This window comes from Agromyces sp. NPDC058064 (genome assembly GCF_042885275.1).
In the GTDB taxonomy this organism is placed as follows: domain Bacteria; phylum Actinomycetota; class Actinomycetes; order Actinomycetales; family Microbacteriaceae; genus Agromyces.
Map to the genome: position 1 here is coordinate 237,370 of NZ_JBHVSE010000002.1, position 53,930 is coordinate 291,299.

Annotated in this window: 65 protein-coding genes (1 of these 65 running past the window's edge); 56 read left to right on the forward strand and 9 right to left on the reverse strand. The window is 70.0% G+C overall.

The features are described from left to right. The 5 genes from rpsL to ACFVSL_RS06900 all read left to right on the forward strand — a co-directional run. On the forward strand, window positions 1–355 hold the 3' portion of the coding sequence (gene rpsL, locus ACFVSL_RS06880) for a 30S ribosomal protein S12 (protein ID WP_022889720.1). 20 nt of this gene lie to the left of the window's left edge; the window shows 355 of its 375 coding nt (coding positions 21–375); the start codon falls outside the window, past its left edge; it ends in the stop codon at window positions 353–355. Further along, the gene (rpsG, locus tag ACFVSL_RS06885) at window positions 355–825 is read left to right on the forward strand and encodes a 30S ribosomal protein S7 (RefSeq protein ID WP_022889721.1); all 471 of its coding nucleotides are present in this window, start codon (window positions 355–357) and stop codon (window positions 823–825) included. The genes rpsL and rpsG overlap by 1 nt, the downstream gene beginning before the upstream one ends. A gap of 84 nt (window positions 826–909) precedes the next feature. Then, window positions 910–3,024, forward strand: a complete 2,115-nt coding sequence (gene fusA, locus ACFVSL_RS06890; RefSeq protein WP_386939670.1) for an elongation factor G — start codon at window positions 910–912, stop codon at window positions 3,022–3,024. 112 nt (window positions 3,025–3,136) lie between these two features. Beyond that, the gene (gene tuf, locus ACFVSL_RS06895) at window positions 3,137–4,330 is read left to right on the forward strand and encodes an elongation factor Tu (RefSeq protein WP_376944293.1); all 1,194 of its coding nucleotides are present in this window, start codon (window positions 3,137–3,139) and stop codon (window positions 4,328–4,330) included. A 349-nt stretch (window positions 4,331–4,679) separates the two neighbouring features. Then, window positions 4,680–5,894 carry an acyltransferase family protein gene (locus ACFVSL_RS06900; RefSeq protein WP_386939672.1) on the forward strand — a complete coding sequence of 405 codons (1,215 nt, stop codon included), beginning with the start codon at window positions 4,680–4,682 and terminating at the stop codon, window positions 5,892–5,894. Window positions 5,895–5,900: 6 nt separating this feature from the next. On the opposite strand, the gene ACFVSL_RS06905 is transcribed toward ACFVSL_RS06900, so the two are convergent. Then, window positions 5,901–6,356, reverse strand: a complete 456-nt coding sequence (locus tag ACFVSL_RS06905) for an OsmC family protein (protein ID WP_386939674.1) — start codon at window positions 6,354–6,356, stop codon at window positions 5,901–5,903. A 485-nt stretch (window positions 6,357–6,841) separates the two neighbouring features. On the opposite strand from ACFVSL_RS06905, the gene rpsJ reads away from it, so the two are divergent. The 35 genes from rpsJ to glmM all read left to right on the forward strand — a co-directional run bounded on the left by rpsJ (window position 6,842) and on the right by glmM (window position 29,417). Then, on the forward strand, window positions 6,842–7,150 hold the full coding sequence (rpsJ, locus tag ACFVSL_RS06910; RefSeq protein ID WP_017201594.1) for a 30S ribosomal protein S10: 309 nt from the start codon (window positions 6,842–6,844) through the stop codon (window positions 7,148–7,150). Between the two features lie 8 nt (window positions 7,151–7,158). Next, on the forward strand, window positions 7,159–7,815 hold the full coding sequence (gene rplC, locus ACFVSL_RS06915; protein WP_386939676.1) for a 50S ribosomal protein L3: 657 nt from the start codon (window positions 7,159–7,161) through the stop codon (window positions 7,813–7,815). A 3-nt stretch (window positions 7,816–7,818) separates the two neighbouring features. Then, entirely contained in the window at window positions 7,819–8,478 is a 660-nt protein-coding gene (gene rplD / locus ACFVSL_RS06920) for a 50S ribosomal protein L4 (protein WP_386939677.1), read from the forward strand. Then, on the forward strand, window positions 8,475–8,777 hold the full coding sequence (gene rplW / locus ACFVSL_RS06925) for a 50S ribosomal protein L23 (protein ID WP_153685731.1): 303 nt from the start codon (window positions 8,475–8,477) through the stop codon (window positions 8,775–8,777). The genes rplD and rplW overlap by 4 nt, the downstream gene beginning before the upstream one ends. A gap of 16 nt (window positions 8,778–8,793) precedes the next feature. Next, window positions 8,794–9,633 (forward strand): 50S ribosomal protein L2, encoded by an 840-nt coding sequence (rplB, locus tag ACFVSL_RS06930; RefSeq protein ID WP_386939679.1) that lies wholly within the window; start codon window positions 8,794–8,796, stop codon window positions 9,631–9,633. A gap of 12 nt (window positions 9,634–9,645) precedes the next feature. Then, complete coding sequence (gene rpsS, locus ACFVSL_RS06935; protein WP_022889728.1) at window positions 9,646–9,927, forward strand: 30S ribosomal protein S19; 282 nt, start codon at window positions 9,646–9,648, stop codon at window positions 9,925–9,927. Between the two features lie 25 nt (window positions 9,928–9,952). After that, window positions 9,953–10,318 carry a 50S ribosomal protein L22 gene (gene rplV / locus ACFVSL_RS06940; RefSeq protein ID WP_026378675.1) on the forward strand — a complete coding sequence of 122 codons (366 nt, stop codon included), beginning with the start codon at window positions 9,953–9,955 and terminating at the stop codon, window positions 10,316–10,318. Then, window positions 10,318–11,070 carry a 30S ribosomal protein S3 gene (gene rpsC, locus ACFVSL_RS06945; RefSeq protein WP_157423219.1) on the forward strand — a complete coding sequence of 251 codons (753 nt, stop codon included), beginning with the start codon at window positions 10,318–10,320 and terminating at the stop codon, window positions 11,068–11,070. Before rplV ends, rpsC begins: the two co-directional genes overlap by 1 nt. 2 nt (window positions 11,071–11,072) lie before the next feature. Continuing rightward, window positions 11,073–11,492: a 50S ribosomal protein L16 gene (gene rplP / locus ACFVSL_RS06950; RefSeq protein WP_149161171.1), complete on the forward strand. Its 420-nt coding sequence runs from the start codon at window positions 11,073–11,075 to the stop codon at window positions 11,490–11,492. Continuing rightward, window positions 11,492–11,818, forward strand: coding sequence for a 50S ribosomal protein L29 (gene rpmC, locus ACFVSL_RS06955; RefSeq protein ID WP_386939681.1), 327 nt, complete (start codon window positions 11,492–11,494; stop codon window positions 11,816–11,818). The genes rplP and rpmC overlap by 1 nt, the downstream gene beginning before the upstream one ends. A 2-nt stretch (window positions 11,819–11,820) precedes the next feature. Beyond that, on the forward strand, window positions 11,821–12,123 hold the full coding sequence (rpsQ, locus tag ACFVSL_RS06960; protein WP_386939683.1) for a 30S ribosomal protein S17: 303 nt from the start codon (window positions 11,821–11,823) through the stop codon (window positions 12,121–12,123). Between the two features lie 32 nt (window positions 12,124–12,155). Then, entirely contained in the window at window positions 12,156–12,524 is a 369-nt protein-coding gene (rplN, locus tag ACFVSL_RS06965; protein WP_157423221.1) for a 50S ribosomal protein L14, read from the forward strand. 3 nt (window positions 12,525–12,527) lie between these two features. Continuing rightward, window positions 12,528–12,887, forward strand: a complete 360-nt coding sequence (gene rplX / locus ACFVSL_RS06970) for a 50S ribosomal protein L24 (protein WP_386939685.1) — start codon at window positions 12,528–12,530, stop codon at window positions 12,885–12,887. Then, the gene (gene rplE, locus ACFVSL_RS06975) at window positions 12,887–13,474 is read left to right on the forward strand and encodes a 50S ribosomal protein L5 (RefSeq protein ID WP_386939687.1); all 588 of its coding nucleotides are present in this window, start codon (window positions 12,887–12,889) and stop codon (window positions 13,472–13,474) included. Before rplX ends, rplE begins: the two co-directional genes overlap by 1 nt. Before the next feature lie 170 nt (window positions 13,475–13,644). Next, complete coding sequence (gene rpsH, locus ACFVSL_RS06980) at window positions 13,645–14,043, forward strand: 30S ribosomal protein S8 (RefSeq protein WP_022889737.1); 399 nt, start codon at window positions 13,645–13,647, stop codon at window positions 14,041–14,043. Window positions 14,044–14,047: 4 nt separating this feature from the next. Further along, window positions 14,048–14,584 (forward strand): 50S ribosomal protein L6, encoded by a 537-nt coding sequence (rplF, locus tag ACFVSL_RS06985; RefSeq protein ID WP_376944312.1) that lies wholly within the window; start codon window positions 14,048–14,050, stop codon window positions 14,582–14,584. A gap of 2 nt (window positions 14,585–14,586) precedes the next feature. Continuing rightward, window positions 14,587–14,946: a 50S ribosomal protein L18 gene (gene rplR, locus ACFVSL_RS06990; protein ID WP_386939690.1), complete on the forward strand. Its 360-nt coding sequence runs from the start codon at window positions 14,587–14,589 to the stop codon at window positions 14,944–14,946. Next, window positions 14,943–15,641 (forward strand): 30S ribosomal protein S5, encoded by a 699-nt coding sequence (gene rpsE, locus ACFVSL_RS06995; protein WP_157423227.1) that lies wholly within the window; start codon window positions 14,943–14,945, stop codon window positions 15,639–15,641. Before rplR ends, rpsE begins: the two co-directional genes overlap by 4 nt. Beyond that, complete coding sequence (rpmD, locus tag ACFVSL_RS07000; RefSeq protein ID WP_022889741.1) at window positions 15,641–15,826, forward strand: 50S ribosomal protein L30; 186 nt, start codon at window positions 15,641–15,643, stop codon at window positions 15,824–15,826. The genes rpsE and rpmD overlap by 1 nt, the downstream gene beginning before the upstream one ends. Beyond that, window positions 15,826–16,494 carry a 50S ribosomal protein L15 gene (gene rplO / locus ACFVSL_RS07005; protein WP_022889742.1) on the forward strand — a complete coding sequence of 223 codons (669 nt, stop codon included), beginning with the start codon at window positions 15,826–15,828 and terminating at the stop codon, window positions 16,492–16,494. Before rpmD ends, rplO begins: the two co-directional genes overlap by 1 nt. Window positions 16,495–16,626: 132 nt before the next feature. Further along, window positions 16,627–17,952 (forward strand): preprotein translocase subunit SecY, encoded by a 1,326-nt coding sequence (gene secY / locus ACFVSL_RS07010; RefSeq protein WP_386939692.1) that lies wholly within the window; start codon window positions 16,627–16,629, stop codon window positions 17,950–17,952. Next, window positions 17,949–18,590 carry an adenylate kinase gene (locus tag ACFVSL_RS07015; RefSeq protein ID WP_386939694.1) on the forward strand — a complete coding sequence of 214 codons (642 nt, stop codon included), beginning with the start codon at window positions 17,949–17,951 and terminating at the stop codon, window positions 18,588–18,590. Before secY ends, ACFVSL_RS07015 begins: the two co-directional genes overlap by 4 nt. 5 nt (window positions 18,591–18,595) lie before the next feature. After that, entirely contained in the window at window positions 18,596–19,423 is an 828-nt protein-coding gene (gene map / locus ACFVSL_RS07020; protein ID WP_386939696.1) for a type I methionyl aminopeptidase, read from the forward strand. A gap of 62 nt (window positions 19,424–19,485) precedes the next feature. Then, window positions 19,486–21,168, forward strand: coding sequence for a phosphoenolpyruvate--protein phosphotransferase (gene ptsP, locus ACFVSL_RS07025; protein ID WP_386939698.1), 1,683 nt, complete (start codon window positions 19,486–19,488; stop codon window positions 21,166–21,168). A gap of 217 nt (window positions 21,169–21,385) precedes the next feature. Then, on the forward strand, window positions 21,386–21,607 hold the full coding sequence (gene infA / locus ACFVSL_RS07030) for a translation initiation factor IF-1 (protein WP_011186713.1): 222 nt from the start codon (window positions 21,386–21,388) through the stop codon (window positions 21,605–21,607). A 67-nt stretch (window positions 21,608–21,674) separates the two neighbouring features. Then, window positions 21,675–21,788, forward strand: coding sequence for a 50S ribosomal protein L36 (rpmJ, locus tag ACFVSL_RS07035; protein WP_022889747.1), 114 nt, complete (start codon window positions 21,675–21,677; stop codon window positions 21,786–21,788). Between the two features lie 157 nt (window positions 21,789–21,945). Continuing rightward, window positions 21,946–22,326, forward strand: a complete 381-nt coding sequence (rpsM, locus tag ACFVSL_RS07040) for a 30S ribosomal protein S13 (RefSeq protein WP_386939700.1) — start codon at window positions 21,946–21,948, stop codon at window positions 22,324–22,326. A 32-nt stretch (window positions 22,327–22,358) separates the two neighbouring features. Then, on the forward strand, window positions 22,359–22,757 hold the full coding sequence (gene rpsK, locus ACFVSL_RS07045) for a 30S ribosomal protein S11 (protein WP_092668574.1): 399 nt from the start codon (window positions 22,359–22,361) through the stop codon (window positions 22,755–22,757). A gap of 132 nt (window positions 22,758–22,889) precedes the next feature. Then, window positions 22,890–23,876 carry a DNA-directed RNA polymerase subunit alpha gene (locus tag ACFVSL_RS07050; protein ID WP_022889750.1) on the forward strand — a complete coding sequence of 329 codons (987 nt, stop codon included), beginning with the start codon at window positions 22,890–22,892 and terminating at the stop codon, window positions 23,874–23,876. 47 nt (window positions 23,877–23,923) lie between these two features. Then, complete coding sequence (gene rplQ / locus ACFVSL_RS07055; protein WP_386939702.1) at window positions 23,924–24,475, forward strand: 50S ribosomal protein L17; 552 nt, start codon at window positions 23,924–23,926, stop codon at window positions 24,473–24,475. Window positions 24,476–24,623: 148 nt separating this feature from the next. Further along, entirely contained in the window at window positions 24,624–25,922 is a 1,299-nt protein-coding gene (locus tag ACFVSL_RS07060; protein ID WP_386939704.1) for an acyltransferase, read from the forward strand. Between the two features lie 9 nt (window positions 25,923–25,931). Continuing rightward, a complete protein-coding gene (gene truA / locus ACFVSL_RS07065) occupies window positions 25,932–26,906 on the forward strand; it encodes a tRNA pseudouridine(38-40) synthase TruA (protein WP_386939706.1) in 975 nt (324 codons plus the stop codon). 155 nt (window positions 26,907–27,061) lie between these two features. Continuing rightward, window positions 27,062–27,508 (forward strand): 50S ribosomal protein L13, encoded by a 447-nt coding sequence (rplM, locus tag ACFVSL_RS07070; RefSeq protein WP_157423236.1) that lies wholly within the window; start codon window positions 27,062–27,064, stop codon window positions 27,506–27,508. Between the two features lie 43 nt (window positions 27,509–27,551). Beyond that, the gene (gene rpsI, locus ACFVSL_RS07075) at window positions 27,552–28,037 is read left to right on the forward strand and encodes a 30S ribosomal protein S9 (protein ID WP_386939709.1); all 486 of its coding nucleotides are present in this window, start codon (window positions 27,552–27,554) and stop codon (window positions 28,035–28,037) included. 18 nt (window positions 28,038–28,055) lie between these two features. After that, window positions 28,056–29,417 carry a phosphoglucosamine mutase gene (glmM, locus tag ACFVSL_RS07080; protein ID WP_386939711.1) on the forward strand — a complete coding sequence of 454 codons (1,362 nt, stop codon included), beginning with the start codon at window positions 28,056–28,058 and terminating at the stop codon, window positions 29,415–29,417. A gap of 93 nt (window positions 29,418–29,510) precedes the next feature. Here the strand turns inward: glmM and coaA are convergent, their stop codons facing one another. Then, window positions 29,511–30,467 carry a type I pantothenate kinase gene (gene coaA / locus ACFVSL_RS07085; protein WP_386939713.1) on the reverse strand — a complete coding sequence of 319 codons (957 nt, stop codon included), beginning with the start codon at window positions 30,465–30,467 and terminating at the stop codon, window positions 29,511–29,513. An 85-nt stretch (window positions 30,468–30,552) separates the two neighbouring features. Here coaA and glmS point away from each other — a divergent pair, with 85 nt between their 5' ends. The 10 genes from glmS to ACFVSL_RS07135 all read left to right on the forward strand — a co-directional run bounded on the left by glmS (window position 30,553) and on the right by ACFVSL_RS07135 (window position 38,743). After that, complete coding sequence (gene glmS / locus ACFVSL_RS07090; protein ID WP_386939715.1) at window positions 30,553–32,403, forward strand: glutamine--fructose-6-phosphate transaminase (isomerizing); 1,851 nt, start codon at window positions 30,553–30,555, stop codon at window positions 32,401–32,403. A gap of 19 nt (window positions 32,404–32,422) precedes the next feature. Beyond that, window positions 32,423–32,785 (forward strand): holo-ACP synthase, encoded by a 363-nt coding sequence (locus ACFVSL_RS07095; protein WP_386939717.1) that lies wholly within the window; start codon window positions 32,423–32,425, stop codon window positions 32,783–32,785. Further along, window positions 32,782–33,999 (forward strand): alanine racemase, encoded by a 1,218-nt coding sequence (gene alr, locus ACFVSL_RS07100; RefSeq protein ID WP_386939719.1) that lies wholly within the window; start codon window positions 32,782–32,784, stop codon window positions 33,997–33,999. The genes ACFVSL_RS07095 and alr overlap by 4 nt, the downstream gene beginning before the upstream one ends. A 32-nt stretch (window positions 34,000–34,031) precedes the next feature. Next, window positions 34,032–34,511: a tRNA (adenosine(37)-N6)-threonylcarbamoyltransferase complex ATPase subunit type 1 TsaE gene (gene tsaE, locus ACFVSL_RS07105; RefSeq protein WP_386941119.1), complete on the forward strand. Its 480-nt coding sequence runs from the start codon at window positions 34,032–34,034 to the stop codon at window positions 34,509–34,511. 10 nt (window positions 34,512–34,521) lie between these two features. Beyond that, window positions 34,522–35,157 carry a tRNA (adenosine(37)-N6)-threonylcarbamoyltransferase complex dimerization subunit type 1 TsaB gene (tsaB, locus tag ACFVSL_RS07110; protein WP_386939721.1) on the forward strand — a complete coding sequence of 212 codons (636 nt, stop codon included), beginning with the start codon at window positions 34,522–34,524 and terminating at the stop codon, window positions 35,155–35,157. Next, window positions 35,154–35,765: a GNAT family N-acetyltransferase gene (locus tag ACFVSL_RS07115; protein ID WP_386939723.1), complete on the forward strand. Its 612-nt coding sequence runs from the start codon at window positions 35,154–35,156 to the stop codon at window positions 35,763–35,765. The genes tsaB and ACFVSL_RS07115 overlap by 4 nt, the downstream gene beginning before the upstream one ends. Then, window positions 35,762–36,817 carry a tRNA (adenosine(37)-N6)-threonylcarbamoyltransferase complex transferase subunit TsaD gene (tsaD, locus tag ACFVSL_RS07120; protein ID WP_386939725.1) on the forward strand — a complete coding sequence of 352 codons (1,056 nt, stop codon included), beginning with the start codon at window positions 35,762–35,764 and terminating at the stop codon, window positions 36,815–36,817. Before ACFVSL_RS07115 ends, tsaD begins: the two co-directional genes overlap by 4 nt. Before the next feature lie 137 nt (window positions 36,818–36,954). Continuing rightward, window positions 36,955–37,344, forward strand: a complete 390-nt coding sequence (locus tag ACFVSL_RS07125; protein WP_386939727.1) for a DUF4190 domain-containing protein — start codon at window positions 36,955–36,957, stop codon at window positions 37,342–37,344. A 40-nt stretch (window positions 37,345–37,384) separates the two neighbouring features. Further along, window positions 37,385–38,029: a DUF4190 domain-containing protein gene (locus ACFVSL_RS07130; protein ID WP_386939729.1), complete on the forward strand. Its 645-nt coding sequence runs from the start codon at window positions 37,385–37,387 to the stop codon at window positions 38,027–38,029. Between the two features lie 39 nt (window positions 38,030–38,068). Next, a complete protein-coding gene (locus ACFVSL_RS07135; protein WP_386939731.1) occupies window positions 38,069–38,743 on the forward strand; it encodes a hypothetical protein in 675 nt (224 codons plus the stop codon). Window positions 38,744–38,788: 45 nt separating this feature from the next. Here ACFVSL_RS07135 and ACFVSL_RS07140 read toward each other — a convergent pair whose 3' ends face one another. After that, window positions 38,789–39,976, reverse strand: a complete 1,188-nt coding sequence (locus ACFVSL_RS07140) for an SAM-dependent methyltransferase (protein ID WP_386939732.1) — start codon at window positions 39,974–39,976, stop codon at window positions 38,789–38,791. Window positions 39,977–40,180: 204 nt separating this feature from the next. On the opposite strand from ACFVSL_RS07140, the gene groES reads away from it, so the two are divergent. The 3 genes from groES (at window position 40,181) to ACFVSL_RS07155 (ending at window position 43,060) form a co-directional block, all read left to right on the forward strand. After that, window positions 40,181–40,477 carry a co-chaperone GroES gene (gene groES / locus ACFVSL_RS07145; protein WP_022889766.1) on the forward strand — a complete coding sequence of 99 codons (297 nt, stop codon included), beginning with the start codon at window positions 40,181–40,183 and terminating at the stop codon, window positions 40,475–40,477. Window positions 40,478–40,583: 106 nt separating this feature from the next. Then, window positions 40,584–41,534, forward strand: a complete 951-nt coding sequence (gene rarD / locus ACFVSL_RS07150) for an EamA family transporter RarD (protein WP_386939733.1) — start codon at window positions 40,584–40,586, stop codon at window positions 41,532–41,534. 221 nt (window positions 41,535–41,755) lie between these two features. Then, on the forward strand, window positions 41,756–43,060 hold the full coding sequence (locus ACFVSL_RS07155) for an ABC transporter substrate-binding protein (RefSeq protein ID WP_386939734.1): 1,305 nt from the start codon (window positions 41,756–41,758) through the stop codon (window positions 43,058–43,060). 662 nt (window positions 43,061–43,722) lie between these two features. Here ACFVSL_RS07155 and ACFVSL_RS07160 read toward each other — a convergent pair. The 4 genes from ACFVSL_RS07160 to ACFVSL_RS07175 are packed head-to-tail and all read right to left on the reverse strand — an operon-like array spanning window position 43,723 to window position 47,535. Next, a complete protein-coding gene (locus ACFVSL_RS07160; RefSeq protein ID WP_386939736.1) occupies window positions 43,723–44,496 on the reverse strand; it encodes an ABC transporter ATP-binding protein in 774 nt (257 codons plus the stop codon). Continuing rightward, window positions 44,483–45,397 (reverse strand): ABC transporter ATP-binding protein, encoded by a 915-nt coding sequence (locus ACFVSL_RS07165; RefSeq protein ID WP_386939737.1) that lies wholly within the window; start codon window positions 45,395–45,397, stop codon window positions 44,483–44,485. Before ACFVSL_RS07165 ends, ACFVSL_RS07160 begins: the two co-directional genes overlap by 14 nt. After that, on the reverse strand, window positions 45,387–46,367 hold the full coding sequence (locus ACFVSL_RS07170) for a branched-chain amino acid ABC transporter permease (protein WP_386941120.1): 981 nt from the start codon (window positions 46,365–46,367) through the stop codon (window positions 45,387–45,389). The genes ACFVSL_RS07165 and ACFVSL_RS07170 overlap by 11 nt, the downstream gene beginning before the upstream one ends. A 16-nt stretch (window positions 46,368–46,383) precedes the next feature. After that, window positions 46,384–47,535: a branched-chain amino acid ABC transporter permease gene (locus tag ACFVSL_RS07175; protein WP_386939739.1), complete on the reverse strand. Its 1,152-nt coding sequence runs from the start codon at window positions 47,533–47,535 to the stop codon at window positions 46,384–46,386. A gap of 403 nt (window positions 47,536–47,938) precedes the next feature. Between ACFVSL_RS07175 and guaB the strand changes: the two genes are divergently transcribed. Then, entirely contained in the window at window positions 47,939–49,441 is a 1,503-nt protein-coding gene (gene guaB / locus ACFVSL_RS07180) for an IMP dehydrogenase (protein ID WP_386939741.1), read from the forward strand. An 18-nt stretch (window positions 49,442–49,459) separates the two neighbouring features. Beyond that, window positions 49,460–50,344 carry a hypothetical protein gene (locus tag ACFVSL_RS07185; protein ID WP_386939742.1) on the forward strand — a complete coding sequence of 295 codons (885 nt, stop codon included), beginning with the start codon at window positions 49,460–49,462 and terminating at the stop codon, window positions 50,342–50,344. Window positions 50,345–50,363: 19 nt separating this feature from the next. Here the strand turns inward: ACFVSL_RS07185 and ACFVSL_RS07190 are convergent, their stop codons facing one another. Together ACFVSL_RS07190 and ACFVSL_RS07195 are read right to left on the reverse strand one after the other, a co-directional pair. Continuing rightward, complete coding sequence (locus ACFVSL_RS07190; protein ID WP_386939744.1) at window positions 50,364–50,858, reverse strand: GNAT family N-acetyltransferase; 495 nt, start codon at window positions 50,856–50,858, stop codon at window positions 50,364–50,366. 19 nt (window positions 50,859–50,877) lie between these two features. After that, window positions 50,878–52,041, reverse strand: a complete 1,164-nt coding sequence (locus ACFVSL_RS07195; RefSeq protein ID WP_386939746.1) for a MalY/PatB family protein — start codon at window positions 52,039–52,041, stop codon at window positions 50,878–50,880. Between the two features lie 131 nt (window positions 52,042–52,172). Here ACFVSL_RS07195 and ACFVSL_RS07200 point away from each other — a divergent pair, with 131 nt between their 5' ends. Next, window positions 52,173–53,873 (forward strand): ABC-F family ATP-binding cassette domain-containing protein, encoded by a 1,701-nt coding sequence (locus ACFVSL_RS07200; protein WP_386939748.1) that lies wholly within the window; start codon window positions 52,173–52,175, stop codon window positions 53,871–53,873. Window positions 53,874–53,930 lie beyond the last annotated feature (57 nt).

The following is a 53,930-nucleotide window of genomic DNA, read 5'->3' on the forward strand; positions in this document are numbered from 1 at the left end:
GGTCCGCAAGGGTCGCTCGCCGAAGGTCACCAAGACCAAGGCTCCCGCCCTGAAGGCCAACCCCCAGCAGCGCGGCGTGTGCACGCGTGTGTACACCACCACCCCGAAGAAGCCGAACTCCGCGCTCCGCAAGGTCGCACGTGTGAAGCTCTCCAACGGCACCGAAGTCACCGCCTACATCCCCGGTGAGGGCCACAACCTGCAGGAGCACTCGATGGTGCTCGTTCGCGGCGGTCGTGTGAAGGACCTCCCGGGTGTCCGTTACAAGATCATCCGCGGCGCCCTCGACACGCAGGCCGTGAAGAACCGCAAGCAGGCTCGCAGCCGCTACGGCGCGAAGATGGAGAAGAAGTAATGCCTCGCAAGGGACCCGCTCCGAAGCGCCCCGTCGTCGCAGACCCCGTCTACGGCTCGCCGGTCGTCAGCCAGCTCGTCAACAAGATCCTCGTCGACGGCAAGAAGGACCTCGCGCAGCGCATCGTCTACGAGGCGCTCGAGAACGTCGCCGCCAAGTCCGGCCAGGACGCGGTCGCCACCCTCAAGAAGGCGCTCGACAACGTGCGCCCCACCCTCGAGGTGCGCTCGCGCCGCGTCGGCGGCTCGACCTACCAGGTCCCCGTCGAGGTCAAGCCCCACCGCGCGAACACCCTGGCGCTCCGCTGGCTCACCAGCTACGCCAAGGCCCGTCGCGAGAAGACCATGACCGAGCGTCTCACCAACGAGATCCTCGACGCGTCGAACAGCCTGGGTGCTGCGGTCAAGCGCCGCGAAGACACCCACAAGATGGCCGAGTCGAACCGCGCCTTCGCCCACTACCGCTGGTAGTCGGGCCGAGCGGATGCCTCGGCTCGCGCCGGGGCATCCGCTCTCCCCCTCACTTCCGTTCCTGAACCTTCCGGAGGAACCCCCGTGGCACAAGACGTGCTCACCGACCTGAGCAAGGTCCGCAACATCGGCATCATGGCCCACATCGATGCCGGCAAGACCACCACCACCGAGCGCATCCTGTTCTACACGGGCGTCAACCACAAGCTCGGCGAGACGCACGACGGCGCCTCGACGACCGACTGGATGGAGCAGGAGAAGGAGCGCGGCATCACGATCACGTCTGCCGCCGTGACCTGCTTCTGGAACAAGAACCAGATCAACATCATCGACACCCCCGGCCACGTGGACTTCACGGTCGAGGTCGAGCGCTCGCTCCGCGTGCTCGACGGCGCCGTCGCCGTCTTCGACGGCAAGGAGGGCGTCGAGCCCCAGTCCGAGACGGTGTGGCGTCAGGCCGACAAGTACAACGTGCCGCGCATCTGCTTCGTCAACAAGATGGACAAGCTCGGTGCCGACTTCTACTTCACGGTCGACACGATCGTCAGCCGCCTCGGCGCCAAGCCGCTGGTGCTGCAGCTCCCGATCGGCGCCGAGAACGACTTCATCGGCGTCGTCGACCTCATCGAGATGCGCGCCCTCGTGTGGCCCGGCGACGCCAAGGGCGACGTGACCATGGGCGCCAAGTACGAGGTCCAGGAGATCCCCGCCGACCTCAAGGAGAAGGCCGAGGAGTACCGCCAGACCCTGCTCGAGACCGTCGCCGAGACCGACGACGCCCTCCTCGAGAAGTTCTTCGGCGGCGAGGAGCTCACGGTCGCCGAGATCAAGGGCGCCATCCGCAAGATGGTCGTCAACTCGGAGATCTACCCCGTGCTCTGCGGCTCGGCGTTCAAGAACCGCGGTGTGCAGCCGATGCTCGACGCGGTCATCGACTACCTGCCGTCGCCGCTCGACGTCCCCGCCATCGAGGGCCGCAACCCCCGTAACGAGGAAGAGATCATCGAGCGTCACCCCGACGCCACCGACCCGTTCGCGGCGCTCGCGTTCAAGGTCGCGGTGCACCCCTTCTTCGGCCGCCTCACCTACGTGCGCGTCTACTCGGGTCAGCTCGACTCGGGTGCCCAGGTCGTCAACTCGACCAAGGGCAAGAAGGAGCGCATCGGCAAGATCTTCCAGATGCACGCCAACAAGGAGAACCCGGTCGACTCGGTCACCGCGGGCAACATCTACGCGGTCATCGGCCTCAAGGACACGACCACGGGCGACACCCTGTGCGACCCCGACAACCAGGTCGTGCTCGAGTCGATGACCTTCCCCGAGCCCGTCATCGAGGTCGCCATCGAGCCGAAGACCAAGGCCGACCAGGAGAAGCTGGGCACCGCGATCCAGAAGCTCGCCGAGGAAGACCCCACGTTCCGCACCGAGCTCAACCAGGAGACCGGCCAGACGGTCATCAAGGGCATGGGCGAGCTGCACCTCGACATCCTCGTGGACCGCATGAAGCGCGAGTTCAAGGTCGAGGCGAACGTCGGCAAGCCCCAGGTCGCCTACCGCGAGACCATCCGTCGCGCGGTCGAGCGCCACGACTACACCCACAAGAAGCAGACGGGTGGTTCCGGCCAGTTCGCGAAGATCCAGTTCGCGCTCGAGCCGCTCGAGGTCGAGGGTGACAAGATCTACGAGTTCTCGAACGAGGTCACGGGCGGTCGCATCCCCCGCGAGTACATCCCCTCGGTCGACGCGGGCTTCCAGGATGCCATGCAGTACGGCATCCTCGCGGGCTTCCCGATGGTGGGCGTCAAGGCGCGCCTCATCGACGGTGCCGCCCACGACGTCGACTCCTCGGAGATGGCGTTCAAGATCGCCGGCTCGATGGGCTTCAAGGAAGCCGCTCGCAAGGCGAACCCCGTTCTGCTCGAACCGCTGATGAGCGTCGAGGTCCGTACTCCCGAGGAGTACATGGGCGACGTCATCGGCGACCTGAACTCGCGCCGCGGCCAGATCCAGTCCATGGAGGACGCCGCCGGTGTGAAGGTCGTGCGTGCGCACGTCCCGCTCTCGGAGATGTTCGGCTACATCGGTGACCTGCGGTCGAAGACCTCGGGCCGCGCGGTGTACTCGATGGAGTTCGAGAGCTACGCGGAGGTCCCGAAGGCTGTCGCCGACGAGATCGTCCAGAAGAACAAGGGCGAATAGCCCTGCCCGCACGAACCTTCCGGTTCGCGTAACATATCAACACAACCCCCGTAGGCCACCGGTCGCAATCCAGCGCCCGGCGGCTCTACACGAGTCCTGAGGAGGACCCACAGTGGCTAAGGCCAAGTTCGAGCGGACCAAGCCGCACGTCAACATCGGAACGATCGGTCACGTCGACCACGGCAAGACCACGCTCACCGCTGCGATCTCGAAGGTGCTTGCTGACAAGTACCCCTCGGCGACCAACGTTCAGCGCGACTTCGCGTCGATCGACTCGGCTCCCGAAGAGCGTCAGCGCGGCATCACGATCAACATCTCGCACGTCGAGTACGAGACGCCGAAGCGCCACTACGCGCACGTCGACGCCCCTGGTCACGCCGACTACATCAAGAACATGATCACCGGTGCGGCTCAGATGGACGGCGCGATCCTCGTGGTCGCAGCCACCGACGGCCCGATGGCTCAGACGCGTGAGCACGTGCTGCTCGCCAAGCAGGTCGGCGTGCCCTACCTGCTCGTCGCGCTCAACAAGAGCGACATGGTCGACGACGAGGAGATCCTGGAGCTCGTCGAGCTCGAGGTCCGCGAGCTGCTCTCGTCGCAGGGCTTCCCCGGCGACGACGCTCCGGTCGTTCGCGTCTCGGGCCTCAAGGCGCTCGAGGGCGACGAGAAGTGGGTCAACTCGGTTCTCGAGCTCATGGAGGCCGTCGACTCGTCCGTGCCCGACCCGGTGCGCGACCGCGACAAGCCGTTCCTCATGCCCGTCGAGGACGTCTTCACCATCACCGGCCGTGGCACGGTCGTCACGGGCCGCGCCGAGCGTGGCACGCTGAAGATCAACTCCGAGGTCGAGATCGTCGGCATCCGCCCGACGCAGAAGACCACCGTCACCGGCATCGAGATGTTCCACAAGCAGCTCGACGAGGCATGGGCCGGCGAGAACTGCGGTCTCCTGCTCCGCGGCACCAAGCGCGAGGACGTCGAGCGCGGCCAGGTCGTCGTGGCGCCGGGTTCGGTCACCCCCCACACCAACTTCGAGGGCACTGCCTACATCCTCTCGAAGGACGAGGGCGGCCGTCACAACCCGTTCTACGCGAACTACCGTCCGCAGTTCTACTTCCGCACCACCGACGTCACCGGCGTCATCACGCTGCCCGAGGGCACCGAGATGGTCATGCCCGGCGACACCACCGACATGGTCGTCGAGCTGATCCAGCCGATCGCCATGGAGGAGGGCCTCGGCTTCGCCATCCGCGAGGGTGGCCGCACCGTCGGCGCCGGTACCGTCACGAAGATCATCAAGTAATCTTCGCGATACGCGACCTGTGAGGGGGTCGGGCTTCGGCCCGGCCCCCTTCGTCGTTCCCCGGAGGGGGTCGGGACAGCGCCGAGTGCGTGGGCCCCGGCCCCTTCGTCGTTTCCCGGAGGGGGTCGGGACAGCGTCGAGTGCGTGGGCCCCGGCCCCTTCGTCGTTTCCCGGAGGGGGTCGGGACAGCGTCGAGTGCGTGGGCCCCGGCCCCCTTCGTCGTTTCCCGGAGGGGGTCGGGACAGCGTCGAGTGCGTGGGCCCCGGCCCCTTCGTCGTGCCCCGGCCGCATCGGTCGTTCTCGGACAACCCCTTGGGAGAACGATCGCCTCAGCCGTAGTGTTGAGCCGATGGTCGAATCACCCTCGCCATTCGCTCGATCCACGGTACTTCCCGAGATCCAGGCTCTCCGGGCCGTCGCCGTGGGGGCCGTCGTGCTCCACCACGGCTGGCCGGCCGTCGCCCCCGCGGGCTACATGGGCGTCGACGTCTTCTTCGTCGTGTCGGGATTCCTCATCACCGGCCTCCTCATGCGGGAGATCGAGCGGACGGGCCGGCTCTCGCTTCGCGACTTCTACCTCCGCAGGGCCCGCCGCATCCTGCCCGCGGCGATCGCGACGCTCGCAGCGGTCTCCGCGCTGACGCTGCTGCTCGTGCCGCAGCGCGAGTGGCGCTCCTGGTTCCGCGAGATCGTCGCGTCCACCCTCTACTACGAGAACTGGCAGCTCGCCGTCGACTCCCAGATCCCGCGCCGGGCCGATCTCGAGTCCACTCCGGTGCAGCACTTCTGGTCGCTGTCGGTCGAGGAGCAGTTCTACCTGTTCTGGCCGCTGCTCATCATCGTCGCACTGTGGATCGCGGCCAGGCGAGGCGCGGCATCCACCACCGTCGTGCTCGTGCTCCTGTCCGTCGTGACCGTCGCCTCCTTCGTCCACTCGGTGCTCCTCACCGCCCAGGACGCGAACCTCGCCTACTTCTCGACCTTCGCCCGCACCTGGGAGTTCGGGATCGGCGGCGTCCTCGCGATCGTGAGCCGCGCGCCGCTCACCGGACACGCGGGCCTGCGCTCGGTCGTCTCGTGGGCGGGCCTCGTGCTGATCGCGGTGCCGATCGTCGCGTTCCGCTCGCCCGAGGTGTTCCCGGGACTGGTCGTGCTCCTTCCGGTGATCGGCACGCTCGCGGTGATCTGGGCCGGGATGCCGGAGCGCGCATGGTCACCGGCGGTGGTCGCGCGGCTCCGGCCGGTGCAGTGGACCGGCGACGTCTCCTACTCGCTCTACCTCTGGCACTGGCCGATCTTCATGTTCACCCCGTACCTGACGGGGGTGCCGAGCCCGCCGTGGCTGATGGTGATCCTCGTCGCGATCTCGGTCCTCGTCGCAGGGCTGTCGAAGCGCTGGATCGAGGATCCGTTCCGCCACGGGCGGCGGGGGCTCAGGCTGCGGCCGGTGTTCCTGCTCAGCGGCCTCGCCGGCCTGATCGCGGTCATCGTCGGCGCCGGCGTCGTCGCACCGAGCGTGGCGGGGGAGCGGGCGGTCGCCTGCGAACGCTCCGTCGAGGACTGACCCGGGCTACGCCGGGGAACCGTCGATGGTGGTGTCGAGGTCGATGCTGCCCTCGACGCTGCGCGCCACGGTGCATCCCCGCTCGATCGCCCTCGCCATGATCTCGATGAGCTTGGTGCGGTCGGATGCCTCGAGCCCCCCGAGATCGACGAGCAGCTCCTCCTCGACGCGGGTGTAGCGGTTCGTCTCGGGGTCGCTCATCCCGTGCGCCCAGATCGTGATCGCGTAGTCGTCGCCGAGCCGCCGTGCGGCGACGCGATCGGTGCTGAGCCCCGCGCACCCGATGAGCGCGAGCTTCAGCAGCTCACCGGGCGAGAAGTGCTCGCCCTCGAGCTCGTCGCCGCCGATGCGCACGGTGGCGCCCCGTTCGTTCAGGCCCTCGTAGAGGCGGGGGCCCGTGCGCGTGACCGAGACGCTGCCCCGGCCGATCCGATCGCTGACCTGATGTGCGTGCTCGCTCATTCCGCCTCCAGATGGGTCGTGGACTCTGCATCCATCATGCGCCATCACGCGGAAGGGGGCCGGTTCCTGCGACGTCCCTGTGAGGACCGCCGGGCGCGACACGCCCGGGTTGCACGGAGGTCCCGACTGTGGCAAACTCGATGAGTTCAACATTTCGAACGCGTGCCCTCGTGCGCGCGTTCGAATCACTGTCAGGCAGTGCATAACCACTCGAAGCGAAGCTCCGGGGTCAGGTTAGGCGGCAGGCAGCAGAACACACAACCGACAACCACCTGGCATGGGCCTTCCCATGCTGCGTGCGCGCCGGTTGGGGCTCGAAGGTCGAGCGTGTCGAGGGCACCGCCCCGGGTCATCCGGGCGGGTGGCTTCGACAGGCTCGATCACCGGCCTTTGACAGAAGAACAGTGGTGCTTCACACGGAGTAGCTACGCGGCGTCCGATGCCCTCGGAAGGGGTAAGACGCCTTGACAGAGAGAGAGTCAGCAATGGCGGGACAGAAGATCCGCATTCGACTGAAGTCGTATGACCACGAGGTCATCGACACCTCGGCGCGCAAGATCGTCGACACGGTGACCCGCGCGGGCGCCACGGTCGTCGGCCCCGTGCCGCTTCCGACGGAGAAGAACGTGGTGTGCGTCATCCGCTCGCCCCACAAGTACAAGGACAGCCGCGAGCACTTCGAGATGCGCACCCACAAGCGTCTCATCGACATCGTGGACCCGACGCCCAAGGCCGTCGACTCGCTGATGCGTCTCGACCTGCCGGCCGACGTCAACATCGAGATCAAGCTCTGAGGTAACAGATGTCTTCCGCTACCAAGAACGTGAAGGGTCTGCTCGGCACCAAGCTCGGCATGACCCAGGTCTGGGATGAGAACAACAAGCTCGTCCCCGTGACCGTCATCGAGATCGCTCCGAACGTGGTCACGCAGCTCCGCACCGTCGAGAAGGACGGCTACGAGGCCGTGCAGATCGCCGCCGGCGCCATCGACCCGCGCAAGGTGAACCAGCCCGCCGCCGGCCACTTCCAGGCCGCAGGCGTGACGCCCCGTCGTCACGTGACCGAGATCCGAACCGCGGACGCCGCGTCGTACTCGCTGGGCCAGGAGCTCGCGGTCGAGGGCGCCTTCGAGGCCGGCCAGCTCGTCGACGTCGTCGGCACGAGCAAGGGCAAGGGCTTCGCCGGTGTCATGAAGCGCCACAACTTCAAGGGCGTCTCGGCCTCGCACGGTGCTCACCGCAACCACCGCAAGCCCGGTTCGATCGGTGCCTCGTCGACCCCCAGCCGTGTCTTCAAGGGCATGCGCATGGCCGGTCGCATGGGTGGCGAGCGCGTGACCGTGCTGAACCTCCGCGTGCACGCCGTCGACGCCGAGAAGGGCCTGCTGCTCGTCAAGGGCGCGGTTCCCGGTGCTCGCGGCCGTCTCGTTTTCGTCCGCAACGCAGTGAAGGGGGCGTAGTCCATGGCTACCGCCAACACCATCGACGTGCTCGACGCGACCGGCAAGAAGTCCGGCTCGTTCGAGCTGCCCGCCGAGCTCTTCGACGTGCAGACCAACGTCCCGCTCATCCACCAGGTCGTCGTCGCGCAGCTCGCTGCGGCGCGCCAGGGCACGCACAAGACCAAGACCCGCGGCGAGGTCTCGGGCGCCGGTCGCAAGCCGTTCAAGCAGAAGGGCACCGGCCGCGCTCGTCAGGGCTCGATCCGCGCTCCGCACATGACCGGCGGTGGCGTCGTGCACGGCCCGCAGCCGCGCGACTACTCGCAGCGGACCCCCAAGAAGATGATCGCCGCGGCTCTGCTCGGCGCCCTCTCCGACCGCGCTCGCGGCGGCCGCATCCACGCGGTCTCGGGCTTCGTCCCCGGTGAGGCCCCCCGTACGAAGGACGCGATCGCGCTCCTCGGCGGCATCGCCCCGGCCAAGCACTTCCTGGTCGTGCTCACGCGCGACGAGGAGCTCGCCGAGCGCGCCGTCCGCAACATCCCGACCGTGCACGTGCTGCCGGTCGACCAGCTCAACGCCTACGACGTGCTCGTCGCCGACGACATCGTCTTCAGCGCCGCCGCGCTCGAGGCCTTCGTGGCCGCGAAGTCGGCGAAGAAGGAAGAGGTCTCCGCATGAGCGCCGCTCACAACAAGGACCCGCGCGACATCATCATCGCGCCGGTCGTCTCGGAGAAGAGCTACGGCCTGATCGACGAGGGCAAGTACACGTTCATCGTGGACCCCCGCTCGAACAAGACCGAGATCAAGCTCGCCATCGAGAAGATCTTCAACGTCCAGGTGGCGTCGATCAACACCCTGAACCGTCAGGGCAAGACCCGCCGCACCCGGTTCGGCATGGGCAAGCGCAAGGACACGAAGCGCGCGATCGTCACCCTCAAGTCCGGCTCGATCGACATCTTCACGGCTGTCGGCTAAGGAGCAGAGGTAGAAAATGGCTATTCGTAAGTACAAGCCCACGACCCCGGGTCGTCGCGGTTCGTCGGTCGCCGACTTCGCGGAGATCACGCGTTCGACTCCTGAGAAGTCGCTGCTCCGCCCCCTGTCGAAGACCGGTGGTCGCAACAACCAGGGCCGCATCACGACCCGTCACATCGGTGGTGGCCATAAGCGCCAGTACCGCGTGATCGACTTCCGTCGCAACGACAAGGACGGCGTGAACGCCAAGGTCGCTCACATCGAGTACGACCCCAACCGCACCGCGCGCATCGCGCTGCTGCACTTCGTCGACGGCACCAAGCGCTACATCCTGGCTCCGAACAAGCTCTCGCAGGGCGACATCGTCGAGTCGGGCCCCGGCGCCGACATCAAGCCGGGCAACAACCTGCCGCTGAAGAACATCCCCACCGGTACCGTCGTGCACGCCATCGAGCTGCGCCCCGGTGGCGGTGCCAAGATGGCTCGCTCGGCCGGCGCCTCGGTGCGTCTCGTCGCCAAGGACGGCCCCTACGCGCAGCTCCGCCTGCCGTCGGGCGAGATCCGCAACGTCGACGCGCGCTGCCGCGCGACCGTCGGCGAGGTCGGCAACGCCGAGCAGTCGAACATCAACTGGGGCAAGGCTGGCCGCAAGCGCTGGAAGGGCGTCCGCCCGACCGTCCGCGGTGTCGCGATGAACCCGATCGACCACCCGCACGGTGGTGGTGAGGGCAAGACCTCCGGTGGTCGTCACCCGGTCAGCCCGTGGGGTCAGGCCGAGGGCCGCACTCGTCGCCCCAACAAGGAAAGCGACAAGCTCATCGTCCGTCGTCGCACCGTCGGCAAGAAGCGCAAGTAGGAGTAAGAGAAGATGCCTCGCAGTCTCAAGAAGGGCCCCTTCGTCGACGAGCACCTGCTTCGCAAGGTCGTCGTCCAGAACGAAGCCGGTTCGAAGAACGTCATCAAGACGTGGTCGCGCCGCTCGATGATCATCCCGGCCATGCTCGGCCACACGATCGCCGTGCACGACGGCCGCAAGCACATCCCGGTGTTCGTCACCGAGACCATGGTGGGTCACAAGCTCGGCGAGTTCGCCCCCACCCGCACCTTCCGTGGTCACGTGAAGGACGACAAGAAGGGCCGCCGCCGCTGACGCGGTGGCGTGAAGGAGGAAAGAAATGGTGGAGTCGATCGCACGCGTGCGTCACATCCGCGTGACCCCCATGAAGGCCCGTCGTGTCGTCAACATGATCCGCGGCAAGCAGGCTCAGGAGGCCCTGGCCATCCTGAAGTTCGCCCCCCAGGGTGCGAGCGAGCCCGTGTACAAGCTCGTCGCCTCGGCCATCGCGAACGCTCGCGTCAAGGCCGATGCAACGAACACCTATCTGGACGAGCAGGACCTCTACATCAGCCGCGCATTCGTCGATGAGGGCACCACCCTCAAGCGTTTCCAGCCGCGTGCGCAGGGTCGTGCCTTCCGCATCAACAAGCGAACGAGCCACATCACCGTCGTGCTCGCCACGCCCGAGGAGGGTACGAAGTAATGGGTCAGAAGGTCAACCCGTACGGCTTCCGTCTCGGCATCACCACCGACCACGTGTCGCGGTGGTTCTCCGACTCGACGAAGCCCGGACAGCGCTACGCCGACTACCTCGCCGAGGATGTCAAGATCCGTCGTCTGCTCCAGACGTCGCTCGACCGCGCGGGTGTCTCGCGCATCGAGATCGAGCGCACCCGCGACCGCGTCCGCGTGGACATCCACACGGCGCGTCCCGGCATCGTGATCGGCCGCCGCGGCGCCGAGGCCGAGCGCATCCGCGCCGACCTCGAGAAGCTCACCGGCAAGCAGATCCAGCTCAACATCCTCGAGGTGAAGAACCCCGAGGCCGACGCCCAGCTCGTCGCGCAGGGCATCGCCGAGCAGCTCTCCGCTCGCGTGGCGTTCCGCCGCGCGATGCGCAAGGGCCTGCAGGGCGCGCAGCGCGCCGGCGCCAAGGGCGTCCGCATCCAGGTGTCGGGGCGTCTCGGCGGCGCCGAGATGAGCCGCTCGGAGTTCTACCGCGAAGGCCGTGTGCCCCTGCACACGCTCCGCGCGAACATCGACTACGGCTTCTACGAGGCCAAGACCACCTTCGGCCGCATCGGCGTGAAGGTCTGGATCTACAAGGGCGACATCACCAACAAGGAACTCGCGCGCGAGCAGGCGGCCCAGAAGCCGTCTCGCGACCGCAACGACCGTCCCCGTCGCGACCGCGCCCCCAAGGCCGAGCCGGCGACCGCAGGAGTTGAGGCATAACCATGTTGATTCCCCGTCGAGTCAAGTACCGCAAGCAGCACCACCCCGGCCGCTCGGGCCAGGCCACCGGTGGCACCAAGGTGTCGTTCGGTGAGTTCGGCATCCAGGCGCTGACGCCCGCTTACGTGACCAACCGTCAGATCGAGTCAGCTCGTATCGCCATGACGCGTCACATCAAGCGTGGCGGCAAGGTGTGGATCAACATCTACCCCGACCGTCCGCTCACGAAGAAGCCGGCCGAGACCCGAATGGGTTCCGGTAAGGGTTCGCCCGAGTGGTGGGTCGCCAACGTCAAGCCGGGTCGCGTCCTCTTCGAGGTCTCGGGCGTCTCCGAGGAGCTCGCCCGCGAAGCCATGACCCGTGCCATCCACAAGCTGCCCCTCAAGGCACGCATCATCAAGCGCGAGGAGGGCGACGCATAATGGCCGTCGGCACCAAGGAGCTCAGCCCCGCAGAGCTCGACACCTTTGAAGACGAGCGACTCGTCGACGAGCTGAAGAAGGCCAAGGAAGAGCTGTTCAACCTGCGCTTCCAGTCGGCCACCGGCCAGCTCGAGAGCCACGGCCGCCTCCGTGCGGTCAAGCGCGACATCGCCCGCATCTACACGGTCATCCGTGAGCGCGAGCTCGGCATCCGTGCCACGCCCGCGCCGGTCGAGGCGGCTCCCGCCAAGGCCGAGAAGAAGACGAAGAAGGCCAAGGCCGAGGCGGATGCCCCGGCTGAGGCCGCAGAGACGAAGGAGGCCTGATCATGGCTGAGACCAAGAAGGCTCCGGCCGAGGTCGACACCGCGGCCGAGCTCGTCCGCGGCTACCGCAAGGTCCGTCGCGGCTACGTCGTCAGCGACAAGATGGACAAGACCATCGTCGTCGAGGTCGAGGACCGCGTGAAGCACCCGCTGTACGGCAAGGTCATCCGCCGTACCTCGAAGGTCAAGGCGCACGACGAGCAGAACACCGCCGGCATCGGCGACCTCGTCGTGATCAGCGAGACCCGCCCCCTTTCCGCCACGAAGCGCTGGCGTCTCGTCGAGATCGTCGAGAAGGCCAAGTAAGCCTCGGGCTTGCTTGAGAGAAGGAGTTCGAAGTGCTTCAGCAGGAATCACGAGTCAAGGTCGCCGACAACACCGGCGCCAAGGAGCTGCTCACGATCCGCGTTCTCGGTGGATCGAAGCGTCGTTACGCCGGTGTCGGCGACGTCATCGTCGCCACCGTCAAGGACGCGATCCCCGGCGGCAACGTCAAGAAGGGCGATGTGGTCAAGGCCGTCATCGTCCGCACCGTCAAGGAGACCCGTCGTCCCGACGGCTCGTACATCAAGTTCGACGAGAACGCCGCGGTCATCCTGAAGAACGACGGTGACCCCCGCGGCACCCGTATCTTCGGTCCGGTCGGTCGCGAGCTGCGCGACAAGAAGTTCATGAAGATCATCTCGCTGGCACCGGAGGTGCTGTAAAACATGGCCAAGATCAAGAAGGGCGACCTCGTCCAGGTCATCTCGGGCCGCAGCCAGGCTCGCGGCGGAGACCGCGGCAAGCAGGGCAAGGTCCTCGAGGTGCTCGTCGCCGAGAACCGCGTCGTCGTCGAAGGCATCAACTTCGTCACGAAGCACGTTCGCGTCGGTCAGACGCAGCGCGGCTCGAAGACCGGTGGCATCGAGACCCACGAGGCGCCGATCCACGTTTCCAACGTCGCGATCGTCGACCCCGAGACGAAGAAGCCGACCCGCGTCGGCTTCCGCACCGAGCAGGTGACGAAGGACGGCGTCACCAAGACCGTCCGCGTCCGCTACGCCAAGAAGTCAGGTAAGGACCTGTAATGACCGACACGGCAACGCAGGCTGGCAAAATCCAGCCGCGACTGAAGACCAAGTACCGCGGCGAGATCGCCAAGGGCCTCACCGAGCAGTTCGAGTACACGAACCCGCACCAGGTGCCCGGCCTCGTGAAGATCGTCGTGAACATGGGTGTCGGCGAGGCCGCCCGCGATGGCAAGGTCATCGACGGCGCGATCGCCGACCTCATCAAGATCACCGGCCAGAAGCCGCAGGTGACCAAGGCCCGCAAGTCCATCGCGCAGTTCAAGCTGCGCGAGGGTCAGCCGATCGGTGCGCACGTCACGCTCCGCGGCGACCGCATGTGGGAGTTCCTGGACCGCCTGCTCTCGCTCGCCCTGCCCCGCATCCGCGACTTCCGCGGTCTCAGCGACAAGCAGTTCGACGGCAACGGCAACTACACCTTCGGCCTCACGGAGCAGTCGATGTTCCACGAGATCGACCAGGACAAGATCGACCGCGTTCGCGGCATGGACATCACCGTGGTGACCACCGCCAAGAACGACGAGGAGGGTCGCGCGCTGCTCAAGGCGCTCGGCTTCCCGTTCAAGTCGAACGACGCTGCGCAGTAGTAACTGCTTGTAGTAGACTCTACGAGTTTGTGCTCGCGCCTGCCGGTCTCCGATCACTCGGGGGCCGGCGGGTGCGGGACTCCGGTCTCACGCAATCGCTGAGACCACACCACAGGTCAGTCCCCATGTAACGGGTCCTGAAACCTGGTGAACGTAAGGAACGAATCGTCATGACGATGACCGACCCGGTCGCTGACATGCTGACCCGTCTGCGGAACGCGAACTCCGCACACCACGACTCCGTGTCGATGCCGAACTCGAAGCTCAAGGCGCACATCGCCGAGATCCTGAAGCTCGAGGGCTACATCGCCGACTTCGAGGTCACCGACGCTCGCGTGGGCAAGACCCTCACGCTGAAGCTCAAGTTCGGCCCGAACCGCGAGCGCTCGATCGCAGGCATCAAGCGCGTCTCGAAGCCCGGCCTCCGCGTGTACGCGAAGTCGACCGAGCTGCCCAAGGTCCTCGGTGGCCTCGGCGTCGCGATCCTGTCCACTTCCAGCGGTCTGCTGACCGACCGCCAGGCCGAGAAGAAGGGCGTGGGTGGGGAAGTCCTCGCCTACGTGTGGTAACCCCATGTCACGAATCGGACGACTTCCCATCGACATCCCCGCGGGTGTCGACGTCAAGATCGACGGCTCCGCCGTCACCGTCAAGGGCCCGAAGGGCGAGCTCTCGCTCAACGTCGCGTCCCCCATCGAGGTCAAGCTCGAGGAGAACCAGGTCGTCGTGACCCGTCCCGACGACGAGCGCGCCTCGCGTTCGCTGCACGGCCTCACGCGCACCCTCATCGCCAACGACATCATCGGCGTCACCGAGGGCTACTCCAAGGGCCTCGAGATCGTCGGCACCGGTTACCGCGTCGCGCAGAAGGGCAGCGCGGTCGAGTTCGCGCTCGGCTTCTCGCACCCGGTCACGGTCGAGGCGCCCGAGGGCATCACGCTGACCGTCGAGGGCAACAACAAGATCACGGTCGCCGGCATCTCGAAGCAGGCCGTCGGCGAGACCGCCGCCAACATCCGCAAGATCAAGAAGCCCGAGCCGTACAAGGGCAAGGGCATCCGCTACGCCGGCGAGGTCGTGCGTCGCAAGGCCGGAAAGTCAGGTAAGTAATCATGGCTGTGAAGAGCAAGACGGCCGCGCGTTCGCGCCGCCACACCCGCCTTCGCAAGAAGATCGTCGGCACGGAGCTCCGCCCCCGTCTCGTCGTCACCCGCTCGGCCCGCCACGTCTTCGTGCAGGTCGTCGACGACGCCAAGGGTCACACCGTCGCGTCGGCGTCGACCATGGAGGCCGACCTCCGTGCGTTCGACGGTGACAAGACCGCCAAGGCGAAGAAGGTCGGCGAGCTCGTCGCCGAGCGCGCCAAGCAGGCCGGTGTCGAGTCCGTCGTCTTCGACCGCGGCGGCAACAAGTACGCCGGTCGCGTCGCCGCGATCGCCGATGGAGCGCGAGAGGCAGGACTGAGCCTGTGAGCGAGAACACTGTGAAGGAGACCGAGGTGACCGCAGAGGCACCCGTCGAGACGGCAGCGGCGTCCGAGCCCGCCCGCAACGAGCGCGACTCGCGCCGTGGCGGCGGCCGCGACCGCAACCAGGGCCGCGACCGTGGCGGTCGTGACGCTGAGAAGAGCCAGTTCCTCGAGCGCGTCGTCACCATCAACCGCGTGTCGAAGGTCGTCAAGGGCGGCCGTCGCTTCAGCTTCACGGCGCTCGTCGTCGTGGGTGACGGCAACGGTCTCGTCGGCGTCGGCTACGGCAAGGCGCGCGAGGTCCCGACCGCGATCTCGAAGGGCGTCGAGGAGGCGAAGAAGAACTTCTTCCGCGTCCCCCGCGTCGGTTCGACCATCCCCCACCCGGTCCAGGGTGAGGCTGCCGCCGGTGTGGTGCTCCTGCGCCCGGCGTCGCCCGGTACCGGTGTCATCGCCGGTGGTCCGGTGCGCGCCGTGCTCGAGTGCGCCGGCATCCACGACGTGCTGTCGAAGTCGCTCGGCTCGTCGAACACGATCAACATCGTGCACGCCACGGTCGAGTCGCTGAAGCAGCTCGAGGAGCCCCGTGCGGTCGCCGCCCGTCGTGGTCTCGACTACGACGAGGTCGCCCCCGCGCGCCTCATCCGTGCCGAGGCACAGGCGGCCGAGGCCGCAGCAGCAGCGAAGGCAGGTGCCTGATGGCCAAGCAGCTGAAGGTGACCCAGATCAAGTCCAAGGTGAGCGAGAAGCAGTACCAGCGTGACACGCTGCGCAGCCTCGGGCTCAAGCGAATCGGCCAGTCGGTCGTGCGTGAGGACACCCCGCAGAACCGCGGGTACGTCAACACCGTCGCTCACCTCGTGAAGGTTGAGGAGATTGACTAATGGCTGACGAGAAGAACGACGCCACCACCGAGGCCCCCAAGAAGGCCCCGGCGAAGAAGGCCGCCGCGAAGCCCGCCGCCGAGAAGGCCGCCCCCAAGGCGGCCGCAGCGAAGAAGGCTCCGGCCAAGGCCGCTGCCGCGAAGGCCGACGACGCGAAGGCCGAGAAGGCCCCCGCGAAGAAGGCTCCCGCGAAGAAGGCGGCCCCCAAGGCCGACGTCGCGGAGAAGCGCGAGCAGGTGCTGAAGGTCCACCACCTCCGCCCCGCCCCCGGTGCCAAGAAGGACAAGACCCGCGTCGGACGCGGTGAGGGTTCGAAGGGCAAGACCGCCGGTCGCGGCACCAAGGGTTCGAAGGCCCGCAACAACATCCGCCCCGGCTTCGAGGGCGGCCAGCTTCCGTACCACATGCGTGCGCCGAAGCTCCGCGGCTTCAAGAACCCGTTCCGCGTCGAGTACCAGGTCGTCAACCTCGACAAGCTGGCCGAGCTCTACCCGAAGGGCGGCGACGTCACCATCGCCGACCTGATCGAGAAGGGCGCCGTCCGCAAGAACGAGCGCGTCAAGGTGCTCGGCAACGGCGACATCCAGGTCAAGCTCAACGTGGCCGTCGACAAGGTCTCCGGCTCGGCCGAGCAGAAGATCGTCGCCGCCGGCGGCTCGGTCAAGTAAGACCGAAACACGATTGGTTCGAGCCAGTCGGGACCTCGCGTAGGATAAGCGGGGTCTCGACTGGCTCGAGTCGTATAACGAACCAACTCCCTGCGCGGCGCAGACGCATCGCACGGAGCAACAGGAGGACGAGTGTTCAACGCCATCGGGCGGATCTTCCGCACGCCGGATCTTCGCCGCAAGCTCGGGTTCACGCTGGGCATCGTGGCCCTGTTCCGGCTCGGATCCTTCATCCCCGCGCCGTTCGTCGACTTCGGCAACGTGCAGCAGTGTCTCGCGGCCAACCAGGCCGCCGGGGCATCCGGTCTCTACGACCTGGTGAACCTCTTCTCGGGCGGTGCGCTGCTGCAGCTCTCGATCTTCGCGCTGGGCATCATGCCGTACATCACCGCGTCGATCATCGTGCAGCTGCTCCGCGTGGTCATCCCCCACTTCGAGACCCTCTACAAGGAGGGCCAGGCGGGCCAGGGCAAGCTCACGCAGTACACCCGCTACCTCACGATCGCCCTCGGCGTCCTGCAGTCGACCACGCTCATCACGGTCGCCCGCTCCGGCGCGCTGTTCCCGAACAGCGACCCCTCCTGCTCGGCGCTGATCACGAACGACGCCTGGTACGCGATCCTCCTCATGGTCATCACGATGACCGCCGGTACCGGCCTCATCATGTGGATGGGCGAGCTCATCACCGAGCGCGGCATCGGCAACGGCATGTCGCTGCTCATCTTCACCTCGATCGCCGCGACCTTCCCCGGCTCGCTCTGGGCCATCGGCATCGCCCGCGGCTGGGACGTCTTCGCGATCGTCCTGCTGATCGGCCTCGCGGTCGTCGTCCTCGTCGTGTTCGTCGAGCAGAGCCAGCGGCGCATCCCGGTGCAGTACGCGAAGCGCATGGTCGGCCGACGCACCTACGGCGGCAACAACACGTACATCCCGATCAAGGTCAACATGGCCGGCGTCGTGCCCGTGATCTTCGCCTCGTCGCTGCTGTACCTGCCCGCGCTCATCGCGCAGTTCAACCAGCCGGCCGCCCGTGAGGACCCGCAGCCGTGGGTGCTCTGGATCACGAACTACCTGACCAAGGGCGACCACCCGCTCTACATGCTCCTGTACTTCCTGCTCATCGTCGGCTTCACGTACTTCTACGTGGCGATCACCTTCAACCCCGACGAGGTGGCCGAGAACATGAAGAAGTACGGCGGCTTCATCCCCGGCATCCGCGCGGGCCGCCCGACGGCCGAGTACCTCGACTACGTGCTGACGCGCATCACCGCGCCCGGCTCGCTCTACCTCGGGCTCATCGCGCTGATCCCGCTGATCGCGTTCGTCGCGGTCGGCGCCAACCAGAACTTCCCGTTCGGCGGCGCATCCATCCTGATCATCGTCGGCGTCGGCCTCGAGACGGTCAAGCAGATCGACGCCCAACTCCAGCAGCGACACTACGAAGGACTTCTCCGATGACGCCAGCCGCCTCGAACGGCCCCGCCGCAGCCAGCTCCGCCCGCTTCCTGATCGTCGGCCCCCAGGGGTCCGGCAAGGGGACGCAGGGCGTGCTCGTCGCGGAGGCCTTCGGAGTGCCGCAGGTCGCCACCGGCGACATCTTCCGCGCGAACGTCGCGGGCGGCACGGAGCTCGGCAAGCGGGTCCAGGCGATCATCGAGGCCGGCGACCTCGTGCCCGACGCGCTCACGAGCGAGCTCGTGCGCGACCGGCTCCAGCAGGCGGATGCCTCGTCCGGGTTCCTGCTCGACGGCTACCCCCGCAACCGCGGCCAGGTCGACGACCTCGACGCGTTCCTCGCGGGCCGCGACGAGTCGCTCGACGCGGTCATCGAGCTCGAGGTCCCGCGCGACGAGTCGATCCGCCGCATCCACCAGCGTGCGATCGAGCAGGGCCGCACCGACGACACCGAAGAGGTCATCGCCAACCGTCTCGCGATCTACGAGCGCGAGACGGCGCCGATCCTCGACGTGTACCGCGCGCGCGGCCTCGTCGTCCGCATCGACGGCGTCGGCACGCTCGCCGAGGTCACGGGGCGCATCTTCGAGGCGCTCGCCGCACGGGGCCTCGCTCCGCGGCACCCCGGCGCCGCGGCCTGAGTCGCGTGTTCCGGCGTTCGATCTACAAGTCGCCGGCCCAGCTGCGATCGATGGTCGCGGCGGGCCGCGCGACGGCCTCGGCCCTCGCCGAGGCGCGTCGGCTGGCCGTCGCGGGCGCGACCGGCCTCGAGCTCGACGCCGCGGCCGAGCGCACCATCACGGCGGCGGGCGGCCGGTCGAACTTCCAGCTCGTCCCCGGGTACCGGCATACGCTGTGCGTCTCCGTGAACGACGACGTGGTGCACGGCATCCCGGGCGAGCGGCGATTCCAGCCCGGTGACATCGTCTCGGTCGACGGCGGGGCGGAGGTCGACGGGTGGAACGGCGACTCGGCGTTCACGATCGTGCTTCCCGACCCCTCTCGACCCGAGATCGTGGCGGCGCGCGAGACGCTCTCGACGGTCACCGAGCACGCGCTCTGGCACGGCATCGCGACGCTCGCGCGCGCGACGCACCTCAACGAGGTCGGCGCGGCGATCGAGGACTACGTGCGCGGCGAGGGGGAGTACGGCATCCTGACCGACTACGTCGGCCACGGCATCGGCCGCACGATGCACGAGGAGCCGCCGGTGTTCAACTACCGCGTCGACCGCCGCGGCCCCGCAGTGAAGCCGGGCCTCGTCGTCGCGATCGAGCCCATGCTCGTCGCGGGCGCGGTCGACACCTTCGTGCGCGACGACGACTGGACCGTCACGACCGCCGACGGCGCCGACGCGGCGCATTGGGAGCACAGCGTGGCCGTGCACGCCGGCGGCATCTGGGTGCTGACCGCCCCCGACGGGGGAGCCGAGGGCCTCGCCCCGTTCGGCGTCGTCCCGACGCCCGTCGACTGAGCGATTCCGACTGAGCGACCCGCCCGCGGGATAGGCTGATCGCGGGTGCCGGAAGGCGCCGGATGCCGATCGAGCCGGGGGTGGTCGAGGTGGAATTCATCGGGATCGGGGTGGGTCGCGGCATCGCGATCGGCCCGGTGGCCTGGATGTCGCCGCCGCCGCCGGAGCCGTCGACGGCGACGAGCGGACGCGGCCCCGAGCTGGAGCTCGAGCGGGCGGAGGCCGCGGCGGCCGAGGTCGCCCGGGAGCTCCGGAGCCGGGCGGCCGCCGTGGAGGGCACCGCGTCCGAGGTGCTCGAGGCGCAGGCGCTCATGCTGGAGGACCCCGCGGTGCACGGCAGCATCGCCGAGCACGTGGGGCGGGGCGCCACGGCCGAGCGCGCCGTGTTCGAGGCCTTCGCCGGCTACCGCGAGCTGCTCACGGGCATGGGCGGTTACCTCGCCGAACGCGCGGCGGATCTCGCCGACGTCGCGCATCGCGTCATCGCCGAGTTGTCGGGGGCGGCCGCGCCCGGCATCCCCGACCCCGGTCACCCGTTCGTGCTCGTCGCCCACGACCTCGCCCCCGCCGACACGGCGACGCTCGACCTCGACCGCGTCCTCGCCGTCGTGACCCTCGAGGGCGGGCCGACCTCGCACACGGCGATCCTCGCCCGCGAGAAGTCGCTCGTCGCGATCGTCGGCGCGGATGCCTCGGGGCTCGTCGAGGGCGAGACGGTGATCGTCGACGCGGGGCACGGGCGCATCGTGCGCGCCCCCACCGCCGACGAGATCGCCGCGGCGGTCGCGCGCCAGGAGGAACTGGCGGCCGAGGCCGCAGCGCCGATCGCTCCGGGGCGCCTCGCCGACGGCACGCCGGTCCCGCTGCTCGCGAACCTCGGCGACCCCGCAGGAGCCGAGGAGGCGGTCCGCCTCGGCGCCGAGGGCGTCGGCCTGTTCCGCACCGAGTTCCTGTTCCTCGGCTCGGAGTCCGCGCCCTCGGGTGCGGTGCAGCAGGAGGCCTACGAGCGGCTCCTCGCCGCGTTCCCCGAGCGCAAGGTCGTGGTGCGGGTGCTCGACGCGGGGGCCGACAAGCCACTCGCCTTCCTCGGCGGGCAGCACGAGGAGAACCCGGCGCTCGGGGTGCGGGGCATCCGTGCCCTGCGCCGCACCGAGCCCGTCCTGCGAGAGCAGCTCGACGCCCTCGCGGTCGCCGCGTCGCGGACGAACGCGAGGCTCGAGGTGATGGCGCCGATGATCGCGACGGTCGAGGAGGCCGCCTGGTTCGCGGGGATCGTCCATGCGACGGGGATCCCGGTCGCGGGCGTCATGGTGGAGGTGCCGGCCGCCGCACTGCTCGCGGACCGGGTGCTCGCCGTGGTCGACTTCGCCTCGATCGGCACGAACGACCTCACGCAGTACACCATGGCGGCCGACCGGGTGCTCGGCGAGGTCGCAGAACTGCAGGACCCGTGGCACCCGGCAGTGCTCGGGCTCGTCGCGGCGGTGGGGGAGGCCGGCGCCGCGCTCGGGAAGCCGGTCGGCATCTGCGGCGAGGCCGCCGCGGACCCGCTGCTCGCGGTCGTGCTCGTCGGTCTCGGCGCGACGAGCCTCTCGATGTCGCCGTCGGCCCTCGCGGGGGTTCGGGCGCGACTCCTCCGGTACTCGGCGGTGCAGGCGCGGTCGATCGCCGAGGCGGCGCTCGGTGCGGACGGCGCCGTATCGGCGCGTTCGGCGGCCGAGGCCGCCGCGGCGGCGTTCGACTGAGCGGCCGCGCCGGCAGTTCGGGAGCGGAGCGAGTCGGGCACTCGCGCGCTCGCGGCCCCGACTGGCGAAAACCGCGGAAATGACCTAAAGTTGACCCTTGGTGTTCTGCACGCCTGCCTTGGCATGCCCGACGACCTCGTCAGAGGGTATCGCGCACGGCTCGCGCGCAGCAGTCATCGCACGACCAGCATCCCAAACTCCAAGCGATAGTGAGGCTATGGCCAAGAAAGACGGCGTCATCGAGATCGAAGGCTCGGTCATCGAGGCTCTCCCGAACGCAATGTTCCGGGTGGAGCTCACGAACGGGCACAAGGTCCTCGCGCACATCTCAGGAAAGATGCGCCAGCACTACATCCGCATCCTCCCCGAGGACCGCGTGATCGTCGAGCTGAGCCCCTACGACCTGACGCGCGGGCGCATCGTCTACCGCTACAAGTAAGGGCTGCCGGAAAGTAACGGCCCGCGGCATCCCGCGGGTACGAGGACAGCGAATCAGAGGAACCACTGTGAAGGTCAACCCCAGCGTCAAGCGCATCTGCGAGAAGTGCAAGGTCATCCGTCGTCACGGCCGCGTGATGGTCATCTGCGAGAACCCGCGCCACAAGCAGCGCCAGGGCTGAGCGCCCGACGCGGGGCCGCGCCGTGTGCGCGGCCCTGAACCACAACTGAATACGAATCGGCACTGCCAGATCCCGCTCACGCGGGGGACACCTCGGGACGGAGGCCCGGGCACCGGCAGTGCTCCACACCTCCACTTCGAATCAGGAGAAGCCACACATGGCACGTCTGGCAGGAGTCGACATCCCGCGCGAGAAGCGCGTGGAGATCGCACTGACTTACATTTTCGGCGTCGGCCGCACTCGCGCGCTGCAGACGCTCGCGGAGACCGGCATCGACGGGAACATCCGCGTGAAGGACCTCAGCGACGACCAGCTGGTCGCGCTTCGCGACTACATCGAGGCCAACTTCAAGGTCGAGGGTGACCTCCGCCGTGAGGTCGCCGCCGACATCCGCCGCAAGGTCGAGATCGGCTCGTACGAGGGCCTCCGCCACCGTCGCGGCCTTCCGGTCCGCGGTCAGCGCACCAAGACCAACGCTCGTACCCGCAAGGGCCCGAAGCGCACCGTCGCCGGCAAGAAGAAGCCCGGCCGCAAGTAACCGCTCGTCGCCAGATCTAGGAGATTTCACACATGGCAGCACCCAAGGCGGCTACTCGCAAGCCGCGCAAGAAGGAAAAGAAGAACATCGCCGTGGGCCAGGCCCACATCAAGTCGACGTTCAACAACACGATCGTCTCGATCACCGACACCACCGGTGCCGTGATCAGCTGGGCCTCCTCGGGCGGCGTCGGCTTCAAGGGCTCGCGCAAGTCCACCCCGTTCGCCGCGCAGCTCGCCGCCGAGTCGGCTGCGCGCCAGGCGCAGGAGCACGGCATGAAGAAGGTCGACGTCTTCGTCAAGGGCCCCGGCTCGGGCCGTGAGACCGCAATCCGTTCGCTCCAGGCCGCCGGCCTCGAGGTCGGCAGCATCAACGACGTGACGCCGCAGGCGCACAACGGCTGCCGTCCCCCGAAGCGCCGCCGCGTCTAAGGCTCTCCGGACCGGTGGTCGGGCCCTGCTCCTCGGAGCGGGCCCGGCCACCGGGCATCCGTTCTCACACAACTCAAGATCCTCGACCTCGCAGGTGTCATATAGCGGACACCCTGCCGAAAGGAATCAACAGTGCTGATCGCACAGCGCCCGACGCTCACCGAAGAGAACATCTCGGAGTTCCGTTCGCGTTTCGTGATCGAGCCCCTCGAGCCGGGCTTCGGTTACACCCTCGGCAACTCGCTTCGCCGCACCCTCCTCTCCTCGATCCCCGGCGCGGCCGTGACGAGCATCCGCATCGACGGCGTGCTCCACGAGTTCTCGACGGTTCCCGGTGTGAAGGAGGATGTCACCGAGATCATCCTGAACATCAAGAACCTGGTCGTCTCGAGCGAGCACGACGAGCCCATCACCGCCTACCTGCGCAAGCAGGGCGCCGGTGAGGTCACCGCCGCCGACATCTCCGCTCCGGCGGGCGTCGAGGTGCACAACCCCGAGCTGGTCATCGCGACGCTCAACGACTCGGCGAAGTTCGAGCTCGAGCTCACGATCGAGCGCGGCCGCGGCTACGTCTCGGCTTCGCAGAACCGCAACGAGTACTCCGAGGCCGGCCAGATCCCGGTCGACTCGATCTACTCGCCGGTGCTCAAGGTCACCTACCGCGTCGAGGCCACCCGTGCCGGCGAGCGCACCGACTTCGACCGCCTCGTCGTCGACGTCGAGTCGAAGCCGGCCATCTCGCCGCGCGACGCCATCGCCTCGGCGGGCCGCACGCTCACCGAGCTGTTCGGCCTCGCCCGCGAGCTGAACACCGCGGCAGAGGGCATCGAGATCGGCCCCGCGCCGGTCGACGCCGTGCTCTCGAGCGAGCTCTCGATCCCCATCGAGGACCTCGACCTCTCGGTGCGCAGCTACAACTGCCTGAAGCGCGAAGGCATCAACACGGTGTCGGAGCTCGTCGCCCTGAGCGAGTCGCAGCTCATGAACATCCGCAACTTCGGTCAGAAGTCGGTCGACGAGGTGAAGGACAAGCTCACCGAGATGAACCTGTCCCTCAAGGACTCGGTGCCCGGTTTCGACGGCGCCCACTTCTACACCGGCTTCGACGACGAGAACTAGTCGCTCGCGCACGTAGCACCGACCCCACACACTGGAGATAACGAACCATGCCGAAGCCCACCAAGGGCCCCCGCCTCGGAGGCGGACCCGCGCACGAGCGACTCCTGCTCGCGAACCTCGCGGCTGCGCTCTACACGCACAAGAGCATCACCACCACCGAGACCAAGGCGAAGCGGCTCCGCCCGCTCGCCGAGCGCCTCATCACGTTCGCCAAGCGCGGCGACCTGCACGCTCGCCGTCGCGTCCTCGCCGTGATCGGCGACAAGGCCGTCGTCCACGAGCTGTTCGCGGTCATCGCCCCGCAGGTCGCCGACCGTGAGGGCGGCTACACCCGCATCACGAAGATCGGCAACCGCAAGGGCGACAACGCGCCCATGGCGGTCATCGAGCTCGTGCTCGAGCCGGTCGTGAAGAAGCAGCGCGCCGCGAAGCCGGCCGCCGCGCCGGTCGCCGACGAGGCGCCCGCCGCCGACGAGACGGCTGCCGACGAGGTCGTGACCGAGGCCGAGGCCGCGGTCGACGAGGCCGCCGGCGCCGAGGCGTCGGAGGAGTCGACCGAGGCTCCCGCCGAGGAGACCGAGGCGGCCGAGGCCAAGTAGTCTCGACCAGATCGCCGACGGGCCCCTGTGCATTGCGCACAGGGGCCCGTTCGCATCTGTGCCACAATCGTCGTCGCGAGGCGGCGGGCCGGCTCGCCGAGGGCCGGGCTGCCGAACGCGCCGCCGCCCTCCGAGCTGAAGGAGCTTCGTGCGCGCACCGGTGCGGATCCCCGAGGATCGCGACCTCTCGATCGACTTCGCCCGGGCGCTCTGCCTCCCGGTCGTCGTGCTGCTGCACGCGCTCCAGATGGGCATCGGCGGCGATCCGCTGCGGGCGTTCAACGCCCTCGACGGCTTCGAGCCGCTCGCCTGGGCGACGTGGCCGCTCATGATCATGCCCGTGTTCTTCATCTGCGGCGGCTTCGCCTCGATCACGCAGTGGCGGCGGCTCCGCGGGCACGGCGAGACGGGCGCGCACTACCTCCGGGTGCGAGCCGTCCGGCTCGCGCAACCCGTCGTGTCGGTGACGGCCGCGGTCGGGCTCGTCCTCGCGGGCATGCTGCTCGCGGGTGTCGACGTCGGCTTCGTGCAGAGCTTCGCGGTGCGCCTGGCCGAACCGCTCTGGTTCATCCCCGTCTACCTCATCTGCACCGCGCTCGTGCCCGCCATGTCGTGGCTGCACCGGCACGCCCCCTGGCCCGCCTACCTCGGCCTCGCGGCGGGCGCGGTGCTGGTCGACGTGCTCGCGCGCGGCCTCGGCCTGCCCGTCGGCGCGCTCAACTGGCTCTTCGTCTGGCTGTTCGCGCAGCAGCTCGGGTTCGGGCTGCGCGACGGCTGGTTCGCTCGGCGCTCGTGGCCGGTGCTCGCAGGACTCGCCGTGTTCGCGTACGGATTCATCGCGATGCTCGTCGCGGTCTTCGGCTACTCGCACGACATGCTCGACAACCTGAACCCGCCGAGCCTCGCGATCATGGCCCTCGCGCTCGGCCAGGTCGCCCTCTTCGCGCTGCTGCAGCCGGCCATCCGGCGGTTCGTCGCCCATCGGGCGGTGCTCGGCGCCGTGTTCGTGTTCGGCGTGTACGGCATGGTCATCTACCTCTGGCACACCTTCGCGATGGCGATCGTGACGGCGGGCCACCTCGCCGTCGGCCTGCCGTTCCCGCCGGTGCTCTCGCCGGCGTGGTGGGCGACGCGGCCGCTCTGGATCCTGGCGATCGCGCTCGTGGTCGCCGCCTGCTGCCTCGTCGTGCCGCGACTCGAGTCGCGGTGGCCGGCGCCGGTCGAACGCCGGACCCCGCTCGCGATGGTGATCGTCTGGACGCTCTGCGCCGTCGCCGGCGTGGGCGTGTTCCTGACGATGGGCTACGTGCCGCTCGTGCACGGCCTGCTCGGCTGGGCGCTCGTGACGATCGCGGTGGTCGCCCTCATCGTGGGAGGCCCCGGTCCGCGCGCCCGGCGCCCGCGCGCCGACGAGGTCGACGCGCTCGCCGCGACGGCACGCACCTAGGCTGGCGGTATGGACACGAGCGAGGCGGATGCCGCGGACGCGACACCGGTCGACGCGAACGGGCGAGCCGACGAGACCGTGCGCATCCGGTTGGGCATCGCCTACGACGGCACCGACTTCAAGGGCTGGGCCGCGCAGCCCGGGTTGCGCACCGTGCAGGGCACGCTCGAGGGCGCCCTCGCCACGCTCTTCCGCCGCGAACGCGTGGCGCCTCGGCTGACGGTCGCGGGCCGCACCGACGCCGGAGTGCACGCGCTCGGCCAGGTGGCGCACCTCGACGTGCCCGCGGCGGCGTACGCGAACGTCACCAGGCGACGACGGGGCGAGGCCGCGAGCGGCCTCGACGATCCGGCCGCCGTCCTGCTGCGCCGGGTCACGGGCATCCTCGGCACGGCCGACGCCGACGTGGTCGTCACGCACGCCGAGTCGGCTCCCGCCGGCTTCGATGCGCGGTTCTCGGCGGTCTGGCGCCGGTACGAGTACCGGGTCGCCGACGCGAACGCCCTGCACGACCCCCTGGTGCGCAACCGCACCGTCCGGTACCCGCGCGAGCTCGACGTCGAGGCGATGGATCGCGCGGCGGGCCGCCTGCTCGGGCTCCACGACTTCGCGGCGTACTGCAAGCCGCGCGAAGAGGCGACGACGATCCGCACCCTGCAGGCCTACGGCTGGCGCCGGGCCGAGGGCGGGGTGCTCGTCGCGACGCTGCAGGCCGACGCGTTCTGCCACTCGATGGTCAGAGCCCTCGTCGGCGCGTGCGTCGCGGTGGGGGAGGGGCGGCTCGCCGACGACGGCCCCGAACGGCTGCTCGCCGAGGCGGAGCGCACGAGCGCGTTCAAGGTCATGCCCGCGAAGGGACTCGTGCTCACCGAGGTCGGCTATCCCGACGACGCCGAGCTCGAGGCCCGCGCCCTGCAGACCCGGGCACGGCGGCAGCTCGCCGTGCGCGGCATCCCCGACCCGGTGACGGAGCCGCGATTCTGAATCGCCGGTCGAAGCTGCTAGAATCTCCCTTTGGTGCCGTTCACTGCAGCGGCGCCCGAAGTTGAGCCCTCCACCAGGCGTTCGCCCGCATCGCGTTCGAACTCCCCCGGAGTGGGATTCACGAACCCCTCACTCGATCAGAAAGCAGCACTTCCGTGACGCGCACCTACACCCCGAAGTCGAACGAGATCCAGCGCGACTGGGTCGTCATCGACGCGACCGACATCGTCCTCGGTCGTCTCGCGAGCCACTCCGCAGCCCTGCTGCGCGGCAAGCACAAGGCGATCTTCGCCAACCACGTCGACACCGGTGACTTCGTCATCATCGTCAACGCCGACAAGGTGGCCCTCACCGGCCAGAAGCTCGAGCAGAAGAAGGCGTACCGCCACTCGGGCTACCCGGGCGGCCTCAAGGCCGTCGGCTACGCCGAGCTCCTCGAGAAGAACCCCGTTCGCGCCGTCGAGAAGGCGATCCGCGGCATGCTCCCGAAGAACTCGCTCGGTCGGGCGCAGCTGAAGAAGCTCAAGGTCTACGCAGGCCCCGAGCACCCGCACGCCGCTCAGCAGCCCAAGCCGTACACCCTCACCCAGGTCGCCCAGTAATTCCGGCACCCTCGACGTTCTCGAAATAAGGATTCACACCAAAATGGCGAAGATCGCAGACCAGATCGAAGCGGCTCCCGAGAGCTACACGACCGAGAGCGCCCCCGAGGCCGCTCCCACCACCCCCCGCCCCGTGCTCAACGTGTCGGGTGCAGCCGTCGGCCGTCGCAAGCAGGCCATCGCCCGCGTGCGCGTCGTGCCCGGCGCCGGCACCATCACGGTCAACGGCCGTGAGTTCGCGGCGTACTTCCCGAACAAGCTGCACCAGCAGCTCATCACCGACCCGTTCACCGTGCTCGAGCTCACCGGCTCGTACGACGTGATCGCGAAGATCACCGGCGGCGGCCCCTCGGGCCAGGCCGGTGCGCTGCGCCTCGCGATCGCGCGTGCGCTCAACGAGATCGACCGCGAGAACAACCGCCCGACCCTGAAGAAGGCCGGCTTCCTCACGCGCGACGCCCGCGTCATCGAGCGCAAGAAGGCCGGTCTCAAGAAGGCCCGCAAGGCGCCGCAGTTCTCGAAGCGTTAATCCGCTCCGCGAATCCGTATGCCTCGGCTTTTCGGAACGGACGGGGTCCGGGGCCTGGCCAACCGTGAACTCACGGCTGACCTGGCCCTGGGCCTCTCCCAGGCGGCTGCGGCCGTCCTCACGCAGGGGCGTCACGCCGACGAGAACCGCGCCGCCGGTCGGCGGCCGGTCGCCGTCGTCGCGCGCGACCCCCGTGTCTCCGGTGAGTTCCTCACCGCAGCGGTCGCCGCGGGCCTCGCGAGCTCCGGCGTCGACGTGCTCGACGCCGGGGTCATCCCGACTCCCGCGACCGCCTTCCTCATCGACTCGATCAAGGCCGACTTCGGCGTCATGATCTCGGCGTCGCACAACCCGGCGCCCGACAACGGCATCAAGTTCTTCTCCTTCGGCGGCACCAAGCTGCCCGACGAGGTCGAGGACCGCATCGAGTCGTACCTCGGCAAGCAGAAGCTCGCTCCGGTCGGCGACGGAGTGGGGCGCATCCGGCGCTTCGCCGACGCCGAGGACCGCTACGTCGTGCACCTGCTCGGCACGCTCCCGCACCGCCTCGACGGCCTCAAGGTCGTGCTCGACTGCGCCCACGGGGCCGCGGCGGGCGTGTCGCCCGAGACCTTCAAGGACGCGGGCGCCGAGCTCGTCGTCATCGGGGCCGACCCCGACGGCATCAACATCAACGACGGCGTCGGCTCGACGCACCTCGACAAGCTGCAGGCCGCCGTGCTCGAGCACGGCGCCGACGTCGGCATCGCCCACGACGGCGACGCCGACCGCTGCCTCGCGGTCGACGCGGACGGCAACATCGTCGACGGCGACATGATCATGGCGATCCTCGCGCTCTCGATGAAGGAGCGCGGCAAGCTCACCGACGACACGCTCGTCGTGACGGTCATGTCGAACCTCGGGCTGAAGCGCGCGATGGCCGAGCACGGCATCAACGTCGTCGAGACCAAGGTCGGCGACCGCTACGTGCTCGAGGCCCTCGGCGCCGGCGGGTACGCGCTCGGCGGCGAGCAGTCGGGCCACGTCATCATGAGCGAGTACGCGACGACCGGCGACGGCGTGCTGACCGGCCTCCACCTGGTCGCCGAGATGGCGCGCACCGGCAAGACGCTCGCCGAGCTCGCGTCGGCCATGACGGTCTATCCGCAGGTCCTCGTGAACGTGCGCGGCGTCGATCACCACCGCCTCGGCGGCAACGAGCCCATCGCCGCCGCCGTCGCCGAGGTCGAGGCCGAGCTCGGCGAGTCCGGTCGCGTGCTCCTCCGGCCGTCCGGCACCGAGCCCATGGTGCGGGTCATGGTCGAGGCATCCGACCAGGCCGAAGCCGACCGCCACGCGGCCGCGCTGGCCGAGGTCGTGAAGGCCGAGCTCGCCCAGTAGCAACCGCTCGTCGGGTCTCCCGACGTCTCGAACGCCGCGTTCCCGTCAGGGGCGCGGCGTTCGGCGTTCTCGGGGCGGCGGGCCGCGGGCCGCTCAGAGCTTGCGCAGCAGCACGCTCGACACGGTGTGGTCGGCGCTCTTGCGGAGGACGAGCGAGGCGCGCGAGCGCGTCGGCCGGATGTTCTGCAGGAGGTTGGGCTCATTGATCGAGTGCCAGATCTCGCGCGAGCGGTGGCGCGCCTCCTCCTCGGTGAGCGAGGCGTAGCGGTGGAAGTACGAGCGCGGGTTGGCGAACGCGCCCCGCTGGAGCTTCAGGAAGCGCTCCTCGTACCAGCGCGCGATGTCGCTCGTGCGGGCGTCGACGTAGATCGTGAAGTCGAAGAGGTCGCTCACGGCGAGGCGGTGCCCGGGGCCGGGCGGCTGCAGCACGTTGAGGCCCTCGACGATGAGGACGTCGGGCCGGCGGACCGTCACCTGCGCGTCGGGCACGATGTCGTACGCGAGGTGCGAGTAGAACGGCGCCCTGACCTCGGCGGCGCCCGCCTTCACCTCGCTCACGAAGCGCAGGAGCGCGCGGCGGTCGTACGACTCGGGGAACCCCTTTCGGGCCATGAGCCCGCGGCGCTCGAGCTCGGCGTTCGGGAACAGGAAGCCGTCGGTCGTGACGAGCTCGACGCGCGGCGTGTGCTCCCAACGGGCGAGGAGCTCGCGCAGGAGCCTCGCGATCGTCGACTTGCCGACGGCGACCGAGCCCGCGACGCCGATCACGAACGGGGTCGACTCGAAGCGCTCGCGCAGGAACTCGCTCGCGACCTTGTGCAGCGACTTCGTGCCGCCGACGTAGAGGTTCAGGAGGCGGCTGAGCGGCAGGTAGACCTCGGCCACCTCGGTCGGGTCGAGCGGCTCGCCGAGGCCCCGCAGCTGCACGATCTCGGTCTCCCGGAGGGGTGACGGCATCGACGGGGCGAGGGCCGCCCAATCGGCTCGATCGAGTTCGATGAACGGCGAGATCTGCGTCGGGTGCGACGACGGGCTCTGCTGATCCGGCACCGTGCCAGTGTAGTGGCGACCCGGCGGGGCCACCGGCTGGGGGCTCGGGGCGGCCGCACAGCCGCGCGCCAGTAGAATCGCCCCCATGTGTGGAATCGTCGGATACGTCGGAGAGCGCAACAGCCTCGACGTCCTCATGGGTGGCCTGCGCCGCCTCGAATACCGTGGCTACGACTCGGCGGGGGTGGCGGTCGTCGATGACGACGGCGCCATCGAGACCGCCAAGCGCGCCGGCAAGCTGAAGGTCCTCGCGGACGAGCTCGAGCGGAACCCGCTGCACCAGGGCGGCACCGGCATCGGGCACACCCGCTGGGCGACCCACGGCGGCCCGACCGACCGCAACGCGCACCCGCACCTCGGCGACGAGGGCCGGCTCGCGCTCATCCACAACGGCATCATCGAGAACTTCTCCGAGTTGAAGGAGGAGCTCCTCGCCGAGGGGCACACCTTCGAGTCCGAGACCGACACCGAGGTCGCCGCCGTGCTCCTCGGCCGCGAGTACCGCGCCGCCGGCGACCTCCGCACGGCGTTCCGCAACACCGTCTCACGCCTCGAGGGCGCGTTCACCCTGCTCGCCGTGCACCGGGCCGAGCCGGGGGTCGTCGTCGGCGCCCGTCGCAACTCGCCGCTCGTCATCGGGCTCGGCGAGGGCGAGAACTTCCTCGGCTCCGACGTCGCCGCGTTCGTGGAGTACACGAAGCAGGCCGTCGCGGTCGGCCAGGACCAGATCGTCGCGATCACCGCCGACGAGGTCGTCGTCACCGACTTCTCGGGCGAGCCCGTCGAGTTCGACGCGTTCGAGGTCGCATGGGATGCCTCGGCCGCCGAGAAGGGCGGATGGTCGTCGTTCATGCGCAAGGAGGTGTCGGAGCAGCCCGACGCCGTCGCGAACACCCTGCGCGGCCGCGTCGTCGACGGCGCCGTCGTGATCCCCGAGCTCGAGGGCTTCGGAGACGACGAGCTCCGCGGCATCCGTCGCATCACCGTGATCGCGTGCGGCACCGCCTCGTACGCGGGCATGGTCGCGAAGTACGCCATCGAGCAGTGGGCCCGCATCCCGGTCGAGGTCGAGCTCAGCCACGAGTTCCGCTACCGCGAGCCGGTGCTCGACGCCGACACGCTCGTGGTCTCGATCAGCCAGTCGGGCGAGACGATGGACACGCTGATGGCGGTCAAGTACGCCCGCGAGCAGGGCGCGCGCACGATCTCGATCTGCAACACCCAGGGCGCCACGATCCCGCGCGAGTCCGACGCGGTGGTCTACACCCACGCCGGCCCCGAGGTCGCGGTCGCCTCGACGAAGGCGTTCGTGGCGCAGATCACGGCGCTCTACCTGTTCGGCCTGCACCTCGCACGGGTGCGCGGCACCCTCGGCGACGACGAGCTCGCGGCGCAGCTCGCCGAGCTCACGGCGGTGCCCGCGAAGATCGAGCAGGTGCTCGGCGAGGCCGACAAGGTCGCGCAGCTCGCGCACTGGATGGCGGACACCCGCTCGGTGCTGTTCCTCGGCCGCCACGTCGGGTACCCGATCGCGCTCGAGGGCGCGCTGAAGCTGAAGGAGCTCGCGTACATCCACGCGGAGGGCTTCGCCGCCGGCGAGCTGAAGCACGGTCCGATCGCGCTCATCGAGCCGGGCCAGCCGGTGTTCGTCGTCGTGCCGAGCCCGCGCCACGACCGGAGCCTGCACCCGAAGGTCGTCTCGAACATCCAGGAGATCCGCGCCCGCGGCGCCCGCGTCATCGCGATCGCCGAGGCCGGCGACGCCGCCGTGCTGCCGTTCGCCGACGAGGTCGTGCGCATCCCGCTCGCGGCCCCGCTCTTCGAGCCGCTGCTCGCGGTCGTGCCGCTGCAGATCTTCGCGATGGAGCTCTCGCAGGCGAAGGGCCTCGACGTCGACCAGCCGCGCAACCTCGCGAAGTCGGTGACGGTCGAGTGACCAGAGGCGCGGGGGCCGAGTGATCGCCGGCATCGGCATCGACGTCGTGGACATCGAGCGCTTCGAGCGCTCGATCACCCGGACCCCCGCGCTCCTCGAGCGCCTGTTCGCCGAGAGCGAACGCGAGCGCCCCGCGCGCTCGCTCGCCGCGCGCTTCGCCGCGAAGGAGGCGCTCATCAAGGCGCTCGGCGGCCACGCGGTGATCCGCTGGCACGACATGCGGATCGTCCAGGACGCCGAGGGCAACCCCGACTTCGCGCTCTCGGGGGCGCTCGCCCGCCACGTCGCGGAGCTCGGCATCGACCGGGTGCACCTCTCCATGAGCCACGACGCGGGCATCGCGAGCGCCTTCGTCGTGCTCGAGAAGGCCGGCGGCCGATGACCCCGCAGGCGGTCTCGGGCCTGCCGTTCCGCGAGGCCGTCGTCGACCTCGACGCCCTCACGGCGAACGTGCGCACGCTCGCCGCGCGCATGGCCCCGGCGGAGGTGATCGCGGTGGTGAAGGCCGACGCCTACGGCCACGGCGCCGTGGCCGCCGCCCGTGCCGCACTCGCCGGAGGCGCGACCCGGCTCGGCGTCGCCGACCTCGTCGAGGCCCACGAGCTGCGCGACGCCGGCATCGACGCCCCCGTCCTGGCCTGGCTGCACGGCCCCGACGCGGACTTCGCGCGTGCGGTGCGCGCGGGCATCGAGCTCGGGATCTCCAGCATGCTCCAGCTCGAGCGGGCCGCGGCAGCGGCCGCCGGCGCGGCCGCGGGCGCCCCGGCGCGTGCGCAGGTGCACCTCAAGATCGACACCGGCCTCAGCCGCAACGGCGTCCCCGAGCCCGAGTGGGCCGACGCCGTCGCCCTGGCGGCGCGGCTCGAGCGCGACGGACTGATCGAGGTCGTCGGCGTGTTCAGCCACTTCGCGAACACCTCGCGCGAGGTCGACGCCGACCAGATCGAGGCGTTCGAGCGCGCCCTCGTCACCGCTCGAGCCGCCGGCCTCGCCCCGCGGATCCGGCACATCGCGTCGACCGAGCAGGCGCTGCGCGACCCGGGCTCGCGCTACGACGCCGTCCGCATCGGCATCGGGATGTACGGGCTCACGCCCTTCGGCGACGGCACGACCTCGACCGAGCTCGGGCTCACGCCCGTGATGACCCTGCGTGCGCGGGTCGCGGCCGTGCGGCGGGTCGAGGCGGGCGCGGGCGCCTCGTACAGCCACATCTGGCACGCCGAACGGCCGAGCACGCTCGCCCTCGTGCCGCTCGGCTACGCCGACGGCGTGCCGCGCCAGGCGTCGGGCAACGGCGCCGAGGCGCTGCTCGCCGGCCGGCGCCGGCCGGTCGCGGGCCGCATCGCCATGGACCAGTTCATCGTCGACGTGGGCGACGACGACGTGGAGGTCGGCGACGAGGTCGTGCTCTTCGGCGACCCGGCCACCGGGGCGCCGACGGCCGACGAGTGGGGCGCCGCGGCCGGCACGATCGGCTACGAGATCGTCACCCGCATCGGGCCGCGCGTGCCGCGCCGCTACGTCGGCGGCCCGAACGCCGACGCAGCGGGTGACGGCGCGGGCGCAGGCGATGGCGACGGCGAGGCGCGATCGTGACGCGGTCGGCCACCTTCGACACCGCCGAGGAGATGTCCGAGTTCGGACGCGAGCTCGGCGCAGGCCTCCGCGCCGGCGATCTCCTCGTGCTCACCGGGCCGCTCGGCGCCGGCAAGACCACTCTCACCCGCGGCATCGGCGCGGGGCTCGGCGTGCGCGGTCCCGTGCAGAGCCCGACCTTCGTCATCGCGCGCACCCACCCGAACCTCGGCGACGGACCCCCGCTCATCCACGTCGACGCCTACCGGCTCGGCGAGGCCGCACTGGTCGACGACCTCGATCTCGACGTCGCCCGCTCGGTCGTCGTCGTCGAGTGGGGGGCCGGCCTCGTCGAGGAGCTCAGCGACTCGCGGCTCGAGATCGTGATCGAGCGCCCGACCGGCGCGAGCGAGGCGAGCGCAGCGGGCGCGCCCGACGACGAGGACGAGCTCGACGCCGACGAGCCGCGCACCGTCACCGTGCGCGGCTTCGGCCCCCGGTGGGCGGGCACCCCGTACGCCGTGTCGGCGTAGGCTTGTCCTCATGCTCCTCGCGATCGACACCTCGACGGGCACGAGTGTCGCGATCGTCGATCGCGACGCGGCGAGCGGCGAGCTCCGCGTCCTCGCCGAGACCGGCACCGACGACACGATGCGCCACGCCGAGGTCATCGGCGGGTTCATCCGCGATGCGCTCGACGCATCCGGCATCGCCCCCGACCGGCTCTCCGGCGTCGCCGCCGGCATGGGGCCGGGGCCCTTCACCGGACTCCGGGTGGGCATCGCGGCGGCGCACGCCTTCGCCCTCGGCATCGCCCGGCCGTTCGTGCCGGTGCCGAGTCACGACGCGATCGCCTGGGCGCGCTACACGGCCGGCGAGACCGGCCCGCTGCAGGTGGTCACCGACGCTCGACGGCGGGAGTTCGCGGTCTCCGAGTACGCCGGGCTCGACGCGGCGGGGCTGCCGATCCGCGTGACCGGTCCGCTGCTGGCCCCGCGCGACGCGCTGCCCGAACCGACGGGCGCCAGGTTCGAGGCGGTCGTCGTCTCGGCCGCGGCCGTGGGCCTCGTGGCCGAGCTCGCCTTCGTCGCCGGCCGCCTTCCCCTCGCCGACGACGCGCCGCTCTACCTCCGTGCGCCCGACGTCACGCCCTCGGCCGGCAAGCGGGTGCTCCAGTGAGCGTCTTCATGCGTCGCGCCAGGATCGGCGACCTCGACGCGATCATGCGGCTCGAGCGGTCCACGTTCACCGACGACGCCTGGCCCGAGGACGCGATGCGCCGCGAGCTCGAGAGCCCGCACGGCTACTACCTGGTCGCGGTCGACGATGAGCTCGCCTCGCGTCGCGCGCCGTCCGGGTCGGGCGAGGCCGCCGACGGCGCAGACGGTGCCGCCGAGGGTTCGCACGACGAGCCGGATGCCGCGTGGCCGCCGCTGCTCGGCTACGCGGGGCTGCTGGCGCCCTCCGGAGGAGACCAGGGCGACATCCAGACGATCGCGGTCGACCCCGCCGCGCGCGGCATCGGCCTCGGCCGCGGGCTCATGCACGCGCTCATCACCGAGTCGCGACGCCGCGGCATCGCCCAGCTCTTCCTCGAGGTGCGCGCCGACAACCCGATCGCCCGTTCGCTCTACGAGTCGCTCGGCTTCGCCGAGATCGGCGTGCGCCGCGGCTACTACCGGAACGGCGTCGATGCCGTCATGATGCAGCTCGCCGTGCCGCCCGCCGTCACCCGGCCGGCCGGCGAGGGCACCGACGGCACGACGATCCGAGGAGCGGCCCGATGAACACCACCGATCCGCTCATCCTCGGCATCGAGACCTCCTGCGACGAGACCGGCGTGGGCATCGTGCGCGGCACCACCCTGCTCGCGAACACCATCGCGTCCTCGATGGACGAGCACGCCCGGTACGGCGGCGTGGTGCCCGAGGTCGCGGCCCGCGCCCACCTCGAGGCGATGGGGCCGACGATCCGTGCGGCGCTCGCCGAGGCATCCGTCACGCTCGACGAGATCGACGCGGTCGCCGTCACGAGCGGTCCCGGCCTCGCCGGGGCGCTCATGGTCGGCGTCGGGGCCGCGAAGGCGCTCGCCCTCTCGCAGGGGGTGCCGATCTACGCGGTGAACCACCTCGTCGGGCACGTGGGCGCCGACCTCCTCGACGCGGCCGACCCGCTCGAGACGCCGACGGTCGCGCTGCTCGTCTCGGGCGGGCACACCTCGCTCCTGCTCGTGCGCGACCTCGTCTCCGACGTCGAACTGCTCGGCGAGACCATCGACGACGCCGCGGGCGAGGCGTTCGACAAGGTCGCGCGGGTGCTCGGCCTTCCCTACCCCGGAGGCCCCGAGATCGATCGCGCCGCGATCGGCGGCGACCCGAAGGCCATCCGGTTCCCGCGCGGGCTCACCCGGCCGAAGGACCTCGTGGCGCACCGCTACGACTTCAGCTTCTCGGGCCTGAAGACCGCCGTCGCCCGCTGGGTCGAGCAGCGCGAGGCCGCGGGCGAGCCCGTGCCGGTCGCCGACGTCGCCGCGAGCTTCCGCGAGGCGGTCGTCGACGTGCTCGTCGCGAAGGCGATCGACGCGTGCACCGAGCTCGGCGTGCCGCGGCTGCTCCTCGGCGGCGGGGTCATCGCGAACGCGCGCCTGCGCGAGGTCGCCGCCGAACGGGCCGAGGCCGCGGGCATCGCGCTGCGCATCCCGCCGCTCTCGCTCTGCACCGACAACGGCGCGATGATCGCCGCGCTCGGCGCGCAGCTCGTGATGGCGGGTCATGCGCCGTCCGAGCTCGGCTTCGGCGCCGACTCGACGCTGCCCGTGACCGACATCCAGGTCGTGTGACGCCCGAATCCTGTGCAGGCGCGCCCTCGCGCGATAGTGTGGGGACGAAATCACCGGAGAGCGGCGTCGATCGTGCGCGCCCGGCGCGAGCCCTCATCCCGAGGCGCGCGATCACACAGCATTCGAGGGGAACCACCGTGACCGACCCGAACCTTCCCGAGCAGCCCGCCGGCGCCGTCCCGCCCACGCCTCCGGCCGCTCCCGCCGCACCCGCGTACGGCACGCCGCCGGCCGCGCCCGCCGCTCCGGCCTACGCCGCGCCCGCCTACGGCGCCCCGGCGTCGACCAAGACCAACGTGCTCGCGATCGTCTCGCTCGTCTCGGCGTTCTTCATCTCGCTCGTCGCGGTGATCACCGGCCACATCGCCCTGAGCCAGATCAAGAAGACCGGCGAGCAGGGCCGCGGCCTCGCGATCGCCGGCCTGATCCTCGGGTACATCGGCCTCGTCGTCGGCATCATCTGGATCATCGTGATCATCGCGATCGCGGCGGCCGGCGGCTTCCAGGCGAGCTACAGCACGTACTGAGCCGCGCCGACGACCGCACGAGCAGATCAGGGGAGCACCCATGAGTGATCCGAACACCCCCGCCGAGGGATCGGGCGCGCCCGAGCCCATCGTTCCCGACGCGGCGACCCCCGAGGCGCCCGAGGCGCCCGAGCCCGTCGCCGCCGAGGCGACGAACCCCGAGGTGCCCTCGGTGCCCGAGCCGCCCGGAGCCCCCGAGCCGCCCGTCGCGCCGCCCGCGCCTCCGGCCCCGCCCGCGCCTCCGGCGCCGCCGGCCTACGGTGCGCCCGCCGTGGGCGCGCCCGCCGCGGGCTACGGCGCGGCGACGCCTCCGCCGCCGCCCGCCTACGGTGCGCCCGCCGCACCGGGCTACGGCGCACCCGCGGGCGCGCAGCCCGCGTACGGCGCACCGGCCTACCCGGCCTACGCACCGCAGGCCAAGCCGACGCCGACGCTGAGCATCATCTCGATGATCGGCGGCATCGTCGGAATCTTCGGCAGCTTCTTCTACGGCTTCGGCGCGCTCTTCTCGATCGCCGCCGTCGTGCTCGGATTCATGGGCAAGAAGAAGGAGCCCGAGGCCAAGGGGTTCTGGCTCACCGGCATCATCACCGGCTTCGCCGGCATCGCGTTCAGCCTCCTGTGGATCGGCTTCATCGTGCTGTTCGTGGTCCTCGCGGCCGCGAGCAGCTCGGTCGGGTACTGAGCGACGATCTCAGTACACGAAGCGAACGTGAGCCCCGAGATGGCTGAAGCAGAGGGAGTCCCGCCGAAGGGCGGGGCTCCCTCTGCTCGTCCCGTCGAGCCCGAGCGCGGTTCGCGCGACGTCGTCGAATCGTCCGGCGTCGAGCCCGCGCCCTCGCCCTCGCCCGAGCACGGTGAGCCCGGCGAACCCGGCGCCCGGTCCTTCGACGTGACGTCGACCGGGTCGCCGGAGCCGACGGGCGAGCGCTCGGGCGAGCCCGCGGTCCGGCCGCCCGTCGACGGCGACCCCGCGCTCGACGATCCGCTGGCGCCGTACCGCCCGGCAGAGCCGACCCTGCTTGCCGACCCGGTCGTGCGCGAGTTCGACGTGCCCGTCGACACGGGGCAGCTCCGGCGCATCTCGACGGGGCAGCTGCTCGTCGTGCACCGGCCCGAGTACGACCAGCGCGAGGTCGTCGAACAACTCGAGCAGCGACGTGCCTACAGCTGGGTCGCCGCGGTCACCGGCATCATCGGGGCGACGGCGTCGCTCTTCGTCGGGTGGATGCTGCCGCTCTCGATCGCGGCCATCGTCTTCGGCGTGCTCGGCCTCCGCCGCGAGGAGCACGGACGCACGCTCGCGTTCATCGGCATCGGAACCGGCCTCGGAGGGCTCGTGTTCTCGGCGCTCTGGATCGGCTACTACGCGATCGTCTTCGGCGCGCTGCCCGCCTGATCGTGCGTCGCGGCGGCGCGGGCTCCCGCCTCGCGACCCGGCGGCTCAGATCCGCTCGACGAGCAGCGTCACGTGGCGGCCCTGCTCGCGCGTCAGCACGACGGTCGCCCGCTCGGCGCCCTTCAGCTTGAGGCGGGTGCGCAGTGCGGCGGGGTCGACGTCGACGCCCCGCTTCTTGATCTCCAGGGTGCCGACCCCGCGAGCCTGCAGGGCCTGACGCAGGCCGCGCTCGTCGGCGGGCAGCCGCTCGATCACCCGGAAGCCTCGGGCGAACGGCGAGTCGAACGCGGTGTCCGAGGTGAGGTAGGCGATGCCGGGACTCAGCATCCAGGCGCCGTTCGCCCGGGCGAGATCGCCGATGAGCCGTGCGCGGATCACCGCGCCGTCGGGCTCGTAGAGGTAGTCGCCGAGCGGACCGTCCGGCGCGTCGGGGGAGTCGACCGCCGCGGTGAGCTCGTGCGCGAGCTCGCCCCGGATGACGAGCGCCGAGCGACCCACGCCCGGGCGGGCGAGCGCGCCGAGCCAGACGCCGAGCTCGACCACGTCGCCGTCGACCGACACCCACTGCGCCTCGGCGCCGGCCGGGATCACGTCGCGATCGGTGCCCGGCCCGAGCTTCACGCCCACGGGAAGCCGGTCGGCGAGGCCGAACGCGAAGTCGAGGCCCGGCGAGTACGCCGAGGCATCCGCGATGCGCGTCGTGGTGCCGCCTGCGGTGGTGCGCCGGGCGGGATCGAGCCAGACGCCCCCGATGCCGCCGAGCGCGACCGTCTCGGCGCGCTCGTGCAGCACCCGGGCGTGCGGGAACGGGGTGAGGTTGTAGGCCGCGATGGCGGCGGTGACCTCGTCGGCGTCGGCGGCGGTGACCTCGAGGTCGATCGCGGCCATGGCCAGCGCGTCGCCGCCGATGCCGCAGCCGAGGTCGGCGACGTGCTGGACGCCGGCCCGCGAGAACCGACCGGCGTGGAGCGCGGCGACCTGCAGGCGGGTCGCCTGCTCGAGTCCGGCCTCGGTGAAGAGCATCCGGGCGGCGAACGGGCCGAACTTCGCGGCGGCCTTCGCGCGGAGCTTCGCCTGGCTGAGGACGGTCGCGACCAGCGAGGCGGGATGCCCCTGGCGGCGGAGCGCGGCGACCGTCTTCACGATGTCGGCCTTCGAGTCCCATTCGGGCAGGCCGTCGAGGAGGCGCAGCCCCTCGGGCGAGAGGAGTTCGACGAGCTCTGTGCGTTCCACCCGGCCACGCTAGCACCGCGCCGAGCGGCCGCCGAGCGGCGATCGCACGGGGCATCCGGGCCCCGTGTTCGCCGCGCGTGAACGGACTGGCACTCACGTTGCACGAGTGCCAAAACGCGCCTAGACTCGGCTTAGCACTCTCACTCAGAGGCTGCTAATCAGTCTTCGCAAGACAGTTTCTTCATCAGAGAGATAGGGGCAACCGTGTCGGTTTCCATCAAGCCGCTCGAGGATCGCATCGTCATCAAGCAGGTCGAGGCCGAGCAGACCACCGCGTCGGGCCTCGTGATCCCCGACACCGCCAAGGAGAAGCCCCAGGAGGGCGAGGTCGTGGCCGTGGGCCCCGGCCGCATCGACGACAACGGCAACCGCGTCCCGCTCGACGTCGCCGTCGGCGACAAGGTGATCTACTCGAAGTACGGCGGCACCGAGGTCAAGTTCGGTGGCGAGGACTTCCTCGTGCTCTCGGCCCGCGACGTGCTCGCGGTCGTCGTCCGCTGAGCGACCCGAACCTCCAGAACGGCCCGGATGCATCGCATCCGGGCCGTTCTGCATCCGCCCCCGCGGCCGCGTTGGCCATCGTCCCGTGCGGGCGTAGTCTGTATCGGTGAATCCCCGCCCTGAGCTCCCCCACGCGACGACGCAGCAGGGCATCAGCCGGCCGGGACTCGCGTACGCGATCTCCTCCTACCTGCTGTGGGGCTTCCTCCCCATCTACTTCATCGCGCTCGCGCCCACCGGCTCGCTCGAGATCGTCGCCTGGCGCATCCTGCTCTCGCTCGTGTTCTGCGCGCTGCTCATCACGGTCACCCGCGGCTGGGGCGCGTTCTTCGCGCTGCTCCGCGACCGGCGGGTGCTGTTCACGATGGCCGCCGCGGGCGCCCTGATCTTCGTCAACTGGCAGACCTACGTGTACGCGGCGGTCTCCGAGCAGGTCGTCGAGGCCTCGCTCGGCTACTTCATCAACCCGATCGTCACCGTCTTCCTCGGCGTGCTCGTGCTGCGCGAGCGGCTCAACACGACGCAGTGGGTCGCGGTCGGAATCAGCATCGTCGCCGTGATCGTGCTCGCGGTCGGCCACGGGCAGTTCCCGTGGATCGCGCTCCTGCTCGCCTTCTCGTTCGGCTTCTACGGCCTCATCAAGAAGCGCGTCGGGCCCCGCGTCGACGCCGTCTCCGGCCTGACCCTCGAGACACTGTGGCTCGCGCCCCTCGCCGCGGTGCAGCTGTGGTGGGTCGCCGCGACCACCGGGCTGACGATGGGCACCGAGGGCACCTGGCACACCGTGCTGCTGCTCGGGGCGGGCGCGGTCACCGCGGTGCCGCTGCTCCTGTTCGCGGCCGCCTCCCGCCGGCTGCCGCTCATCTACATGGGATTCATCCAGTACTTCGCGCCGTTCATCCAGTTCCTCGTCGGCGTCGTGCTGCTCGGCGAGCCGATGCCGCCCGAGCGGTGGATCGGGTTCGCGCTGGTCTGGGCCGCCCTCGCCGTGCTCACGGTCGACCTCATCCGGGGCGCCCGGCGGGCGGCGAAGCGCGTGGTCGCAGAGCCCGTCTGAGTGCACGCCGCGACTGCGGAATCAGCGCATGATGACGCCGGATGACGCGGATTTCGTGCGCAGAACCGCCTCAGGATGTCGATGAGGTAACGATTCGTGCGGGTGTTACAGGGTTGTGACCGGGGTTACTTGTTTCCGCAGGGACCCCGGAATACTGTCAGACAACGGCGTCACCACGGCGCTGCATTGTGTACCAATTTCCTTCAGTCCCAAGGAGCAACATGAGCGTTTTCGCGAAGGCCACGGCCACGCGCTCGGCTCGCGCAGCCTGGACGGGCATCGCCATCGCCGGCGTCAGTGCCCTCCTCCTCACTGCGTGCAGCACGGGTTCCCCGGCCCCTGCCGAATCCGAAGAACCGGCAACGGACGCCGGCGACGCCCTGCCCATCGCCGAGGGCGAGCGCGACCTCGCGCTCAAGCTCGGAACGATCCTGCCGCAGAGTGGTGCGCTCGCATTCCTCGGCCCGCCCGAAGAGGCCGGTGTCCAGCTCGGTGCCGACGACGTCAACGCGGCCGACTCGGGCCTCGCGGTCGAGGTCGTCTTCCGCGACTCGGGCGACACCACGACCGACACCGCGACCGTCTCGGTGACCGACCTCCTCTCGCAGGACGTCTCGGCCATCATCGGAGCCGCGTCGTCGGGCGTCTCGAAGACCGTCATCGACCAGATCGTGGCCGCGGGCGTCATCCAGTTCTCGCCCGCGAACACGTCGGCCGACTTCACCGACTACAACGACAACGGCCTGTACTGGCGCACGGCTCCGTCCGATGTGCTGCAGGGCGAGGTGCTCGGCAACCTGATCGCCGAGGACGGCAACGCCACCCTCGGCCTCATCGTGCTGAACGACTCATACGGCACCGGTCTCGCGCAGTTCACCAAGGACGCCTTCGAGGCGGCTGGCGGCGAGGTCGTCGCCGAGGCGCTCTTCAACGAGGGCGACTCGAGCTTCGACGCGCAGATCGCCGAGGTCACGGCGGCCAACCCCGACGCGATCGCGCTGATCACGTTCGACCAGGCCAAGATCATCACGCCGGCCCTCGTCGGCTCGGGCTACCCCGGCGACCAGCTCTACTTCGTCGACGGCAACCTGTCCGACTACAGCGCCGACTTCGCTCCGGGCCTCGTGGCCGGCTCGAAGGGCACGCTGCCGGGCCTCGACACGGGCACGCTCGGTGACTTCACCGACCGTCTGCTCGGCGTCGACCCCGACCTGACCGACTACAGCTACGCGGCCGAGTCGTACGACGCCGTGGTGCTGCTCGCGCTCGCGGCCTACGCGGCCAACAGCACCGACGGTGCCGAGATCGCCAAGTACCTCCAGCAGGTCTCGGGCGGCACCGGCGACGGCGAGAAGGTCACGACGTACGAGGAAGGCGTTGCGCTCCTCGCCGAGGGTCAGCAGATCGACTACGACGGACCTTCGGGCCCGATCACGTTCGACGAGAACGGCGACCCCACCGAGGCGACGATCGGTATCTTCCAGTACCTCGACGACAACACCTACGAGCGCATCGGCGACGGCTGATCCAACGTTCGAAGGTGAAGGGCCCCGGCTTCGGCCGGGGCCCTTTCCCGTGCCCGCCCCGTGCTGCAGCGGGCGACCAGGGCGAGAATCGCCGGGCGGCAGGGCCAGTGCCAGCGTCGGCGCCAGTGCCGGTGCCAGTGCCAGAACCAGCGCCAGCGTCGGCGACGGCTTCAGATCGGGCCGGCACGTGCAGAACGCAGGATGATTCGCGAGACGCGCCGTGCGGGCGAGCGCGACGCGCGGTGACCGAGGCGAGGCATCCTGCGTTCCGCGCGGCGCTGCGCGGCGCTGCGCGGCGCGGTGCGGCGCTGCACGGCGCGGTATGCCGCGGTACGGCGCTGCGACGTGCTGCACGGCGGCAGGGGCTGCTGGCGGCCGGGTGAGGGCGCTGCGGTCTGAACAGCCGCCCGGCGGCCTTCTGCGGGCCGTGGTCGGCGGGGCCTGCACGAGATGGCCCTGAGCCGCACTCGCAGAGAGTTCTCGCGGCTCTGGCGGCTCAAGCGGCACTGCCGGCCCTGAGCGGCCTCGGGAGCGGCGTCAGCGGCCTGAGCGGCCCGGACGGCCAGGGGTGGGCCCAGCGCCGGTCGGCGTGATCCGCCTCGCTGCGGAACGACGAAGGGGCGGATGCCGCAGCATCCGCCCCTTCGCCCTTCGTGCGGTCGTTACTCCTCGTCCTGGCCGAGGGTGCCGAGGTACAGCCCGATGACCTTCGGGTCGTTCAGCAGCTCGCGGCCGGTGCCGGTGTAGGCGTCGCGACCCTGGTCGAGCACGTAGCCGCGGTCGCAGATCTGCAGGCAGCGGCGGGCGTTCTGCTCGACCATGATCGTCGTCACCCCGGCCCGGTTGATCTCCTTCACGCGCAGGAACGCCTCGTCCTGGCGGACGGGGGAGAGGCCGGCGCTCGGCTCGTCGAGGAGCAGCACGTGCGGCCCCATCATGAGCGCGCGCGACATCGCCACCATCTGCCGCTCGCCGCCCGACAGCGATCCGGCGCGCTGGCCGAGTCGCTTGCCGAGCTCGGGGAAGATCTCGGTGACGAACTCGAGACGCTCCTTGAGGCCCTTCGGCTTCAGGAAGATGCCCATCTCGAGGTTCTCCTGGATGGTGAGCGAGGGGAACACGTTGTTCGTCTGCGGCACGAAGCCGACGCCCTGGGCGACGAGCTTGTTCGCCTTGAGGTTCGTGATCTCCTCGCCGTGCAGGTAGATGCCGCCCTCGCGGACCTTCACGAGTCCGAAGATCGACTTCAGCAGGGTCGACTTGCCGGCGCCGTTCGGGCCGATGATGCCGATGAGCTCGCCCTGGGCGGCCGTGAGCGAGCACCCGTTGAGGATGTTCACCCCCGGCAGGTACCCGGCGACGACATCGCGCACCTCGACGACGAGCTCGCCGGCGGGCGGCTCGGCGACGGACGGGGCGGGGCTACTGTTCGTCATCGATGAGCTCCTTCAGCGCTTCGACGTGGCCGGTGTCGGTCGAGCCGAGGTCCGTGTCGTGGTGGGCGCCGAGGTAGGCGTCGATCACCGCAGGATCCTCCATGACCGTGTGCGGGTCGCCTTCGGCGACGACCCGGCCCTCGGCCATCACGACCACCCAGTCGGCGATGTGCCGGACCATGTGCATGTCGTGCTCGACGAAGAGCACGGTCATGCCCTCGGCCTTCAGGTTGAGGATGTGATCGAGCAGCGACTGCGTGAGCGCCGGGTTCACACCCGCCATCGGCTCGTCGAGCATGACGAGCGTCGGGTCGCTCATGAGCGCCCGCGCCATCTCGAGGAGCTTCCGCTGCCCGCCGGAGAGGCTCGCCGCGTAGTCGTCCTTCTTGACGTCGAGCTTGAACCTGGTGAGGATCTCGAGCGCCTTCTCCTCGATCGCCGCGTCCTGCTTGCGCCAGAGCGAGGGGATGAGGGAGCGGAAGAGGTTCTCGCCGACCTGGTCCTTCGCGCCGAGCTTCATGTTGTCCATGACCGAGAGCAGGCCGAGGGACTTCGTGAGCTGGAACGTGCGGATCAGGCCCATGCGGGCGACCCGGTACGCCGGCACGTGCGCGAGCGCACGCCCGTCGAACGACCAGGTGCCGGTGTCGGGCTTGTCGAAGCCCGTCAGCAGGTTGAAGAACGTCGTCTTGCCGGCGCCGTTGGGCCCGATGAGTGCCGTGATGGCGCCCCGCGGGATCTCGACGTGCTCGACGTCGACGGCGGTGAGGCCGCCGAAGGTGCGCTTCACGCCGTCGGCGATCAAGATCGGATCGTGCTTCTTGACGCCGGGAGCGGCGTCGCCGACGTGGAGACCGGTGGTCTTCACCGGCTTGGACGTGGGAGTGGCATCACTTGACAAAAGCCAGCTCCTTCCGGTTTCCGAGGAGGCCCTGTGGCATGAATATGACGATCAGCATGATCGCGATGCCGACGAGGATGAAGCGGAGCTGACCGGCCTGCACCTGCGTCATGAACGGGAACCAGCCCGCCTCGACCGCCCGGGAGATGAAGCCCGAGAAGAACGACAGCAGCACCCAGAACACCATCGAGCCGACGATCGGCCCGAGGATGGTCGCGGCTCCGCCGAGGAGCAGGATGGCGTAGACCATGAAGGTCAGCGTCGGCTGGAAGTACGACGGCACGACCGCGCGCGGCATCACGAAGATGATGCCGGCGAGGGTGCCGAAGAGTCCGCCGAGGATGAGGCTCTGCATCTTGTACGAGTAGACGTTCTTGCCGAGCGAGCGCACGGCGTCCTCGTCTTCGCGGATGCCCTTGATGACGCGGCCCCACGGGCTGCGCATCAGCAGCCAGGTGAGCAGCGCGGCGAGCGCCACGACGACCCAGCCCAGCACGAGGAAGAACCACACGCGGTTGTCGAACACCCACGGGCCGATGCCGTAGCGCCCGGGCGGGAACGGGTTGAACGCGAGCAGCCCGGTCTGGAACTCGGAGAGTCCGTTCGCCGAACCGGTCACCGGCTGGAACTCGTTCGTCGTGAAGACGAGCCGCAGCACTTCCGCCGCGGCGATCGTCACGATCGCGAGATAGTCGGCGCGCAATCGCAGCGTCGGGATACCGAGGATGAGTGCGAACACCACGGAGGCCAGCAGGGCGCTGAGCAGGCAGGCCCACCAGGGCCAGCCGAGCTTCAGTGCCGGGATGGCGTAGCCGTAGGCGCCGAGCAGCATGAATCCCGCCTGGCCGAAGTTCAGCAGGCCGGTGAAGCCGAAGTGGATCGCCAGACCCAGCGCGGCGAGCGCGTAGGCGGCTGTCGTCGGGCTGATCAGCTCGACGGCCGCGTTTCCGAAGATTGCTCCCCAGTCGATCATGGTCGTCCCCTCCTTATCCGATTCGCTCTCGACGGCCGAGGATGCCCTGCGGCCGGAACAACAGCACCAAGATCAGGATGACCAAGGCGCCCACGTACTTCATGTCGCTCGGCAGCCACAGGGTCGACAGCTCGACGAACACGCCCACGATGAGCGAGCCGACGAGGGCGCCGAACGCGGTGCCGAGACCGCCGAGGGTGACCGCGGCGAAGACGAGCAGCAGGATCTGGAAGCCCATGTCCCAGCTGACGCCCGGACGGAAGTACGCCCAGAGGATGCCGGAGAGACCGGCGAGCAGTGCGCCGAGCACCCAGACGATGCGGATGACGCCGTCGACGTCGATGCCGCTCGCGGAGGCGAGGCTGGCGTTGTCGGAGACCGCGCGGGTCGCCTTGCCGATGCGCGTGCGCAGCAGGAAGAACGCGACCGCGAGGAGCACGACGATGCTGACGCCCATGCTCACGAGGTCGACCCACGAGAGGGCGATGGGCCCGATGCGGATGTCGCTCGGGAGCGTCGCGCCGGGCAGCTGGCTCGTCGATCCGCCGTAGAAGAACTGGTACGTGTAGCGCAGCGCGAGCGAGAGGCCGATGCTCACGATCATGAGCTGGATGACGCCGACGCCCTTCCGCCGCAACGGCTTCCAGATGGCGGCATCGAGCCCCCAGCCGAGTGCCGCGCTCAACAGCAGCGCGATGCCGATCGCCGCCCACAACGGCCAGCCGAGGTTCGACCCGAACGTGAGCACCATGAGCGCACCGAAGGTGATGAGCTCGGCGTGCGCGAAGTTCGAGAGACCGGTCGTGCCGAAGATCAGCGAGAGGCCGATCGCCGCCAGCGCCAGCAGCAACCCGAAGTTGATGCCGTTGAACAGGCGTTGCGCGAACTGGTCGAAGAAGCTGACCGTGGTGCGGGTGCCTTCGCCGAGGAAGAAGTTCACCGAGGCGTTCTTCGTGAGGCCGAACTCGGCCTCACGGGTCGCGCCGCCCTCGGCGACGACCACGCCCTTCGGCAGCGTGTCTTCGTCGAGGGTCACCTCGTAGGTGGCCTTCTCGGGCACGCCGATCTCCCAGCGGCCGTCGGCATCCGTCTCGGTCTCGGCTTCGAAGCCGTTCCCTTCGAGCGATATGCCCACTCCTTCGAGCGGCTCGCCGTTGTACTGCACGTTTCCACGGAAGTGGTATTCGTACTCCTCGGACTCCGCGGCCGTACTCCCATCCTCCGCCATCGCAGGGGACGCTGCGATGCCGGACAGAGTGAGTGCGGACAGAAGTATTCCGAGGAGGAGAAGCCACCTCCCGCGAGAGCGTGTCTGGATTGTTCTCGTGGGTTCCACTGCACCTCCAAGGGGTCACCGGAGGCATGTTGGACCTCCGGGACCGATCCTTTCCCGTTGACGACGTCGTCGACGGTACGTGCCGATTATGTCCCATGTGTTTCAGACATGGGCACAACAAGCCCTCGATTGTTATCCGGGGAATGCCCGCGGTGCAAACTCGCTTAACATTGATGCACCGCCAACTCGCCGACAACGCGCTCTGCGCGGGCACTCCACACGAAGGGAAGTCATGGATCAGGCAGATCCGTTCGGATTCACGGGACTCACGTACGACGACGTCCTCCTCCTGCCCGGTCACACCGACGTGATCCCGAGCGACGCCGACACGAGCTCGCGGCTCACGCGTCGCATCACCGTCGCGACGCCGCTGCTGTCGGCCGCGATGGACACCGTCACCGAGTCGCGCATGGCGATCGCCATGGCGCGCCAGGGCGGCATCGGCATCCTGCACCGCAACCTCTCGATCGCCGACCAGGCCGAGATGGTCGACCGCGTGAAGCGCAGCGAGTCGGGCATGGTCTCGAACCCCGTCACCACCACGCCGGATGCCTCGGTGGCCGACGTCGACGCGCTGTGCGCGACCTACCGGGTCAGCGGACTCCCCGTCGTCGACGACGAGGGCAAGCTCGTCGGCATCATCTCGAACCGCGACATGCGGTTCGTCTCCGACTTCGACAAGCCGTCGACCAAGGTCAGCGACGTCATGACCAAGATGCCGCTCATCACGGGCCGCGTGGGCATGAACCCCGACGAGGCGCTCGCGATCTTCGCCGAGCACAAGGTCGAGAAGCTGCCCCTCGTCGACGACGAGGGCCACCTGACCGGCCTCATCACGGTCAAGGACTTCGACAAGTCCGAGCAGTACCCGAACGCCACGAAGGACTCCGAGGGGCGCCTCCGAGTCGGCGCGGCGATCGGCTTCTTCGGCGAGGCCTGGGAGCGCGCGGAGGCCGTGCGCGACGCGGGCGTCGACGTCATCGTCGTCGACACCGCGAACGGCGAGTCGGCGGGCGTGCTCGACATCATCCGCCGCCTGAAGGCCGACCCGAGCTTCGCCCACATCGACGTCATCGGCGGCAACGTCGCGACCTACGAGGGCGCGAAGGCGCTCGTCGAGGCCGGCGCCGACGCCGTCAAGGTCGGCGTCGGGCCCGGCTCGATCTGCACCACCCGCGTCGTCGCCGGTGTCGGCGTGCCCCAGGTGACGGCCGTGTACGAGGCATCCAAGGCGACGAAGCCCGTCGGGGTGCCCCTCATCGCCGACGGCGGCCTGCAGTACTCGGGCGACATCGCGAAGGCGCTCGTCGCCGGCGCCGACACCGTCATGCTCGGTTCGCTCCTCGCGGGCACGGCCGAGAGCCCCGGCGAGCTCGTCTTCCAGAACGGCAAGCAGTTCAAGGCGTACCGCGGCATGGGTTCGCTCGGTGCGATGCAGACCCGTGGCAAGAAGACCTCGTACTCGAAGGACCGCTACTTCCAGGCCGACGTGCCGACCGACGACAAGCTCATCCCCGAGGGCATCGAGGGCCAGGTGCCCTACCGCGGTCCGCTCTCGGCGGTGGCGTACCAGCTCATCGGCGGCCTGCGCCAGTCGATGTTCTACGTCGGCGCGCGCACCATCGAAGAGCTCAAGACGAAGGGCCGCTTCGTGCGGATCACGCCCGCGGGGCTCAAGGAGTCCCACCCGCACGACGTGCAGATCGTCGTCGAGGCGCCGAACTACACGCGCTGACGCGCCGGCCGGCCGCTGTTGGACGCGCTCGAGTACGCGCGCATCGTGCAGGCGCACGTGCTCGAGCGCGATCCCGACGCGGTCGAGCGCGTGCTCGTCGGCGAGGCGCCGGCGTACGCCGCCCGGCTCGCGGAGATCGCCGATGCGGTCGATCGCGACGCCCGGCTGGTGAAGCCGCGACTGCTCGACGAGCTCCGCACCTCCTCATCCGAGGTGTCGCAGGACGCCGCACGCACGCTCGCGCCGATGCGGGGGCGCACCGTCGCCGGGATGCTGGTCGCCGTGCTCGCGGAGGCGGGGGCGTTCGCGTTCTTCTTCTCCCGCGCGGATCTCGACCCCGGGGCCGTCCTGCCTGCGGCGATGGTCCTCCTCGCGGTCGCCGCCGCGGGCCTCGCGTTCGCGGTGCTTCCGGTGCGCGTCACCGCCCCGCCGAGCGCGGGCGTCGCCTTCACGGGGTGGGTGCTCGCCGTGCTCGGCGGCATGACCATGCTGCCGACCGTCCGATTCACGACGACGGTCGACGCGTCGGCCGCCGGGTGGCTCTGGCTGGGAGGTGCGGCGACGACGGTCACGCTGGCGATCGCGATCTCGTGCGCGATCGCCCGTCGCCGGCTGCCGCGGGCCCGTGAGAGCGAGGCGCTCGTGGCGGGCTTCCCCGACCGGGTGCGCGGCGGGCTGCTCGCGCTGCGGGCGCGTGCCGCCGAGGAGGCCGCGTCGGCGTACGCCGCGCTCGACCCCGATCAGCGCGCCTCGCTCGAGCGCGGGCAGCGAGCGGCCAGGGCCGAGCTCGAGCGGCGGGGCATCCGGCTGCCCGCCGCACCGGCCCCGCCCGGCTGCGGCATCGCGGCCGCAGGGGTCGCCGCCGCCGCGATCATGGCGAACGTCGAGCTCGACCCGGCCTGACGCGCGTGGGGCGGGCTCGCTACGCCAGTTCCCGGATGTAGCAGAGCATCCGGTAGTCGGTGCCCGGCTCGATGTTCACGAAGCCGTGCCGTTCGTAGAATCGGCGGGCGTCGACGTCGACCTCGTCGACGTTGATGTGCATCTCGCCGCCGCCGCGGCGGCGCACCTCGGCGATGGCGTGCTCGAGGAGGGTCGTGCCGATGCCCGAGCCGCGCAGGGCGGGAACGACGTAGAGCTCGTCGAGCACGGCGAGGGGCCCCTCGCAGTAGACCGTGGGCCGGAGGGTGACGACGGCGTAGCCGGTGGGGTCGCCATCGCCCGCGAACAGCACGAACGCGGCGGGGTCGGCGATGAGGCGCCGGAAGCGTGGTTCGAGCACCCCGTGGCTCGGGCTCGGTGACTCGAACTCCTCGGCGAACTCGACCTGCAGGCGCGCCGCGGTCGCGGCGTCGTCGGGTACGGCGAGGCGGATGCCGCCGCCGGGGTCGATGCGTGCGCCGCCGCCGTTCGTCATCGCCGACCGCCTCCCTCGCTCACCCGCGCGCCGAGGCCGCGTCGGCGAGCCGCGTGATCGCCTCGCCGAGCACCTCGGGCGTGCACGCGAAGTTCACCCGCACGTGCCCGCGCCCGACGGTCGCGCCGAACTGCGGCCCGATGCCGAGTGCGACCCGCGCGTGCTCGAGCGCGTAGGCGGCCGGGTCGTCGCCCCAGCCGAGCGCGGTGAGGTCGACCCAGCCGAGGTAGGTGGCGTCGGGCACCCGGTAGCGCACCCCGGGAAGCTCGTCGGCGATGAGCTCGGCGAGCAGCCTGCGGTTGTCGTCGAGGCTCGCGAGCACGCCGTCGAGCCAGTGGCCGCCCTCGCGGAAGGCCGCGATCGAGGCGATCGACCCGAACTGGCTCATGCGCCACTCGACCTCGTACGGGAAGGCCGCGCGCACCGCGTCGCCCCGCTCGGAGGCCGTCACCACCATGGCGGCCTTCAGCCCGGCGAGGTTGAACGCCTTCGACGCCGCGGTGACCGCGACGCCGTGCTCGCGCGCCGCGTCGGACACCGTGAGGAAGGGCGTGTACATCATGCCCGGCTGCGACAGCGGTCCGTGCACCTCGTCGGAGACGATCGTCGTGCCGTGCTTCGCCGCGATCTCGGCGAGGGCCGCGAGGGTCTCGCGCGGCGGAACGTGCCCGATCGGGTTGTGCGGGTTGCAGAGCACCATCGCCTTCGCGCCCGCCGCGAACGCCGCATCGATGCCGTCGAGGTCGAGCGACCAGCCCTCGTCGATGCCGCCGCCCATGGGCACCTCGACGACCTTCGCCGAGGCCTCGGTGACGATGTCGAAGAACGGGGGGTAGATCGGCGGGGTGATGATCACCCCGTCGCCCGGCTCGGTGACCTGCCTGAGCACCTCGACGAGGCCCATCGCGACGTCGCCGGTGCAGGTGACGCGAGCCGGGTCGACCTGCCAGCCGAAGCGCTCGGCGGCGAAGGGGACGAAGGCCTCGGCCACGCCGCGGCTGCCGGCCGCGTAGCCGGTGTCGGAGCGGTCGACGGCGGCGTGCAGGGCCGCGGCGATCGGCTCGGCGAGCGGGTAGTCCATCTCGGCGACCGGCAGCGGCAGCACGTCGGCGTCGTAGAGGCGCCACTTCGCGCTCGTGCGGTGGCGGAGGACGTCGAGCGGCTCTGCGGCGATGCGATGCATGCCTCCAGCTTGCCGCAGAACGGCTCGGGGTGGCAGGGGGTGGCGCGATGCTTGTATCCTGATCGGCTGCCCATCGGGCGGCGCGGCCGCGGGACATCCGATTCCGGTCGCGAACCGATCGGATCCGACACATGGGCTTCATCGACGTCAACGGCGTCTCCTTCTCCCTCCCCGACGGGCGGCCGCTGCTCGCCCGCCTCGCCTTCCGCGTCACCGACGGCGCCACGACGGCGCTCATCGGCGCGAACGGCGCGGGCAAGTCGACCCTGCTGCGCATCATCCGCGGCGAGCTGCGCCCCGACGAGGGCAGCGTGCAGGTCGACGGCGGCCTCGGGGTCATGGACCAGTTCGTCGGCACCGGCAGGGCGATCGACGGCGCGGATGCCACGGTCGCGGGCCTGCTCGTCTCGGTCGCCCCCGCTCGCATCAGGGCCGCCGCACTCGAGCTCGAGGCATCCGAGAACGCCCTCATCGAGCGCGACGACACCGAGGCGCAGATGCGCTACGCCACCGCGCTCGCCGAGTACGCCGAGGCCGGCGGCTACGAGCAGGAGGTCGTGTGGGACCACTGCACCCTCGCGGCGCTCGGCATCCCGTTCGAGCGGGCGAGGTGGCGCGAGCTCTCGACGCTCTCGGGCGGCGAGCAGAAGCGGCTCGCGCTCGAGGCGCTGCTGCGCGGGCCCGAGCAGGTGCTGCTGCTCGACGAGCCCGACAACTCGCTCGACGTGCCGGGCAAGCGATGGCTCGAGGAGCAGCTGCGGCAGACCCCGAAGACGGTGCTTCTGGTGTCGCACGACCGCGAGCTGCTCGCGCGCGCGGCCGACCGCGTCGTCACCATCGAACTCGGCGCGGCGGGCAACACCGCCTGGGTGCACGGCGGCAGCTTCGAGGGGTACCACGCGGCGCGCGACGAGCGGTTCGCGCGACTCGACGAGCTGCGACGCCGCTGGGACGAGCAGCACGCGGCGCTGAAGGCGCTCGTCAACACGCTCAAGGTGAAGGCGACCTATAACGACGGCATGGCCTCGCGGTACCAGGCCGCGGTGACCCGGCTGCGCAAGTTCGAGGAGGCCGGCCCGCCCGAGGAACGCCCGCCCGCGCAGGCGGTCTCGATGCGGTTGCGCGGCTCGCGCACGGGCAAGCGGTCGATCGTCTGCGAGGGGCTCGAACTGACCGGGCTCATGCGCCCGTTCGATCTCGAGGTCTGGTACGGCGACCGGGTCGCGGTGCTCGGCTCGAACGGCTCGGGCAAGTCGCACTTCCTGCGGCTGCTCGCGGGCGGCGGCACCGAGCCCGATCGCACCCTCGGCCACGTGACGAGCGTCGGCGAGACGCTCGCGCGCGTGCCGCACGAGGGCCGCGCGGTGCTCGGCGCGCGGGTCGTGCCCGGCTGGTTCGCGCAGAACCACGAGCACCCCGAGTTCCGCGGGCGCACGCTCCTCGACATCCTGCACCGCGGCGACGCGAACCGCGAGGGGATGGCGCGCGAGGCCGCGAGCTCGGCGCTCGACCGCTACGGCCTCGCCGGCGCGGCGCTGCAGAACTTCGAGCAGCTGTCGGGCGGCCAGCAGGCGCGCATGCAGATCCTGCTGCTGGAGCTCTCGGGGGCGACCCTGCTGCTGCTCGACGAGCCGACCGACAACCTCGACCTGGTCTCGGCCGAGGCGCTCGAGGAGGCGCTCGAGCGCTTCGACGGCACGGTGCTCGCGGTCACGCACGACCGCTGGTTCACGCGCAGCTTCGATCGCTTCGTCGTGTTCGCCGAGTCGGGCGACGTCGTCGAGACGGATGCCCCGGTGTGGGACGAGGGCCGGGTGCAGCGCACGCGCTGACCGGGTCACCCGATCGGGTGAGGTGCGGGCGGGTTGCCGTCACCGAGACTGATCGGC

Excerpts from the sequence above, each read along its gene's own strand:
- rpsG (WP_022889721.1), top strand. The coding sequence starts at position 355 with ATGCCTCGCAAGGGACCCGCTCCGAAGCGCCCCGTCGTCGCAGACCCC.
- ACFVSL_RS06900 (WP_386939672.1), top strand. The coding sequence starts at position 4,680 with ATGGTCGAATCACCCTCGCCATTCGCTCGATCCACGGTACTTCCCGAG.
- ACFVSL_RS06905 (WP_386939674.1), bottom strand. The coding sequence starts at position 6,356 with ATGAGCGAGCACGCACATCAGGTCAGCGATCGGATCGGCCGGGGCAGC.
- rpsJ (WP_017201594.1), top strand. The coding sequence starts at position 6,842 with ATGGCGGGACAGAAGATCCGCATTCGACTGAAGTCGTATGACCACGAG.
- rplC (WP_386939676.1), top strand. The coding sequence starts at position 7,159 with ATGTCTTCCGCTACCAAGAACGTGAAGGGTCTGCTCGGCACCAAGCTC.
- rplD (WP_386939677.1), top strand. The coding sequence starts at position 7,819 with ATGGCTACCGCCAACACCATCGACGTGCTCGACGCGACCGGCAAGAAG.
- rplW (WP_153685731.1), top strand. The coding sequence starts at position 8,475 with ATGAGCGCCGCTCACAACAAGGACCCGCGCGACATCATCATCGCGCCG.
- rplB (WP_386939679.1), top strand. The coding sequence starts at position 8,794 with ATGGCTATTCGTAAGTACAAGCCCACGACCCCGGGTCGTCGCGGTTCG.
- rpsS (WP_022889728.1), top strand. The coding sequence starts at position 9,646 with ATGCCTCGCAGTCTCAAGAAGGGCCCCTTCGTCGACGAGCACCTGCTT.
- rplV (WP_026378675.1), top strand. The coding sequence starts at position 9,953 with ATGGTGGAGTCGATCGCACGCGTGCGTCACATCCGCGTGACCCCCATG.
- rpsC (WP_157423219.1), top strand. The coding sequence starts at position 10,318 with ATGGGTCAGAAGGTCAACCCGTACGGCTTCCGTCTCGGCATCACCACC.
- rplP (WP_149161171.1), top strand. The coding sequence starts at position 11,073 with ATGTTGATTCCCCGTCGAGTCAAGTACCGCAAGCAGCACCACCCCGGC.
- rpmC (WP_386939681.1), top strand. The coding sequence starts at position 11,492 with ATGGCCGTCGGCACCAAGGAGCTCAGCCCCGCAGAGCTCGACACCTTT.
- rpsQ (WP_386939683.1), top strand. The coding sequence starts at position 11,821 with ATGGCTGAGACCAAGAAGGCTCCGGCCGAGGTCGACACCGCGGCCGAG.
- rplX (WP_386939685.1), top strand. The coding sequence starts at position 12,528 with ATGGCCAAGATCAAGAAGGGCGACCTCGTCCAGGTCATCTCGGGCCGC.
- rplE (WP_386939687.1), top strand. The coding sequence starts at position 12,887 with ATGACCGACACGGCAACGCAGGCTGGCAAAATCCAGCCGCGACTGAAG.
- rpsH (WP_022889737.1), top strand. The coding sequence starts at position 13,645 with ATGACGATGACCGACCCGGTCGCTGACATGCTGACCCGTCTGCGGAAC.
- rplF (WP_376944312.1), top strand. The coding sequence starts at position 14,048 with ATGTCACGAATCGGACGACTTCCCATCGACATCCCCGCGGGTGTCGAC.
- rplR (WP_386939690.1), top strand. The coding sequence starts at position 14,587 with ATGGCTGTGAAGAGCAAGACGGCCGCGCGTTCGCGCCGCCACACCCGC.
- rpmD (WP_022889741.1), top strand. The coding sequence starts at position 15,641 with ATGGCCAAGCAGCTGAAGGTGACCCAGATCAAGTCCAAGGTGAGCGAG.
- rplO (WP_022889742.1), top strand. The coding sequence starts at position 15,826 with ATGGCTGACGAGAAGAACGACGCCACCACCGAGGCCCCCAAGAAGGCC.
- ACFVSL_RS07015 (WP_386939694.1), top strand. The coding sequence starts at position 17,949 with ATGACGCCAGCCGCCTCGAACGGCCCCGCCGCAGCCAGCTCCGCCCGC.
- ptsP (WP_386939698.1), top strand. The coding sequence starts at position 19,486 with ATGCCGATCGAGCCGGGGGTGGTCGAGGTGGAATTCATCGGGATCGGG.
- infA (WP_011186713.1), top strand. The coding sequence starts at position 21,386 with ATGGCCAAGAAAGACGGCGTCATCGAGATCGAAGGCTCGGTCATCGAG.
- rpsM (WP_386939700.1), top strand. The coding sequence starts at position 21,946 with ATGGCACGTCTGGCAGGAGTCGACATCCCGCGCGAGAAGCGCGTGGAG.
- rpsK (WP_092668574.1), top strand. The coding sequence starts at position 22,359 with ATGGCAGCACCCAAGGCGGCTACTCGCAAGCCGCGCAAGAAGGAAAAG.
- rplQ (WP_386939702.1), top strand. The coding sequence starts at position 23,924 with ATGCCGAAGCCCACCAAGGGCCCCCGCCTCGGAGGCGGACCCGCGCAC.
- truA (WP_386939706.1), top strand. The coding sequence starts at position 25,932 with ATGGACACGAGCGAGGCGGATGCCGCGGACGCGACACCGGTCGACGCG.
- rpsI (WP_386939709.1), top strand. The coding sequence starts at position 27,552 with ATGGCGAAGATCGCAGACCAGATCGAAGCGGCTCCCGAGAGCTACACG.
- glmM (WP_386939711.1), top strand. The coding sequence starts at position 28,056 with ATGCCTCGGCTTTTCGGAACGGACGGGGTCCGGGGCCTGGCCAACCGT.
- glmS (WP_386939715.1), top strand. The coding sequence starts at position 30,553 with ATGTGTGGAATCGTCGGATACGTCGGAGAGCGCAACAGCCTCGACGTC.
- alr (WP_386939719.1), top strand. The coding sequence starts at position 32,782 with ATGACCCCGCAGGCGGTCTCGGGCCTGCCGTTCCGCGAGGCCGTCGTC.
- tsaE (WP_386941119.1), top strand. The coding sequence starts at position 34,032 with ATGTCCGAGTTCGGACGCGAGCTCGGCGCAGGCCTCCGCGCCGGCGAT.
- tsaB (WP_386939721.1), top strand. The coding sequence starts at position 34,522 with ATGCTCCTCGCGATCGACACCTCGACGGGCACGAGTGTCGCGATCGTC.
- tsaD (WP_386939725.1), top strand. The coding sequence starts at position 35,762 with ATGAACACCACCGATCCGCTCATCCTCGGCATCGAGACCTCCTGCGAC.
- ACFVSL_RS07130 (WP_386939729.1), top strand. The coding sequence starts at position 37,385 with ATGAGTGATCCGAACACCCCCGCCGAGGGATCGGGCGCGCCCGAGCCC.
- ACFVSL_RS07135 (WP_386939731.1), top strand. The coding sequence starts at position 38,069 with ATGGCTGAAGCAGAGGGAGTCCCGCCGAAGGGCGGGGCTCCCTCTGCT.
- ACFVSL_RS07155 (WP_386939734.1), top strand. The coding sequence starts at position 41,756 with ATGAGCGTTTTCGCGAAGGCCACGGCCACGCGCTCGGCTCGCGCAGCC.
- ACFVSL_RS07160 (WP_386939736.1), bottom strand. The coding sequence starts at position 44,496 with ATGACGAACAGTAGCCCCGCCCCGTCCGTCGCCGAGCCGCCCGCCGGC.
- guaB (WP_386939741.1), top strand. The coding sequence starts at position 47,939 with ATGGATCAGGCAGATCCGTTCGGATTCACGGGACTCACGTACGACGAC.
- ACFVSL_RS07190 (WP_386939744.1), bottom strand. The coding sequence starts at position 50,858 with ATGACGAACGGCGGCGGCGCACGCATCGACCCCGGCGGCGGCATCCGC.
- ACFVSL_RS07195 (WP_386939746.1), bottom strand. The coding sequence starts at position 52,041 with ATGCATCGCATCGCCGCAGAGCCGCTCGACGTCCTCCGCCACCGCACG.
- ACFVSL_RS07200 (WP_386939748.1), top strand. The coding sequence starts at position 52,173 with ATGGGCTTCATCGACGTCAACGGCGTCTCCTTCTCCCTCCCCGACGGG.